Annotated in this window: 57 protein-coding genes and 2 pseudogenes (1 of these 59 running past the window's edge); 40 read left to right on the plus strand and 19 right to left on the minus strand. The window is 44.5% G+C overall.

Annotated elements, in window-relative coordinates:
* The first annotated feature begins 475 nt into the window (after positions 1 to 475).
* From QZ998_RS01190 to QZ998_RS01210, 5 genes are all read left to right on the plus strand, one after another.
* A complete protein-coding gene (locus QZ998_RS01190; RefSeq protein ID WP_296557367.1) occupies positions 476 to 754 on the plus strand; it encodes a TfoX/Sxy family protein in 279 nt (92 codons plus the stop codon).
* Positions 755 to 1,044: 290 nt separating this feature from the next.
* Positions 1,045 to 2,022 (plus strand): lamin tail domain-containing protein, encoded by a 978-nt coding sequence (locus QZ998_RS01195; protein WP_296557368.1) that lies wholly within the window; start codon positions 1,045 to 1,047, stop codon positions 2,020 to 2,022.
* A 112-nt stretch (positions 2,023 to 2,134) separates the two neighbouring features.
* Complete coding sequence (locus tag QZ998_RS01200; RefSeq protein WP_296557369.1) at positions 2,135 to 3,520, plus strand: nucleoside kinase; 1,386 nt, start codon at positions 2,135 to 2,137, stop codon at positions 3,518 to 3,520.
* Positions 3,521 to 3,563: 43 nt separating this feature from the next.
* On the plus strand, positions 3,564 to 4,127 hold the full coding sequence (locus tag QZ998_RS01205) for a DJ-1 family glyoxalase III (protein ID WP_296557370.1): 564 nt from the start codon (positions 3,564 to 3,566) through the stop codon (positions 4,125 to 4,127).
* Between the two features lie 128 nt (positions 4,128 to 4,255).
* Positions 4,256 to 4,705, plus strand: coding sequence for an Hsp20 family protein (locus tag QZ998_RS01210; RefSeq protein WP_296557371.1), 450 nt, complete (start codon positions 4,256 to 4,258; stop codon positions 4,703 to 4,705).
* 185 nt (positions 4,706 to 4,890) lie between these two features.
* On the opposite strand, the gene QZ998_RS01215 is transcribed toward QZ998_RS01210, so the two are convergent.
* From QZ998_RS01215 to QZ998_RS01250, 8 genes are all read right to left on the minus strand, one after another.
* Positions 4,891 to 5,391 (minus strand): hypothetical protein, encoded by a 501-nt coding sequence (locus QZ998_RS01215; protein WP_296557372.1) that lies wholly within the window; start codon positions 5,389 to 5,391, stop codon positions 4,891 to 4,893.
* Between the two features lie 81 nt (positions 5,392 to 5,472).
* Positions 5,473 to 6,249, minus strand: a complete 777-nt coding sequence (locus tag QZ998_RS01220; RefSeq protein WP_296557373.1) for a GDSL-type esterase/lipase family protein — start codon at positions 6,247 to 6,249, stop codon at positions 5,473 to 5,475.
* A gap of 12 nt (positions 6,250 to 6,261) precedes the next feature.
* Positions 6,262 to 7,263 carry an ABC transporter permease gene (locus tag QZ998_RS01225; RefSeq protein ID WP_296557374.1) on the minus strand — a complete coding sequence of 334 codons (1,002 nt, stop codon included), beginning with the start codon at positions 7,261 to 7,263 and terminating at the stop codon, positions 6,262 to 6,264.
* 24 nt (positions 7,264 to 7,287) lie between these two features.
* Complete coding sequence (locus QZ998_RS01230) at positions 7,288 to 8,202, minus strand: ABC transporter ATP-binding protein (protein WP_296557375.1); 915 nt, start codon at positions 8,200 to 8,202, stop codon at positions 7,288 to 7,290.
* 241 nt (positions 8,203 to 8,443) lie between these two features.
* On the minus strand, positions 8,444 to 8,692 hold the full coding sequence (locus QZ998_RS01235) for a hypothetical protein (RefSeq protein ID WP_296557376.1): 249 nt from the start codon (positions 8,690 to 8,692) through the stop codon (positions 8,444 to 8,446).
* Between the two features lie 149 nt (positions 8,693 to 8,841).
* Positions 8,842 to 9,243 carry a phosphatase PAP2 family protein gene (locus tag QZ998_RS01240; RefSeq protein ID WP_296557377.1) on the minus strand — a complete coding sequence of 134 codons (402 nt, stop codon included), beginning with the start codon at positions 9,241 to 9,243 and terminating at the stop codon, positions 8,842 to 8,844.
* A 32-nt stretch (positions 9,244 to 9,275) separates the two neighbouring features.
* Positions 9,276 to 9,650 (minus strand): hypothetical protein, encoded by a 375-nt coding sequence (locus QZ998_RS01245; protein ID WP_296557378.1) that lies wholly within the window; start codon positions 9,648 to 9,650, stop codon positions 9,276 to 9,278.
* Positions 9,637 to 10,572, minus strand: coding sequence for a diacylglycerol kinase family protein (locus tag QZ998_RS01250; RefSeq protein WP_296557379.1), 936 nt, complete (start codon positions 10,570 to 10,572; stop codon positions 9,637 to 9,639). The genes QZ998_RS01245 and QZ998_RS01250 overlap by 14 nt, the downstream gene beginning before the upstream one ends.
* Positions 10,573 to 10,843: 271 nt before the next feature.
* Between QZ998_RS01250 and QZ998_RS01255 the strand changes: the two genes are divergently transcribed.
* The 3 genes from QZ998_RS01255 (at position 10,844) to QZ998_RS01265 (ending at position 16,356) form a co-directional block, all read left to right on the plus strand.
* Positions 10,844 to 13,768: a methyl-accepting chemotaxis protein gene (locus QZ998_RS01255; protein ID WP_296557380.1), complete on the plus strand. Its 2,925-nt coding sequence runs from the start codon at positions 10,844 to 10,846 to the stop codon at positions 13,766 to 13,768.
* A gap of 494 nt (positions 13,769 to 14,262) precedes the next feature.
* Positions 14,263 to 14,754, plus strand: a complete 492-nt coding sequence (locus QZ998_RS01260; protein ID WP_296557381.1) for a nitroreductase family protein — start codon at positions 14,263 to 14,265, stop codon at positions 14,752 to 14,754.
* 432 nt (positions 14,755 to 15,186) lie between these two features.
* Complete coding sequence (locus QZ998_RS01265; RefSeq protein WP_296557383.1) at positions 15,187 to 16,356, plus strand: MFS transporter; 1,170 nt, start codon at positions 15,187 to 15,189, stop codon at positions 16,354 to 16,356.
* Positions 16,357 to 16,433: 77 nt separating this feature from the next.
* Here the strand turns inward: QZ998_RS01265 and QZ998_RS01270 are convergent, their stop codons facing one another.
* From QZ998_RS01270 to QZ998_RS01280, 3 genes are all read right to left on the minus strand, one after another.
* Complete coding sequence (locus QZ998_RS01270) at positions 16,434 to 17,018, minus strand: TetR family transcriptional regulator (protein ID WP_296557384.1); 585 nt, start codon at positions 17,016 to 17,018, stop codon at positions 16,434 to 16,436.
* Between the two features lie 256 nt (positions 17,019 to 17,274).
* Positions 17,275 to 18,195 (minus strand): 2-dehydropantoate 2-reductase, encoded by a 921-nt coding sequence (locus QZ998_RS01275; protein ID WP_296557385.1) that lies wholly within the window; start codon positions 18,193 to 18,195, stop codon positions 17,275 to 17,277.
* Between the two features lie 184 nt (positions 18,196 to 18,379).
* The gene (locus tag QZ998_RS01280; RefSeq protein WP_366512366.1) at positions 18,380 to 19,174 is read right to left on the minus strand and encodes a MerR family transcriptional regulator; all 795 of its coding nucleotides are present in this window, start codon (positions 19,172 to 19,174) and stop codon (positions 18,380 to 18,382) included.
* A 311-nt stretch (positions 19,175 to 19,485) separates the two neighbouring features.
* On the opposite strand from QZ998_RS01280, the gene QZ998_RS01285 reads away from it, so the two are divergent.
* The 3 genes from QZ998_RS01285 to QZ998_RS01295 all read left to right on the plus strand — a co-directional run bounded on the left by QZ998_RS01285 (position 19,486) and on the right by QZ998_RS01295 (position 24,523).
* Positions 19,486 to 20,772, plus strand: a complete 1,287-nt coding sequence (locus QZ998_RS01285; protein WP_296557386.1) for a 3-isopropylmalate dehydratase large subunit — start codon at positions 19,486 to 19,488, stop codon at positions 20,770 to 20,772.
* A 14-nt stretch (positions 20,773 to 20,786) separates the two neighbouring features.
* Positions 20,787 to 21,308, plus strand: coding sequence for a 3-isopropylmalate dehydratase small subunit (locus QZ998_RS01290; RefSeq protein ID WP_296557387.1), 522 nt, complete (start codon positions 20,787 to 20,789; stop codon positions 21,306 to 21,308).
* Between the two features lie 212 nt (positions 21,309 to 21,520).
* Positions 21,521 to 24,523, plus strand: coding sequence for an ATP-binding protein (locus QZ998_RS01295; protein WP_296557388.1), 3,003 nt, complete (start codon positions 21,521 to 21,523; stop codon positions 24,521 to 24,523).
* A gap of 99 nt (positions 24,524 to 24,622) precedes the next feature.
* Here QZ998_RS01295 and QZ998_RS01300 read toward each other — a convergent pair whose 3' ends face one another.
* Together QZ998_RS01300 and QZ998_RS01305 are read right to left on the minus strand one after the other, a co-directional pair.
* Entirely contained in the window at positions 24,623 to 25,663 is a 1,041-nt protein-coding gene (locus QZ998_RS01300) for an alpha/beta hydrolase (protein WP_296557390.1), read from the minus strand.
* Positions 25,664 to 25,971: 308 nt separating this feature from the next.
* The gene (locus tag QZ998_RS01305) at positions 25,972 to 26,922 is read right to left on the minus strand and encodes a chitobiase/beta-hexosaminidase C-terminal domain-containing protein (RefSeq protein WP_296557393.1); all 951 of its coding nucleotides are present in this window, start codon (positions 26,920 to 26,922) and stop codon (positions 25,972 to 25,974) included.
* A gap of 453 nt (positions 26,923 to 27,375) precedes the next feature.
* Here QZ998_RS01305 and QZ998_RS01310 point away from each other — a divergent pair, with 453 nt between their 5' ends.
* Positions 27,376 to 27,786 carry a hypothetical protein gene (locus tag QZ998_RS01310; RefSeq protein ID WP_296557395.1) on the plus strand — a complete coding sequence of 137 codons (411 nt, stop codon included), beginning with the start codon at positions 27,376 to 27,378 and terminating at the stop codon, positions 27,784 to 27,786.
* A gap of 132 nt (positions 27,787 to 27,918) precedes the next feature.
* Here QZ998_RS01310 and QZ998_RS01315 read toward each other — a convergent pair whose 3' ends face one another.
* Positions 27,919 to 28,650, minus strand: coding sequence for a permease (locus QZ998_RS01315; RefSeq protein ID WP_296557397.1), 732 nt, complete (start codon positions 28,648 to 28,650; stop codon positions 27,919 to 27,921).
* Positions 28,647 to 29,129, minus strand: coding sequence for a permease (locus tag QZ998_RS01320; protein WP_296557399.1), 483 nt, complete (start codon positions 29,127 to 29,129; stop codon positions 28,647 to 28,649). Before QZ998_RS01320 ends, QZ998_RS01315 begins: the two co-directional genes overlap by 4 nt.
* A 116-nt stretch (positions 29,130 to 29,245) precedes the next feature.
* On the opposite strand from QZ998_RS01320, the gene QZ998_RS01325 reads away from it, so the two are divergent.
* From QZ998_RS01325 to QZ998_RS01340, 4 genes are all read left to right on the plus strand, one after another.
* A complete protein-coding gene (locus QZ998_RS01325) occupies positions 29,246 to 29,920 on the plus strand; it encodes a Crp/Fnr family transcriptional regulator (protein ID WP_296557400.1) in 675 nt (224 codons plus the stop codon).
* A gap of 793 nt (positions 29,921 to 30,713) precedes the next feature.
* The gene (locus QZ998_RS01330; protein WP_296557401.1) at positions 30,714 to 31,271 is read left to right on the plus strand and encodes an NAD(P)H-dependent oxidoreductase; all 558 of its coding nucleotides are present in this window, start codon (positions 30,714 to 30,716) and stop codon (positions 31,269 to 31,271) included.
* A 536-nt stretch (positions 31,272 to 31,807) separates the two neighbouring features.
* A complete protein-coding gene (locus QZ998_RS01335; RefSeq protein WP_296557404.1) occupies positions 31,808 to 32,920 on the plus strand; it encodes a transporter substrate-binding domain-containing protein in 1,113 nt (370 codons plus the stop codon).
* Entirely contained in the window at positions 32,921 to 33,418 is a 498-nt protein-coding gene (locus QZ998_RS01340; protein WP_296557405.1) for a GGDEF domain-containing protein, read from the plus strand.
* Position 33,419: 1 nt separating this feature from the next.
* On the opposite strand, the gene QZ998_RS01345 is transcribed toward QZ998_RS01340, so the two are convergent.
* Positions 33,420 to 34,214: an alpha/beta hydrolase gene (locus tag QZ998_RS01345; protein WP_296557406.1), complete on the minus strand. Its 795-nt coding sequence runs from the start codon at positions 34,212 to 34,214 to the stop codon at positions 33,420 to 33,422.
* 239 nt (positions 34,215 to 34,453) lie between these two features.
* Positions 34,454 to 35,572 (minus strand): family 16 glycosylhydrolase, encoded by a 1,119-nt coding sequence (locus QZ998_RS01350; RefSeq protein ID WP_296557407.1) that lies wholly within the window; start codon positions 35,570 to 35,572, stop codon positions 34,454 to 34,456.
* 408 nt (positions 35,573 to 35,980) lie between these two features.
* On the opposite strand from QZ998_RS01350, the gene QZ998_RS16830 reads away from it, so the two are divergent.
* The 19 genes and pseudogenes from QZ998_RS16830 to QZ998_RS01440 all read left to right on the plus strand — a co-directional run bounded on the left by QZ998_RS16830 (position 35,981) and on the right by QZ998_RS01440 (position 49,387).
* A complete protein-coding gene (locus tag QZ998_RS16830; protein WP_366512367.1) occupies positions 35,981 to 36,283 on the plus strand; it encodes a type I restriction-modification system subunit M N-terminal domain-containing protein in 303 nt (100 codons plus the stop codon).
* A gap of 24 nt (positions 36,284 to 36,307) precedes the next feature.
* Positions 36,308 to 36,448 (plus strand): N-6 DNA methylase, encoded by a 141-nt coding sequence (locus QZ998_RS16835; protein WP_366512368.1) that lies wholly within the window; start codon positions 36,308 to 36,310, stop codon positions 36,446 to 36,448.
* Positions 36,449 to 37,051: 603 nt separating this feature from the next.
* Positions 37,052 to 37,645 carry a type IV toxin-antitoxin system AbiEi family antitoxin domain-containing protein gene (locus QZ998_RS01360; protein WP_296557408.1) on the plus strand — a complete coding sequence of 198 codons (594 nt, stop codon included), beginning with the start codon at positions 37,052 to 37,054 and terminating at the stop codon, positions 37,643 to 37,645.
* Complete coding sequence (locus QZ998_RS01365) at positions 37,642 to 38,235, plus strand: nucleotidyl transferase AbiEii/AbiGii toxin family protein (protein ID WP_296557410.1); 594 nt, start codon at positions 37,642 to 37,644, stop codon at positions 38,233 to 38,235. The genes QZ998_RS01360 and QZ998_RS01365 overlap by 4 nt, the downstream gene beginning before the upstream one ends.
* Positions 38,154 to 38,483, plus strand: a complete 330-nt coding sequence (locus QZ998_RS01370) for a nucleotidyl transferase AbiEii/AbiGii toxin family protein (protein WP_296557412.1) — start codon at positions 38,154 to 38,156, stop codon at positions 38,481 to 38,483. Before QZ998_RS01365 ends, QZ998_RS01370 begins: the two co-directional genes overlap by 82 nt.
* Before the next feature lie 126 nt (positions 38,484 to 38,609).
* Positions 38,610 to 39,293, plus strand: a complete 684-nt coding sequence (locus QZ998_RS01375; protein WP_296557413.1) for a class I SAM-dependent methyltransferase — start codon at positions 38,610 to 38,612, stop codon at positions 39,291 to 39,293.
* Positions 39,294 to 39,378: 85 nt separating this feature from the next.
* Positions 39,379 to 40,392, plus strand: coding sequence for a virulence RhuM family protein (locus tag QZ998_RS01380; RefSeq protein WP_366512369.1), 1,014 nt, complete (start codon positions 39,379 to 39,381; stop codon positions 40,390 to 40,392).
* A 194-nt stretch (positions 40,393 to 40,586) separates the two neighbouring features.
* Positions 40,587 to 40,898, plus strand: a pseudogene (locus QZ998_RS01385) (helicase-related protein); the annotation flags it as partial.
* 47 nt (positions 40,899 to 40,945) lie between these two features.
* Entirely contained in the window at positions 40,946 to 41,101 is a 156-nt protein-coding gene (locus QZ998_RS01390; RefSeq protein ID WP_296557415.1) for a hypothetical protein, read from the plus strand.
* Between the two features lie 84 nt (positions 41,102 to 41,185).
* Positions 41,186 to 42,070: a GIY-YIG nuclease family protein gene (locus tag QZ998_RS01395; RefSeq protein ID WP_296557416.1), complete on the plus strand. Its 885-nt coding sequence runs from the start codon at positions 41,186 to 41,188 to the stop codon at positions 42,068 to 42,070.
* 45 nt (positions 42,071 to 42,115) lie between these two features.
* Positions 42,116 to 42,604, plus strand: a complete 489-nt coding sequence (locus tag QZ998_RS01400) for a pyridoxamine 5'-phosphate oxidase family protein (RefSeq protein WP_296557417.1) — start codon at positions 42,116 to 42,118, stop codon at positions 42,602 to 42,604.
* A gap of 57 nt (positions 42,605 to 42,661) precedes the next feature.
* On the plus strand, positions 42,662 to 44,125 hold the full coding sequence (locus tag QZ998_RS01405) for a helix-turn-helix transcriptional regulator (RefSeq protein WP_296557419.1): 1,464 nt from the start codon (positions 42,662 to 42,664) through the stop codon (positions 44,123 to 44,125).
* A gap of 93 nt (positions 44,126 to 44,218) precedes the next feature.
* A complete protein-coding gene (locus tag QZ998_RS01410; RefSeq protein ID WP_296557421.1) occupies positions 44,219 to 44,959 on the plus strand; it encodes an SDR family oxidoreductase in 741 nt (246 codons plus the stop codon).
* Between the two features lie 93 nt (positions 44,960 to 45,052).
* Positions 45,053 to 45,709 (plus strand): N-acetyltransferase, encoded by a 657-nt coding sequence (locus QZ998_RS01415; RefSeq protein WP_296557423.1) that lies wholly within the window; start codon positions 45,053 to 45,055, stop codon positions 45,707 to 45,709.
* Positions 45,710 to 45,817: 108 nt separating this feature from the next.
* Positions 45,818 to 46,450, plus strand: a complete 633-nt coding sequence (locus QZ998_RS01420; protein WP_296557424.1) for a class I SAM-dependent methyltransferase — start codon at positions 45,818 to 45,820, stop codon at positions 46,448 to 46,450.
* A 184-nt stretch (positions 46,451 to 46,634) separates the two neighbouring features.
* On the plus strand, positions 46,635 to 47,585 hold the full coding sequence (locus tag QZ998_RS01425) for a CAP domain-containing protein (protein ID WP_296557426.1): 951 nt from the start codon (positions 46,635 to 46,637) through the stop codon (positions 47,583 to 47,585).
* Between the two features lie 69 nt (positions 47,586 to 47,654).
* Positions 47,655 to 48,164 (plus strand): N-acetyltransferase, encoded by a 510-nt coding sequence (locus tag QZ998_RS01430; protein ID WP_296557429.1) that lies wholly within the window; start codon positions 47,655 to 47,657, stop codon positions 48,162 to 48,164.
* Between the two features lie 65 nt (positions 48,165 to 48,229).
* Entirely contained in the window at positions 48,230 to 49,009 is a 780-nt protein-coding gene (locus QZ998_RS01435) for a GNAT family N-acetyltransferase (protein WP_296557431.1), read from the plus strand.
* A gap of 63 nt (positions 49,010 to 49,072) precedes the next feature.
* Entirely contained in the window at positions 49,073 to 49,387 is a 315-nt protein-coding gene (locus tag QZ998_RS01440; RefSeq protein WP_296557432.1) for a cupin domain-containing protein, read from the plus strand.
* Between the two features lie 145 nt (positions 49,388 to 49,532).
* Here the strand turns inward: QZ998_RS01440 and QZ998_RS01445 are convergent, their stop codons facing one another.
* On the minus strand, positions 49,533 to 50,333 hold the full coding sequence (locus tag QZ998_RS01445) for a 4Fe-4S binding protein (RefSeq protein ID WP_296557433.1): 801 nt from the start codon (positions 50,331 to 50,333) through the stop codon (positions 49,533 to 49,535).
* A gap of 112 nt (positions 50,334 to 50,445) precedes the next feature.
* Here QZ998_RS01445 and QZ998_RS01450 point away from each other — a divergent pair.
* Both QZ998_RS01450 and QZ998_RS01455 read left to right on the plus strand, forming a co-directional pair.
* Positions 50,446 to 50,604, plus strand: a pseudogene (locus QZ998_RS01450) (XRE family transcriptional regulator); the annotation flags it as partial.
* Positions 50,605 to 50,626: 22 nt separating this feature from the next.
* A complete protein-coding gene (locus QZ998_RS01455) occupies positions 50,627 to 51,490 on the plus strand; it encodes a prenyltransferase (protein ID WP_296557434.1) in 864 nt (287 codons plus the stop codon).
* Positions 51,491 to 51,549: 59 nt separating this feature from the next.
* Here the strand turns inward: QZ998_RS01455 and QZ998_RS01460 are convergent, their stop codons facing one another.
* Entirely contained in the window at positions 51,550 to 53,880 is a 2,331-nt protein-coding gene (locus QZ998_RS01460; RefSeq protein ID WP_296557435.1) for an EAL domain-containing protein, read from the minus strand.
* A 606-nt stretch (positions 53,881 to 54,486) separates the two neighbouring features.
* On the opposite strand from QZ998_RS01460, the gene QZ998_RS01465 reads away from it, so the two are divergent.
* The 3 genes from QZ998_RS01465 to QZ998_RS01475 all read left to right on the plus strand — a co-directional run.
* A complete protein-coding gene (locus tag QZ998_RS01465; RefSeq protein WP_296557436.1) occupies positions 54,487 to 55,050 on the plus strand; it encodes a hypothetical protein in 564 nt (187 codons plus the stop codon).
* 200 nt (positions 55,051 to 55,250) lie between these two features.
* Complete coding sequence (locus tag QZ998_RS01470) at positions 55,251 to 56,807, plus strand: ABC-F family ATP-binding cassette domain-containing protein (protein WP_296557437.1); 1,557 nt, start codon at positions 55,251 to 55,253, stop codon at positions 56,805 to 56,807.
* 251 nt (positions 56,808 to 57,058) lie between these two features.
* Positions 57,059 to 57,671, plus strand: the 5' portion of a protein-coding gene (locus tag QZ998_RS01475) for a class I SAM-dependent methyltransferase (RefSeq protein ID WP_296557438.1). Its footprint extends 77 nt past the window's final position; only the first 613 of its 690 coding nucleotides appear in the window; the start codon lies at positions 57,059 to 57,061; its stop codon lies beyond the right edge, outside the window.

Raw genomic sequence — 57,671 nt, forward strand, 5'->3', positions numbered from 1 at the left:
AATATCTGACCTTCATTACCGCCACCGGCGAAAGTGACGTCAATGCAGTCTATGCCGATGAAGATGTTTGGTTATCGCAAAAAATGATGGGGGTGCTGTATGATGTCAAAGTGCGTACCGTAAATGATCATTCAAAGAAAATATTTATGGATGATGAGTTATAGGAAGCCTCAGTTATCCGGAATTTTCGGATAACTGCATCAGATGGGAAAAACTACAATACCAAGCATCATATACTTATCGGCGATTATTGCGGTTGCTTATAAAGTGAATTCTGAATAGGCCGTTCAATTTCCGAAATGGGCGACTGAAATCGTTAAGGAATTTACCATCAAAGCTTATGCGATGGCCGATGAGCAGAATGATTAAGTGGAGGAGAAAAGGAGTATCGCGTGTAGGATTGGTGATAGCTGTAACATTGTGGCAGTGTCAGCAATACAAAACTTATTAGTTCTAATTTGAAAGGAGACCGAGAATGAATAAAAATAATCCGCTTGAGAATGCTGAGCTGACAAGCCTGCCAAACATTGGAAAAGAAATGAAAAAGCAGCTTAATGCGATTGGGATCAATACGCCCGAGGCTCTGGTTGCAACAGGAAGCCGGGAAGCCTGGCTAAGGATCAGAGTCATTGATTCATCGGCCTGTTATAATCGACTTTGCGGGTTAGAGGGAGCAATTCAGGGAATTCGCTGGCATTATTTAGATGACAATCTGAAAAGAGAATTGAAATCTTTTTATGAAGCCAATCGTTAACTGAAAAGTTGATGAAACCCTGTGCTTAATACAAAGTATTGCAAACATTGAAACAAAGGACAAAGCGATGAGTAAACTCGTCGTCATTGATACGGAAACGACTTGGGGTGATGCGGTTATGTCGGTTGGAATTGTCATCGCCGATGCTGTGACCTTCGAGTTGATTGACAAATGATATTACATTCTCACACCCTTCAAGGATCATGGCGGGATGTACACATAGGCACTGTTTAAAATCAAAATCATAAATCGATAGATTAAAAATGATAATCAAAAAGGGGAAACAAAAAATGTCAAAAATTAAAAAGTCTAGCAAACACATACCAGGGAAAGAAGCCGTTGTATTGTCGCTGATACTGCTAGCTTTATTTGTATTTTCAGGTTGTAGTGCACTTGGTGTCCTAAATAAACCGGATTTTGAAGGATATACTTGGATTGAAGTCGATGGTGGCGATCTGTCGGGTCATCGAGAGCCCAATGTTGTGGTGGATATTGGTTTTGGTGATCGCGAGTATTATGCTTTTACCAATGAATATGGGCAATTGATTAAGGTCACGGCGGCAAAAATTATTTTGCAGGATGAGGATAAGGAACCAGTCCTGGCAACAGGACGATATTATCCTGATGAGGCAAAGGTTCCCGGTACTGAAAGTCCAACCCTTGATGAGGGCCATATCATCGCTGATTCGCTTGGCGGAGTTGCCAATGCTTATAATATCACACCGCAAGATAGCACCCTGAATCGACATGGTGATCAAGCATATATGGAAAAAGTGATTCGCGATGCCGGCGGCTGTAGCGATTTTACGGCGGTGATCACCTATCCGTCGACCACAACCCAGATCCCCAGTCATTATAGTTATACCTACACCTTGATGGGGAAGGTGATTAATGATGAATTTGATAATGTTAATCCCGATGAAGTGAATCAATCACTTGGGCTTACCACTCCAAATGGACAGGACAGCGCTGGTGTCAGCATTAGCGCACTGGATAAAAAGGCCGAATATATTATCATAAAAAATTCGAGTGCAAAAGCGATTGACCTTTCCGGATGGAAAATTGTCTCGGTTTTAGGTAATCAGTCGTTTACCTTTCCAGCCTTTAGTCTGGCGGCAGGTGCCACGGTTAAGGTTGGCGATTCAGCAAATAATTCAGGTATTGATTTTCATTGGCTTGATGGCGGCGGTACCTGGAACAACAGCAAGAGTGATCCGGCGGAGTTGTATGATAGCGCTGGCAAACTTGTTGATGTCTATAATGATTAAATAGACCTTGGTGAGGATATCAACAAGCAGGAAAACAATCAAACCAATGTCTGATACGAAGTATAAGCAATATAAATTGTAAAATAAAATTAGATCGAAAGAAGGTGTGGCTATGCGAGAAACACATTTAATTCAAAACCGGCAGACTTGTAAGCTCGGATTGATCATTGTCATTCGGCAGCTTTTTCCGCAAGAATTACTTAAAACCGCTTATTCAATTATGGAGGGCGTGTTTTGCCGCTTTGCTGATTCCGCAATTTCAATCAGAGAAGTCTATCAGATTGAAAAGAAACTAAAAGAATGGATTATGAGAAATCCTGATATTGACTTTTTGAAGCATGAGGGTGGCTACTACTTTTATCGGGTTGATGACTATGTTGTTAAAATGATTTATCCCTGTGAAACAAACGTTAAAAATATCGATCCTTTCTGTGTGATGCCTTATGCAGACGGTTTTATTGTTGACTTTGGAGACATTGATCGCGATTGCAGCACCTCGTTGATACCGCCGGATAAACTCTCGGCCATGTATGAGAAGACGCAAAAGTGGTTAAAAAATATTAATATCGAGTTGCTTAATGATGTTAACGACTATATTGTCAGTAGCGCCAGCTTGAAGCTGCTGGGGATGGCTGAAGCCCTGCATGAAAAGGAGATATCTGATATTGCCGTGATGATTCTACAACAGCAGCGGTCTCTGCGGGTACTGCTGATTTCAGGGCCATCTTCTTCGGGAAAGACGACGTTTGCGCAACGCTTATCAACTCAGTTGAGTGTGAACGGATTAAAGCCGGTTACGCTGTCGATGGATGATTATTTTGTGAACCGCGAAGTGACGCCGCTTACTGAGGACGGCAAGCCAGATTTCGACTGCCTGGAAGCTTTGGATCTTCCCTATTTGCAGCAGCAGCTCGTCGATCTAATCAATGGAAAAACGATTGAAACGCCGATCTATGATTTTAAAACCGGCCATCGTTCCAACCAAACAAGGCGAATGCGCGTTGGACACGATGAAATACTGGTCGTCGAAGGAATCCATGCTTTGAATCCGGTATTGTTTTTGGGTATCAACCGGAACATGCTGTTTAAAGTCTACCTCAGTTCGCTGTTTCAATTAAATTTCAACTTGGAAAACAGAGTGCCGAGTTCTGAGGTACGGCTGATCAGACGAATCGTCAGAGGCGATCAGTTCCGCGGTACCCACCCCGAAGATACCCTGGATCAGTGGGAAAATGTTCGCCGCGGGGAGTATAAAAACGTGTTTAAATTCCAGGAAGAATCGGACGTGATGTTTAATTCGAGCCTTCTTTACGAATTAAATGCCATGAGGCCTTTGGCTGAAGCATCCTTAAATAAAATTGATGATCACAGCCCCTATGCCAAGACAAGGGATCGGCTGCTTAATATTTTATCCTTCTGTGAGCCAATGAATACAGAGAAAGTCCCTTTTAATTCAATACTGCGTGAATTCATCGGCGGCAGCATCTATTTTGACTAATGGCATTGTAAAACCACAAAAACCATCTAAAGGGAGAAGAATAATGATGAATGTAATTGTTTTTTTAGCAGCAGGATTTGAAGAAGTGGAAGCCTTAACGGTTGTCGATTATTTGCGAAGAATCAAGTCGATTCGGGTTGATATGGTGGCCATCGGCGACAGTCTGATGGTTTCAGGAAGCCATCAGATCGCGGTAAAAGCCGATCACCACATTGATGATCTGCAAAACCTTGACGCCTACGCGGCGGTTGTTATTCCTGGTGGGATGCCCGGAGCAGCGAATCTAAGAGACGATCCTCGGGTTATTAAAATTGTCAAGGACATGGCTGCCGCCGGGAAATTAGTGGCGGCGATCTGTGCCGGACCGATTGTTCTAGCCAAAGCCGAGCTCATCGCTGGCAAAAAAGTGACTTCTTACCCCGGTTTTGAAGCGGATCTTGTTGATTCGACTTATCTACAAGATGCGGTCGTTCGGGATGGCAACCTGATCACCTCCCGGGGTCCAGGAAAAGCAGTCGATTTTGCCCTGGAACTGGTGACGGTTTTAGCCGGCGCGAAAGAGGCCGAGACACTGCGCAAAAATATCCTCTATGACAAACTCACGTAGCTTAAAAATAACTTAAAAGGCTTCAATTGGAGTATTGACAATTGGCCGAAAAGGTGGTATAAAATAACCATAGTTAGCACTCGATAGATGAGAGTGCTAACAAAATATAAGATGTAAAGGAGTGGTTTATGATGACAGCACTGATTCCGTTTAACAGAAAAAGAAATGATTTGATGAATACCGGTTTTGATGATTTTCAAAATATGCTTGACGACTTTTTTGCAGAAGGGTGGCCAATGCGAAGAAGTTTAGCTGGTGATACCTTCAAAATTGATCTTCAGGATAATGAAAAAGAATATATCGTTGAAGCAGAACTCCCGGGTATTCAGAAGGATGAGATTAATCTTTCTTTAGACGAAGGACGACTGCAGATAACCGTCAAGAAGGAAGAAACGAAAGAAGAAAAAGAAAGAAATTACGTTCATCGGGAGCGTAAATTCTCAGCAATGACCCGGAATATCTTTTTAGCCGACGCCGCATCGGACGACATTAAAGCCAAGCTGAACGAGGGGGTTCTGACCATCACTGTACCGAAACAGGTAAAACCGGAACTGACTAAACAAATTGAAATTGAGTAAATCGGTCAATAATTATTAGCCTCAAAGGCCGATGAGGCGACAGAAAGGGATGATGCATTTAGAATCATTTCAAGCAATTAAAAAAATATAAAATCATAAATAGGAACACCCTTTTGTAGCTGTCGATGATGCTGTCAAAAGGGTGTTTTTTATGATTTCAGTTACTAAACCAGTCGAATTTTCGTTTAAAGATTGCGACTGTCATAAGCCCAGTGCAGCAGCGCCTGACGCTGTTTTTTGCGACAGTTTTGATCCCTTTGTTGGCAATTCTTTTTAATCGCGCCGATATGACGCACCATCGCTTTCCAGCGTTTGATCTGGCGGCGGTCTTCGTCAGGAAGGCGGCGACCATAATAATAGCGGCAATACCATTGAAACCAGCCCCGCGGATCAATCGGATTGATCCAGCCATTAGCCCGCCAGACGCTAAGGGGCTGCGAAGCATCGACTTGATAATAATTGAGGGAAATATCTTTTCGGGCTGGCGAGAGTTTGGCATGTTCATACCAATCCTCAGGAAATTCAGACTGGCAATCGGTCATGTATTTGCCCCCGAAAAGGCCGAGTGCCAACAGTTCTTTGGGGGAAAGCTCCGGTTTAAAATCCGGATCAAAATTTGCGCCTGCTTCTTCACTCAAATAATAACTACCTTGCTGCATGGTATCGTTGATGATTATTTTTTTCATGTTCATTGCCATCCTTTCGTTTTAGAACCGCTCAACTTCTGATCGGTTGTCAAGTTGGCTGATCCTGGTTTTATTGGTTCCTTAATCAATGCCATTTAAGATGCGATCAAGGGTTTCAGTAATAACCTGATAGCCGATACTGCTGGGGTGAAACTGATCGGTGGCCAGATAGGTTTGGAGATGATATTTAAATGCCTCATCAGTAGGGATATAGGCCGTCTTATTATCGGCAGCGGCGATTAGCTGGGTTTGATAATTCCATTCAAACAGCTTTTGCGATTTTTGCGGATCTTGATCGGGATACGGATTATATAAACCGATTAGGGCAATTTGGGTCTCAGGATTAAGCGCGCGAATACGGCTGATCGTCGCTTCGAGACTCTCCTGATAGCGGTTAAGGGTTTCCTGAAAGGTCACATCTAAAGACAGGGCATCCTGATACTGGATGCGACTTAAATCATTGCCGCCGATCGAGATAATAACTAAGTCAGCAGCGGAAATAAAGGCGGCATTTTCCGGGGCGGCGACCAGGGCGGCCAGGTCAGCACTGATTGCTCCAGACACCGACAGATTTGCCACCGTGATGGTATTGTCGGGATCGATTAGCGCCGCATAGCGTTTGCCGATACCCTTATCCGGTTCATCACCGACGCCAAAACCGATCGAATCGCCCAGCACCAGAATACGGTTAGCGGCGCTAACCGGTTCAGTTTCAATGGTCTCAGCCGGATTGGTTAGGGTTTCCGGATTTTTGTCGCCGCCGTTGGTGATGGCGATGGCAATGATTAGGCCGGTCACAAAAACCAGTATCAGGGCGACCGATACGATTAAGATCAGCGGCCATATTTTTTTGATCATGATTGCCTCCTTTTAGACTAGCACATCTTTACGACTAAAAATCTGAAATCCGAGCAGTAGCGCCAGTAAACCCCAGATACCCAGAGTGATGATCGAAAAATTCAGGCTCATCCCCGGAATCGGCTGATAGGAGCCGGTTAAATACCGGGTCAGATCCAAATTGGTGACAAAGAAGAATTTAACGATCGGCCAGTCGGACAGAAAAAACTGCAGAAATTGTCCGCCAATCAGGGTCGCCATCAATATCCCAATCGCTGAGACGGTATTATCAACGATAATCGAAATCAATAGGGTCAGAGCGGCAATCACAATCGCGACGTACCAGGTCAGTGAATAAATGAGGATGGTGTACTCAAAGCGGCTGACCAGAATCACCGCATCAGCGTTTAATTGGCCGTCGATCAGGCGAAAGCCAGTGGCAACGGGTTCATCAAAGCCCCATTGCCCAAAGAAAAGATAGGATATCAGAGTCGCTAGCAGCCCCATGATCAAGACCACCAGGGTGGTCATCAAAAGCAGTGCAATCAACTTACTCAGCAAAATTTTCCAGCGCGGCACCGCCCGAGTTAACAAGACCTTAATGGTTCCGGTTGAAAATTCGCCAGAGACCAGATCGGCCGCAAGGATTACAATGATCAGTGGAATCAGCAACGAAATGCCCTGTTCGACAAAATCGACGCTGAACTTGGCGGCGCTGGGGGTAATCGGGTTAATATCGTTATCGATAAAATATCGTAATTGCTTGATTTCAATTTCGATCGAGGCAATCCCATCGGCGGGAATATAGGGGCTATCGAGGCGCTTTTCCAGATCATTCAACCGCTGGCTAGCCAGGCTTTTCCAATCATAAGTGCCGGCGCCGGACAGGTTTTCAAAACGGTCGATATTTTTTTCATAGGTATATTGCTGGCCATAGGAAAGCAAGGTAATGAAAATAATCAGCAAGCCGATAATCAGGATCAGTTTTTTCTTTAACAGCAGTTTGGTGACTTCATTGCGAATGAGGTTTAACATCATCGTATCCTTTCTAATGTTTTTCTATTGAATGGTTTTCTGGTTGGTCAGGCTGAGGAAGAGCTCTTCCAGGGTGGCGTTTTTAGCCGTGACGGTTTTCAGTTCGAGGCCAGAGGTGATTAAGGCGGCATTAATTATCGGCAGAATTTCCAGATCGGTGGCGGCAATCAGTTCGTTTTGTGCGGTGATTCGGGCGTCAAGCTGAAACTGTTCGCTGAGGATTTTTTTGCCCTGGTAGGGATTGTTTAAAACCCACACGATTTCACCGGTCGATAGCATCTCCGTCACCGCGCCGTCGCGGACAATCATCCCCTGGTTGATAATGCAGACCCGGTCGCAGATCAATTGGACTTCACTGATTAAATGCGAAGAAATGAGCACTGAAATCCCGGTATCTTTGGCCAGCGACTTGACAATTTCCCGAAATTCATGGATGCCCTGGGGATCAAGGCCGTTGGTAGGTTCATCAAGAATCAGTAAATCGGGTTGATGAATCAGCGCCTGGGCTAAACCGATCCGCTGTTTCATGCCCATCGAATAAATGCTCACCTTATCGTGGATGCGCTTTTCCATGCCGACCAGGGCGATCGCATCATCAATCGCTGCCTTGGTGACATGCTGGGACATGGCGCCTAAGAGTTCGAGGTTTTTGTAGCCACTCAGATACTCGTACAGATCAGGGGCTTCGATGATGCAACCGACATGCGACATCGCCTTGACGTAATCTTCTCCAATCCCATGTCCGCAGATTGAAACGGTGCCGGCGCTGGGACGTGACAAACCGACCAGCATTCGTAATGTTGTCGATTTGCCGGCGCCATTGGGTCCTAAGAAGCCTAAAACTTCACCCTTGTTAAGCTCAAAGCTTAAATCCTTGATAATTTCTTTCTTCTTAATGCTCTTGGACAGGTTGGCAACCTTTAAAACTGGTGTCTTCATAAAACCCTCTCATTGAATCAGATAATTGGAATGTTTCTAATTAACTATATGCCCGGAAAGCCGGTTTTCAAACAAGGAATTTAAAATGCTGGAAATGATCATCCATTGACACCCCTCCGAAAGCTCATATACTAATTGTATAAATACTAGCTGAAAAATCGCTTTTTTAATAAAAAGACACGCTGTCAATGGAAGATAAACCATTTGCTAGCGTGTTTTTTTTAATTAATGGATACGTGGATCAGCGGAGCTGTTGGGCATCGATGACCACGTAGCTGCCATCGGCCCACTGATCCAGGGCGATTTGGATCACCGGAGATCCATCCGTATCAATATAGGCCTGGACGATTTCGTCATCCATTTGGGACTCAATGGCGACTTCGGTGACGCCATTAAAAGAAAATCCATTAAATGCTTTGATGATATCGCGCCAGATATCCCGGGAACCATCGATTTTTTTCAGGTTTTTGATGACTTGTTCAATATTCATTTTCTATTACCTCTCTATTATGATGTCGGTTGACAGTTTAATACCCCTTTGAACCCGCTTTAAAAGGGAAAAAGACATTTAAAAAAATGTTATCAATAACGAGCAACAATCATAAAATTTACATGAAACCAGATCATGCATGTTAGATATCAAAATGAATTATTAAGAATCACGCCGAGAAGTCCCCAGGCGGTTCCCAGCATCGCCCCGCCGAGGACATCCCGGGGGTAGTGCATGCCGACATAGATACGGGTGATCCCCACAAAAAAAGCCAGCAGATAGATAGCCAACCAGAGCAAAAAATTGGCCTGATAATAATGCAATAGAAAAGTCGCCATAAAGAAAGACTGACTGGTATGTCCGCTGGGAAAAGAACTGCCCCTGGCTTGGGAGCCGACAATGCGACTAGTTTCAATCTTTTTATAAGGTCGGGTTCGATGGACAAGCACTTTTATCAATTCAACGACTAACCATAATGATAAGGTTCCGAATACAAAGCCATAGGCAAGGAAATGCTGGCCAGAAAAATACAAAATAATGGCAAGGATCATCGCAAAAATGCCATTGCCAATCTGCGTAAAAATTACATCAGTCGATCAAGCCAGAATCGGCGGCGTCCATGCATGTTAAAATAACTAAAAACCCAAACATCGACTTGCTGACCAACCGACCACACCAGCGAAATGGTGGTTAATGCAAAAATCAGCACCAGGACAATCAGCGATTTTTGGCTTTTTAGGGCTCCTAAGAAAATGATCCAGACATTTTCAGGCACAAATAAAAGAAACATAAATAAGATAATAAAAACCATAATTAGCCAGTAAAACGGTGGGATATGACGGATACCAGTGATCATTTTATGCCATATTCTGCGAATTTTAACGACAATCAAGTTTTCTTCTTCGGTCGCTTTCAGGTCTTTGTCGGTTACGGACTGATCCTGATTATGGCTCTTCATTTGACTCGGTTGCTCCGACCATGACCGACATCGCTTGTTGCTTTACGGTTATTTGAACAGAACCTTCTCCTAAACTGATATCATCGGCCATAACCGCCATAGATGGCTCAGTATCAATGATAATTTCACGCACCTGGTAGTGTTGAATCCGGGGATCTTCAGGGTTATCGGTGCCTACGCCGTTAAGAATATAAGCGATTAAATCAAGTTTGGACAGGTCGGAAAAAAACATCACATCCAATAGGCCGTCATGATAGGCATCGGCAGCACCGACTTGATAATTACGACCGATATAGGGCATATTAGAAATTAATGCGGCATGACCCAACGCGTTGATTTCCCGATTATCGTCCAGGAAAAGATGGATTTCCGAGGGCGGAGCAGTCGTCAGAATTCCCAGAAAATCTCCGATCCGGGTGATGTTGCCGTGCTGGATATCATCCCCGGAGGGGAACAGCATTGAAAATAAACCTACCGAGCATAGCTCAATAAATGGTGTGCTGACATCGTTGCAAGTGACCATGCCGAGATCTATTTTTAAAGGCTGCCCGGTTCTGAGAACGGCAATAGCTGCCGAAATATCAGTGGGGATGCCGAGGCTTAAGGCCACATTGTTCTGGGTTCCGGTGGGAACAATGCCAAGTGTCGCCGCTGAACCATACAGCGCTTTGGTGACCGAAGAGACGGTGCCATCGCCGCCACAAACGACAAACAGATCAATTCCCTGGGCAATGGCATCATCGAGCACTTCCTTCAGGTTACTGTCTGGTTCGATTAAATAGAGTTCCGGGACTAACTTCCAGGCTTGCATTTCTTTGATCACCGCCAGGATTTGCAGTGGGGACTCTTCATTCGCGCCAGAACCGGGATTAAAAATAAGTTTAACGCGCTTTGGCCGCAGGTTTGTTCTTACAGTTTCCATCGTTTTTTCTCCATCTTATATTCTTCTTTTTAGTTTCCAGGAATCGGAAATCGCATTTATGATAAATAGAATCATCTCAAAAAGGGAAGGGCTTTGTAAATTAACTACCCAAAAAATTGCTAATTTAAACAAAGACGTGATTATGCCAGGGATCGATAGAACATTCACATCCCTTAAAATTCCATCAATCAGGAAAAATGGCAATTTTGGCACAAAATTTGCTTAAATTAACGGATAAACTTAAAATTTGGAAGAAGAGGAAAGGTTAACAATGGAAGAGAGAAAACGAAAAAGAACAATTAAGCAAAAATTGCTGATTGTGCCCTTATGTTCGGTACTGGTGGGGGTGTTTGTAATTGGCGCCATCTCCGCCTACCTAACTCGGGCAAGCCTATTGACTGAGATGAGAGAAAGTGGTTTTGCCGCCTCGCAGCAGTTTGTCGACCGTCTGGAAGACAACACCGACGCCCTTGACGCCATGAACGTCATGATCGAAGAACAGATCCGCAGCATCGGTAATATTGTCATAGCCAATCGTGCCACCATCAGTGATCCTTATCTGACGGCCCTGGCGCAGCAGTCGGGGATTAATCAGATTTACTGGTTTAATGCAGCCGGTGAAATTGTAAACTCGGTCAATGGCGAATATATCGGCTGGAAGGCCGCCCCTGGCGATCCGATCCATAATTTCATGGTCAGTGGTGAAGCCGAATTGATGGAGGCGATCCGTAAAAGTACCGAAACCGATGAAACCTTTAAATTTGGTTATATGAAAATTGCCACTGGGGAATTTGTTCAGGCCGGCGTTACCGCCGACCGGATCACCGATTTAACCGAGCGATTTGGTTACCAGGCTCTGATTGATGAATTGTCGATCAATGACCAGATCGTTTATGCCAGTTTTATCGATCAGGATTTAACGGTAGTGGCAGACACTCATCCCGAGGATCTCGGGGTTAGTTATGCTGAGGATGAAAAGCTTAAAGCGGTGGCCACCGCTGGCCAATCCTCATCATCTGAATATTTTTACGAAGCTGGGAAAACCAAGGTCTATGAGGTTTTGTTTCCGGTGGTGATCAATGGTGAACAGCAGGGGGTGCTAAGTATTGGCTACTCGATGGACGCGATTGAAGCGGCGATCTTAAAAAATATTCTAATGGTGTCGGTGGTTGGCTTGTTGGTTTTCCTGGCACTGGCGGTAATTCTCTACCGGGTATCAACATCAATTACAAATCCAATTTCCAGGATCAACCAGATGATCAAAGAAATGAGCCTGGGGCATTTGGGGATGCGGCTGGCCATTGACAGCGATGATGAAATCGGCGAAATGGCCACCGCCATGGATTCCTTTGCCGAAGACCTGCAAAAAGTGGTGATTGGTACGATGATCGAAATTTCGGATGGCGACGTCTCGGCGATGATTCAGGAAAAGGATGCCGAGGATGAGATATCACCGGCGCTGAAACGAACGATTGCATCGATCCGCGGTCTGATTGATGAGGTTACCACCCTCTCCCAGGCTGGGGTCGCAGGTAAGCTTCATATCCGCGGTAACAGCGACCAATTTAAAGGTGGCTTTCGTGATATAGTTAAAGGCGTTAACAATACCCTCGATGCCGTGGTTGGGCCGATTGATATGGCCGCCGACTATGTTAAACGGATCGGCGAGGGCGATATTCCAGAAAAAATTACGGCCGCTTATCAGGGTCAGTTTGATACCTTAAAAAACAGCATCAATGCCTGCATCGATGGTTTAGGGGCTTTAGAAGAAGGAAACCGTATTCTTGGGCAGATGAGTCGCCACGATTTCGGCGAAAAGATGGATGGCCAGTACCGCGGCATCTATTCCGAGTTTGCACGCTCAATTAATAGCCTCAACCAACGACTTAACGATGTGATTGCCGTAATTAATCATATTGCCGGCGGTAATCTTCAGGATCTTGATAAGCTACGAGAAACGGGTCAACTCAGTGACAAGGATCAATTGGTACCAAGTTTGATTGAGATGATCGAAACGATTGATTTGTTAATTGCCGAAGCCAACCAAATGGCGCGGATTGCCGTCGCCGGAAATACCGCGAATCGCGGTGATGAGAGTCGTTTCTCAGGTGAATATGCCAAGGTCATCAGTGGTTTTAATAAAACCCTGGATGCCCTGGTTGGCCCGATGATGGGTGCCTCGAGTGCGCTTGAAGAATTGGCCAAAGGTAACCTTAATACCGCGATGACAGGGGATTATCAGGGCGATTATGCCTTGATTCGTGATAATATGAATCACACCATTGCCTTCTTAAAACAGTATGTTGATGAAATTACCGATGTTTTAGAGGCGCTGGGGAATGGCAATCTCGATCAAGAAATTACCGCTGAGTACCGGGGCGATTTTCTGGCGATTAAAGCAGCTTTAAATCAAATCACCAATAATCTTAACCATACCATGAGAGAGATCAATATCGCTGCCGGTCAAGTGGAACTGGGGGCTCGACAAATATCGGATGGCGGACAGGCGCTATCCCAGGGCACCATGGAGCAGGCCAGTTCGATTCAGCAACTGACGGCCTCAATTGATGAGGTCTCAACAGAGACTAAACGCAACGCCACCAATGCTAATGAAGCCAATGTCCGGGCGATTGAGGTTCGCAACAATGCCGAAATCGGCAATCGTCAAATGGAAAAAATGGTTACTGCGATGGTCGATATCAACGATTCATCCAATAGCATTTCCAAAATAATCAAAGTCATTGATGATATTGCCTTCCAGACCAATATTCTGGCCTTAAATGCGGCGGTCGAAGCTGCCCGGGCTGGTCAGCATGGCAAGGGTTTTGCCGTGGTTGCCGAAGAAGTCCGAACCCTGGCCGCCCGCAGTGCCGAGGCCGCCAAAGAAACCACCGGCCTGATTGAAGGGTCGATTAGCAAGGTTGAAGTAGGAACAAAAATTGCCGATGAAACGGCTGCGAGTCTCAAGGAAATCCTTGACGAAATTGAAAAAGTCTCCGATCTGGTTGGCAATATTGCCCAAGCTTCCAGCGAGCAGGCCTCGGAAATCGCGCAGATAACCAAAGGAATTGAACAGGTTTCGCAGGTTGTTCAAACAAATTCTGCTACTGCCGAAGAAAGTGCTGCCTCTAGCGAAGAACTCTCGGGGCAGGCAGAACTGCTAATGAAGATGGTTGGCGATTTCAAACTCAAATAAGACGAAATTAGGACATAAAATAGGAATCGGAATGCGCAGATACGGTTCGGAAATGGTTGCATTGAAGGAGAATTTCACGACGAAAAAAGGTGCAAAAAATGGATGTGTGCAAAAATCTGTGCAGCCCTCTAAAATATGGCTAAATTGTGGTGATTTTTGAGGTTTTTAATCCCAAATTCATTAGATTGACTGCATAATAATTTGCACCCTAATCAAGATTATCGTATAAATTAACCCCGTCAGCACTACTGGCGGGGTGTTTATTTGAATGAAATGGTTTGACTTATGTTGACAAGCAGTTGTTATGTGATTGAATAATAAATTTTTGCTGATTGTCTCCTTTTCCAGCGCTTTGAATACTTACTATCATTTAGGGTAGTAAGTAACTTATAAGTGCATACTTGTTTTTGTGAAAATCATTGGTAAAATGATAGCATGAACAACAGTAAGACGCAAGTAATTGCAAAAATATGAAAAAGTTATTGGAGGAAAAAATGAGCGCAATATTTGAACGAACCAGTGTTAGAAAGTACCAAAACAAGGAAGTGGAAGCGGAAAAAGTAGAGCAGATTTTAAGAGCCGCAATGGCTGCCCCATCGGCTGCCAACCAGCAACCCTGGGAGTTTTATGTGGTTAAAAAAAAAGAAACCCTGGTCGCGTTGGCGGAAAAGAGTCCCTATGGTAGCTTCATCAAGGATGCGGCTTTGGCGATTGTGCCAGTATATCGCAAGGAGTTGATGATGCCGGAGTTCGCTGAAATTGATATGGCTGCCTGCACCCAGAATATGCTGTTGGAAGTCACCGAACTGGGTCTCGGCGCTGTCTGGGTTGGGGTTGCACCACTAACCGACCGGATGGAAAGTGTCCGCCAAATTTTAAGGATCCCCGAACATCTTAATCCATACGGCATAATCCCCATCGGTTATCCGGTTGCGGATGCCGAACAGAAAGAACGCTATGATGCAACGCGAGTACATTTTGAATAAAATGTAAGAATAATCAGGTGATACTGATTCATCTCAAAAACGAACCCATTTGGAACATCATGATGATGGCCTCCACATGGGTTCGTTTTGTTTTCAAGCTTATCAAATTGATAGTACCTCGCAAAAGTGGATCACAGTAATCAGATCAACAGACATTTTGGATCATCGGCATTGACAATGGCTCTCATAGGCAGCAGTCGTGTTGCTGTGACAACTGGGATTGAAGATCATTTGATAGGAAAAAAAGCCCCCAGTCTATGCCTGATGCTCGATTTATACACTCAGTTTAACACAAAAAGAAGTTGTGGGAGTTTAAATATTTCGTTGACAGAGAAAAGTGCCCATAATATAATACCGGTAACTTAACCGGTTAAGTATTGTCAAAGTCATAAAACAAACCGGCAAAAACGCTATCATTGTGAGGAGAAAATCTTGGAAAAGAAAAAAATTAAAGTTGCGATTCTGTCGATCTCGTCATTATTGATGATATCGATGACGGCATCAGCGATTTTGGCCGATATTCAGGCTTATTTTGTGGGCGTCGACCCAGCCCTGATTGCGATGGTGTTAACCATTCCGGCCTTGATGGGACTGGTCTTTGCCTTTGCCTCCGGACCATTGTCGCTGCGCTTACCGAAAAAAAACCTGGTAATTTTTGGCCTGGTCTGCGGACTGGCCGGGGGGATGATTGCCCTGCTTTTCGGGTCTACTAGTATTTATGTGCTGCTCGGTTGCAGTTTGCTGCTGGGGATCGCCCAGGGGATGAATGCGACCATGTCGATGGCCTTGATCGCGGATTACTTTGTGGCTGAGGAAAGCGGGGCGATGATGGGTCTGCAGTCTGCCTTTGTCAATGGCGGCAGCATGGTACTGCTGTTTAGCTCGGGGATGCTGGCGGGAATTTCCTGGCAATTGTCCTACCTGGTTTATCTGGTTTTTATTCCGGTGATTGCGATTGTCATTAAAAACCTGCCTAAGGACCAGGCTCCAGCCCATGCTGAAGCAGAAACATCTGAGAAAAGTGCAAAACTCAATGCCAAGGTTTATTTTACGGCCTTGACGATGTTTTTATTTGGGGTTTTCCTGTTTGTTTTTCAGACAAATGTGGCAATGTTTGTGGCCAGCAAGGGATTAGGGGACGCCTCCACTAGCGGGTTGATCAATACCTCGATGTCCGCCGCCGGGATGCTCACCGGGATCCTGTTTGGTCGGATGCAGCGGCTTCTAAAAAAACTGGTGATTCCGGTATGCTTGCTAATCGGTGGGTTGGGAATGTTGATGATCTTTTTGTTGGGGACTCTGCCGTCATTATTTTTTGGCGCCATCTGCGGTGGTTTCTGTTTAGCCACTATCAACCCAGCAGGTACCTTCCAGGCCGCTAATGCGGTGCATCCATCGATTAGTTCGCTAGCGATCGCCGTCGTTACTGCTTCCACTAGCGTGGGGATCTTTGTCTCACCGATTGTTTCTAGTGGGGTTGCGAATTTAGCCGGTGGCAGTATCGAAATTAAATTTCTGTTAGCAGCCGTCGGGTTGGCTTCTGTGGGGGTGATGTCTTTTATTGGCAATGTCATACTAGATCGGCAACAAGTCATTCAATAACCGCAAATAATGCGCTGCAATGTAAAAACCGCCTGGATTCAATCGAGAATTCGGGCGGTTTTTTGTTTTAGTTGCACTTAATCAATTTGAAAATAGGGTTTAAAGGTGAAGGGCACCGTTTCGAGGACTTTTTTGCTTTCAGCGATGATCGCATCAATACGCTTCTGATCAATATGCATCAGCATAAAATTGAGTCGGATGATATAATCCAGACAATCATCTCGGGTGCAGTTAAATTCGCCCCGGTCGTAAGCCCACATTAGCGAGAAACTTGAAGCACGGGCGGCATTGGCAATCATCGCCAGCTCATCAGCTTCTTTATTGATAGCGAGATGATATTGGCGATCATGCATTTTATAAAGGAGATCACCATCAGTGCTAAAGAGGTCTTCGTACTTATCATCAGCCAGTTCCCGGATAAACTGCATCGCTTTCGGGTCGGAAAGAAAAAGTAGGTGATAGAGTCGGATTTCCACTGCCGTGCTGACCTGAAGATCGGCGCGTTGCCCTTTGAAATATTCAGTATAAAGCTTTAAAGCGATCTTATTTTTCAGTTCAAATAAAAAAGCATCACTGACCGCCCGAGCCAGACTCGATTTTGACTTAAAATAATAGGAAATCAGGGGCTTAGTAATCTCACAGACTTCGGCAATCTGATCCAAATAGGTTTTTTATAGCCCTGTTCATAGAACAATTGGCTGGCCACCTGAAGAATATTTTCTTTTTGGTTAGACATGGTCATCACTCTCATATTGGAATTTTTTAAATATCATTTCATTTTAACGCTTTTGACTGATCGATGCAAGTTTATTATCCGTTATGTTGTCAATGGTGATCGGTACTGTTTATAAATCTTAGATCTCCCAAGATTGGCAGCAATCAGCAAGTTGATCTAATAAAAGGTCTAGATGGCAGAGCCTATGGCTGTAGATATCCGTCAAATGCTTGCGCCAGCCGTTGATAGGTTGGCATCGGAACATGGTAGTGTGCTCCCATCCGCAGCACTTCAAAAACCAGGCCATCAATTTCTGACTTTTTACCCAGATTAATATCACGGAGCATTGAGGTTGAGGCAGTCGGTGCCAATGAGTCCAGAATATCCAGATCAAACTGGACGATATCAACGTCAAAATGAATATCCATGGCCAGCGCCAGCGCTTCGATTTCCCGCAGCAAATCAATATAGGTATTCCTGATTTCACCAGGTTTCTGAACCGCTCCGGCTTCAACCTGATAATACAACCCGCAGGCTGCCATAGCTGACACATAAGAAAATTTCTGTAAGGCATCTTTGCGGATATCTTGGGACAGGACGCCCAGAATACCGCTATCATTTAAGTCTGCTTCAATTTGTTTTAAAACCGGGCGGAATTGTGCGGGATCACGAACCCCGAAGAAAATTCTGAAAATTTCGCCGTGCATCTTAATCTTTCCCGGAGCAGCAATATTGGCGGATATATAAATGCAGCCATCGGTAACCAGCAGCTCGGGAAGCTGGATCTGAAGTTTTCCGCCGGTGCCATAAATATTTAAAATCGGAATCACCACCGTATCTTTATGAGCGATTTGTTTAATAAATGGAACAATTTCGTCCAGTGAATAGCCTTTGACACAGACAAAAACCACATCCGGCTGCTCATCATAATGCAAAGTGTCATGGGCCTTGATCGGCGACACCGTGTAAGTCCCTTGCCAATTGGTTTCCATCTCAATTCCGTTTTCCCGAATTCTGTCCAGATGTTGGCCTCTGGCAATTAAGGTCACATCTTTTCCCGCTTTGGCCAGATAAGCCCCGATGCATCCGCCAGTCCCGCCGGCGCCGATAACCAGATATTTCATAGCTACTCCTTTGCTTATTCATCATGTAAATGTCGTTTATTAATAGTATACAGGGAATAAGTATAATCATCAACGGTATTTTTGACTGGGACAAACAAAAGAACCATTTGGGGAAGATGTGGTAGGCTATCCCAAAATGGTTCTATTATGTTTGTGCAATGCTAAAGATAATGGTTATCTATCCCTAATTGGTGGTATAAATCTCGATGGCGTCGCTCATAAACTGAGCCAGTCCCTCGGCACGGCTATCAATGTTTTCTTTGAACCGATCATCATGGACGTACATTAACCCCAGTCCGGACAAAATTTCTTTGCTGCAGTCGTAGTAGTGCCGGCTGATGTGGGCCTGCCACTCGGCCACCAGCTCCTGAACCTCGGGGTCTGCGGCATCCTGAGCCATTTTGGTGACAAAACCAGCATAGATGGCTTCGGCTTCAGTGTGGATCGCTTCCCATTGTTCCGGGCTATAGCTGTTGGCTTTCTGTTGGCTTTGGCGGTAGGCGTCAGTTTTACCCCAGCGCTCTTTGACTTCAGTTTCGTATTGTTTCTTGTTCGCTTCAATTTCAGTCATATCAAATGGTTTAAAATTCATGGTTCTTTCTCCTTCTAATTTTTGATCCAGCAAGGCAATCAGTTTGTCCAGACGGCAGCGTTTGAGCAGCAGCAGGTGGCGTTGCTTTTTAAAGGCATCCATTTCGTCGTAATTGGGATCGGCCAGAATCCCTTTGATTTCCTGGATCGAAAAATCCAGTTCCCGTAAGAACAGAATATTCTGGAGCTGCGCCAGGTTAGCTGTGTCATAGTATCGATATCGATTCTCGGTGACTTCGCTGGGAATCAGAATTCCTTCACGATGGTAATAGTGAAGGGTGCGCACACTGACCCCAGTAAGCATCGCCACCTCTTTAACCGTCATTTTCATTTTCGTCTCCTTGCTTGGTTTCTTTCGGCTAGGTTTTCCCTGACCTGATTCTATCATAAGCTATCACCTAAGGTCAGAGTCAAGGGGGAAAATAAAAAAATATTACGAAACTTAAAAAAAAGATTTAGTAGTACCGACAATTATTACATCATGTTGTACGCATCAAGGCGGACATGGCGATAGCCTGTCCGAGCTTGTGGCGAACAGCAGATTAATAATTGGTCGGTACGGTAGCATTGGTCAACCATGAAAATATTTGTAACCAGCGGGATTGATTTTAGCTGGTTTATTGATCTATTTACAGCTTTATGTCATAATAAGAGATGAGTTTATTGAGATTAAGAAAGTGACAAAAGAAGGAGATTAAAATGGGTAAGACAATAGCTGAAAAAATATTTGATGCACATCGGGTAGATGAGCCGTTTCCAGATACACATGTGTTAAAACTGGACCGGGTTTTCTGTCATGAAATCACCACACCAATTGCCATCACCGATCTGATGGCCCGGGGGATGGATCGGGTTTTTGATCCCACCAAGATCAAGGCCGTCATCGACCATGTAACCCCCGCCAAGGATTCAAAAACCGCGGCACAGGGAAAAATCCTCAGAGACTGGGCCCGACGACATGATATCAAAGACTTTTTTGATATCGGTAAGAACGGCGTCTGTCATGCCATCTTCCCGGAAAAAGGATTTGTCCGACCCGGCTACACCATCATCATGGGCGACTCTCACACCTGTACCCATGGGGCATTTGGTGCTTTTGCTGCCGGAATCGGCACCACCGACCTGGAAGTTGGGATCTTAAAAGGGGTTTGTGCCTTCCATTTTCCTAAAACCATTAAAATTGTTCTCACCGGCGCACTAAAACCGGGAGTTTATGCCAAAGACCTGATCCTCTTTATCATCAAAGAGTTGACGGTCAACGGTGCCACTAATATGGTCATTGAATTTACCGGTCCAGTAGTGGATGCGATGTCGATGGAATCGCGGATGACCCTGTGCAACATGGCCATCGAAGCCGGCGGCACCTGCGGAATCTGCTATCCCGATATGACCACCGTCGATTATCTCTGGGACTTCATCCAGGACGAATTTGCCACTAAAGCCGATGCCCTGGCCGATTATTCTAAATGGGTTTCCGATGCTGATGCCGAATATGAACGGGTGCTGGAATACAACGTTTCGGAACTGCAACCGATGCTTACCGTCGGTTACAAGCCTGATCAGGTTCGCACCGTGGCCGAAATGACCGGTACCAAAGTCGATCAGATCTATATCGGCAGTTGCACCAATGGCCGGATTGAAGATTTGCGCATCGCTGCAGAAGTTCTCAAGGGCAAAAAAATCAGCGATAAGGTCCGCGCCATTGTCAGCCCGGCAACACCAGCCATTTATTCGATGGCATTAAAAGAAGGGATTATCGAAATCTTCCAGGATGCCGGTTTCTGCGTTACTAATCCGACCTGCGGCGCCTGTCTGGGTATGAGCAACGGGGTACTGGCTGAAGGTGAAGTCTGTGCTGCTACCACCAACCGTAATTTTAACGGTCGCATGGGCAAGGGTGGTATGGTTCATCTGATGAGCCCGGCCACGGCAGCAGCGACAGCGATTAGCGGAACGATTGTCAATGCTGATTTATTCAAGGCTTAGAAAGGGGGAACGAGATGAAGACATTTAAAGGAAACGTATTATTTTTAGATCGCAGCGATATTAACACCGATGAGATTATCCCGGCTAAATATTTGACCGAAATTACTAAAGAGGCTTTAAAACCCAATTTATTAGAGGATTTGGTTTTGCCCGGATTTTCCCGGGAAGACACCCAGGATAAGGCGGTCATTGTGACCCGCGAAAACTTCGGTTGCGGTTCGTCCCGAGAACATGCGCCCTGGGCACTGGAAGTCAATGGCATCAATGTCGTGATTGCCGAAAGCTTTGCCCGGATTTTCAGACAAAACATGTACAATTGCGGGATGTTCGCCATTGAACTGCCTAAAGAAACGATTGACGGTTTGTTTGCTAACTATGCCGGCAAAGCGGTGATCATGGCAGTTGATGTAGATGGTAACCAGATTAGTATTGAGGCTGATGGCAAATCCGAAACGATTGACTTTAAGGTTGGCGAATTTGACAAGACGCTAGTCAAAGAGGGCGGCTGGGTTGGTTATGCCGATAAGAATTACTAAAAACAACTGGCGCAAAATTATGTGAATGACCTAAAGACTGCAAAGTTAATCTTTGCAGTCTTTTTTGGCATCAGGAACAGTATTGTCGGGTAAAAAATAGCGACAAGTCGGATCGAAATGATTTTTGATGCTTCCACACAGTGGATTCCGATGCTATAATGAAAATACGATTCAGCGATTATAACAACAACAGGAGGAGGAGGAGCGGAAAAATGCAGGAAAAACAAAAAAGAACGTTCATCAGTCTGATCATCATTTATGCACTGGCTTATCTATTGGTCGTTACGCTGGAGAGTCAGACCCTAGTGATTCTGCTAAAACCGGGAGCGACCCTTTTCGCTTGGCTCGCGCTGCGTTCGTTTATCCCAATGAAGGAAGGCAACAAATCGGTAAAAAGAATTGCTTCCGATGCGTTTCTCGCCTGGTTTATTGCCGATCTTTTCGCGATGGTCGGAGAGCTGATGATTTTATCGGAGGGAATTGATCAGGTCGCTTTTTATAATCTTGAAGCGATGCTCTATGCCGTCAGCCGAATTTTGATTTTAGTGACGATTGCTAGCCTCTATAGTTATGTGACCAAAAAAACCAGCCAATTTCAAGTGATGGCTGATATGCTAACACTGGTCGTCTGTTTGGGAATTACCGTTTGGCTGATTTTTTTTAAACCGGAGCCACAGTTACCATGGGCGCTAATGATTTCTGGGGACCTGGTTACCATTTTTTCTTTTTTTTACATCGTTCTCAGCCTGTTTACTCAGGGACTGCTACTGTTAAACTGGCTTTATTTTAAAGAACGGATCATTACAATCGGGCATAAAATTGCATTGATTGGTTTTGCCACTGTCAGTTTGACCGATCTAATCACAGCCATCTATCCCAGCCTGATTTATCAAAGCGCCATCATTGATCTGGCCTACAAAGCCGGGATTCTTTTGATCGCCATTGGTGGGGTTTATTTTAACCAGAAATCAATCACTCAATCGACAGCCATAAAAGCAAAAAAGCAAACCGTCATCTGGAGAAATGGCTTCTATTTTTTCGCTTATCCGCTGTTTACCTGGCAGATCATCGGTTTTGATATTGACATTCTGATCTATTTTTTGGTGATTGCCTTCTATATGGTCAGTTGTTTATACACCCAGCAGATTGATCGAACCAAAGCCGCGCTGGAAAAGGAAATAGCCAGCAACAGAAAATTAAAAAACCAGTATTATTTTACTACTCGATTACTGGATGCGATGCCCGGTGGTATTTTTTATGTTTCCCGGGACGACCGATTGCTGGGGCTGAATGACAAGTTTTCCCGCCTTTACGGTTCCGACAGCGAAGCCTATCTCAATCGGAATCTTTCAGATTTTCCCAACATGTCCAAAGCCGATTACCGACAATATTGTCAGATGAAGGCGGAGGCCCTGGAAACCCGCAAACCAGTGGTGCGACAGACAGCTTTTTTAAGTGCTGGTGGACAAGAACAGTTTGTCCTCTACAGTCTCAATGTATACTATCTGGCAAATGGCTCAGTGGGTGGATTTCTAGGGGTCTTTACAGATATCTCTGAGATTAAAGAAAAAGAACAGGAGCTGGAAGTTGCACTAAAAAATGCCAATGCCGCGACGGAAGCCAAATCTTTGTTTCTAGCCAATATGAGTCACGAAATCAGAACCCCGATGAATGCGATATTGGGGATGTCGTACCTGGTTATGCAGACAGAACTCGATGCCAAACAGCAAGATTATCTCCAAAATATTCATCATGCTACCACTGCCCTGTTAGGAATCATCAACGATATTCTCGATTTTTCAAAAATTGAATTTGGCAAACTGGCTGTCGAGACGATCGACTTCAATCTGGACAAGGTGGTCGATGACACCTTTTTGTTGTTTGCTGAAAAAGCATCAGAAAAAAAGCTGGCCTTATTTGTCCAGTGCTCACCGGATCTATCCCGATGGTTTCAAGGTGATCCGCTGCGGCTGGGGCAGGTACTCACCAATCTGGTTGGAAATGCGGTAAAATTCACCAGTTCTGGGGAGATCAGGCTGATGATCAGTCAGGTAGAAAGCCGGGAAAACCAGCAACAGCTTAAGTTTTCAGTGCAGGATACTGGTATCGGTATTGCAAAGGACAATCTGGAGCGCCTCTTTGAGCCATTCACCCAAAACGATAATTCAACCACCCGGCACTATGGTGGCACGGGTTTAGGACTTAGCATCAGCCGCAATCTGGTTGAAATGATGGGTGGTAAGCTGACGGCTGAAAGTGAACCGGGAGTCGGCAGTACCTTCAGTTTCACTGTCTGGTTGGGAAAATCAACCAGAGACATTAAAGCAGTGAAAGGGGGATCTGATTCGGATGATCAGCCGCTCGCTAGACTTGTTGGGCTAAAGATTCTTGTGGCCGAGGACAATCCGGTCAACCGCCAGATTGCTGAAGAAATTCTGGAACGGGAAGGCGCCTTGGTGGATTCCGTCGAAAATGGTGAAATAGCCTTGAATCGGATCAGCGATAGCGCATTGGGAGATCACTATGATCTGATCCTGATGGATATTCAGATGCCAGTGATGGATGGCTTTGAGGCAACCCAGAAGATTCGAATTATTAGCCCCAGCATTCCCATTCTAGCGATGACTGCCCGAACAATGGCCAACGAGCGCGATGACTGCCTAAAAATTGGGATGAATGATCACATTTCTAAACCGATTAATCCACAGCAATTGTATCAAACTATTTTGAAATATGTGAAGCCTCAATTAAAAGATAGGGTGTCAGATACCACGATAGCAGTGTTCGAAGAAATAGCAGAATCAGCGGTGATGATCGAAGCAAAATCAGAAGCAAAATCAGAAGCAATCAGCTTTGAAGCAACTAAGATCGAAGAAATCGACTGGGAAATGCTCACGGATCGGATCGGTAACAGTGAAGATCTGATTTTGACCTTGTTGACGGTCTTTGCCGAAATCCATGCCGGCATGGCTACTGATATGGAAGCCGCCCTGAAAAATAAAAATGTTGACCTCTTAAAACAAAAACTGCACACCGCCAAAGGGGTGCTTGGTAATATTGATGCCACCGGGCTTTATCAGCAGGTCAAAAAGATCGAAGCCGAGTTGTTGGCGGTGGGTATGAGCGAGGACTTAGAGCAGGATATAAAAAACTTTAAGAGCGATTTCATTCATTTTATTTCAGCCATTTTAAACTTTATCGATACCCACAAGTAATATCATAAGTGTCTTTGTAAGTAGTTAACAGCTAAATAATTGATGAAAAGGGTTGGATAGCGGCGGCATTTTTAAGGGGTTTTCCTGAGGATGCATGCCCTAGGAAAGCAAAGCGCCCAAAACCTGAAGGACCGCCTCCGGTTCTTCAAAAATCGGGCTGTGGGCGGAGTCTTCAAAAAGATAGAAATATTTTTCCGGAGCCTGGAGTTCTTCCAGATAAATTTCTGATAGGTGATGATTGACGGTGTAATCATAAGCGCCCGATAAAAAGATGACAGGAATCTCAAGCCGGCTGATTAAATCACTGAGATTGGCCTGTCGGAATTCTTTGTTAAGCTGCGAATTCTTAGAAAAAGTCAGACCCTGCCAGATTTGGATCTTTTCCTTGAGTAGATACTCGCGGTGCTTGATTACAGCCAAAAATATCCCAGTAAATACCGAGTACATCGTGTGGGTAGTGCCAATTCCAGCCTCGTGCATCACCCGATCACGGATCCGTTCGTAACCGGCGGTGCCGTAGGGGGCTTTTTTAAGCTGGTCGCTATTTTTTTGATCATCAGCATAGAAATCTAACATCCACGCATAGGCCAGTTCTTCCGACAGTTCCAGATTGACCGACTGAGCCACCCCGATATAGGCATGATATAGTGCCGGTGCCTGGGCGGCTGCCTGAATGGCGATATAGGTGCCAAAGGAATGCGCCATCAGATAAATCTTATCCTGTCGAAAGCGTTGCCGCAGATACTGGGTCACTGAGATGGTATCAGCCACCAGCTGCTCAGTAGTCAGGGTATCTACGGGAGTCGTGGCGCTGTAAGACAAGCCGGCACCGCGCTGATCCCACCAGACCACGGTAAACAGTTCATCAAGTCGGCTAGGATGGCTTGCGTTAAGCCAATATTCTGGCATTCCCGGACCACCATGAACAAACAGCAGCACCGGTTTTTTGATATCCCGGGATTTAATAATCATCCCCATTTCCACCCCGTTGATGGAGACCCATGATTTTTCCGACAAACTGCCCGGTAGCAGCTGACCACTGGCATCGGTATAGGCAATCATTTTGCCAGAAAACAGGACCATCAGTAAAGTTGTGATGATACTGATCAAACCAATAAGGACAACAAAAATTAGCGCCATGCTTGCTTCCTCTTTCGTAAAAAATTTAATGATGATAGCTGGGTTTATAAAAATCGCTTTGCAAGGATACTTTCCATTAAATAGAATGCTTCGATTATATCTAAACAATATGACGGCGTCAAGCGGGAAGGATGTTTTAGCAATCAGGCTATGAATAGCGATACGGGGCAAGCTGTCACACCACTAAATCAGACTTTACCAAAAAATCACTGAGGCTGATTCCGCATCGCTTGTGCAGAATCAGCCTCAGTTTCGTTTTTCCATTGTCATGACCGGGACTCCTCTCTGATTAATTGTTGTGTTTTCGATCAAGGAACATAGGTGCAAAGATAACCGTCAATGTAGATGGCATTATCACCTAGGGGATTACAGTCAATATACAATTGTTCGCCACCGGTATAAATGGTTCCGATGGTGCCGTTTGTTCCGGTTGAAACGGTTGATGAGTAATAATCATAATAGTAGTCACTGCCACCGTCTGTCACCAGAAGCATTCCGCCACTAAACTGATAATAAAGCGTAAAGCCGCTGCTGTCGGTCCACTTCCAGGTGCCGCTGATGTGATCTTCGAATTGTTGCCATTCATTAACTGCCGGTGTCACGGTTACAGCTGGTGTAGTAGTGGTAGTGGTTGGCTGCTGCGTGGTGGCCTGCTGCGTCGTTGTCTGTTGAGGAACGGTAATGGTATAGGTTCCTGTCTTAATGCCGCTTTGATTTCCATTTTTGTCGATTGCAATGCTTTTTACGGTGGCCGAAGCGTTTAACACGATGGGGGCTTCATAACGGCTTGACTGCACAGTTGGATCGCTGCCATCAATGGTAAAATAGACAACGATCTCCTCGCCAGGGGGCTTGTTAATTTCAAGTTTCTGGGACGAGGTGTAGCTGCCTTCGTTTAAGGAATAGGAAGGCAGGTCGATGGTCAGCTGTTTTTGGCCTGTCACTCCCTGGTTTGTGTTTGGTGGATTACCGCTTCTCCTGCCGCTAAGACTAAACCATAAAAATGTACTGCCGCCAATCATAACAATGACACCCAAAACAATAGCCAGGACAATGATCACCGTTTTTTGGGATCCTGCTGAGGTTGTTTTTGGGGACGAAAGAATTTGGGCCGATACCATTTGAGTTGGCTGAACCGGTTCTTGAGGAACTTGTGCTTCATAATCCGATGATTCGGTATTAAAACCACAATTCCCACAGAAGGGTTCACCTGGTTCCAGCTTTGCTCCGCACTTTGGACAAAATTCTGAATCTTTCATGAATTTCACCTCCCTTCCACAGTGTGAAAGCTTTTGCGGTCATCTTATATTGACTTAATACCCGGTCGGTTTTAAATATATCAGTATCCTATTCAGTAATTTAAAAAATTGGCAGGCAGAAATATCGCGGGAATGTTTTTCTGTTAAAAAAACATAAAAATCAGTATCATCGATGGAAAAATCTTATTAAAGCATATTGCAGACAAGCTGATTCAAACCGCTGAATAGGAGCATCAGACCCTGAACTTATTAGCACGACGATTAAACAAACTGGCTAAATCAATTTGGAGGGGGTGATTTATGGCATTAGTATTGATCATATCAAAGATTTCGTGAATGGCTGATTTTTGGTGTGAACTGCGATTGTCTCTAGCTGATGAACGGGTTAAACTATTATATAGAAGCGCATTTCTAAAAGCGCAATAACCATTTCAATTAGCGAGGAGTAAAACGATGGGATTATTTGACAAGTTTAAGCAAGGTTCTAAAGATATGATTAAAAGCTATGACAAGGTCAAGCTCAATCAAAAACTGAGTTACGAAGAACTGCATGAGATTATGAGCGCAGGAACCTATCCCTGCGGTCAACCGCAGCTGACCGGAAAAGGAATCATGCACTGCATTCAGTTTCCACCGGTCGATAAGTATGTTATCCAGGTGGCTTTAAGCGGAACCACCGTGACGATCACAAAAATTTACAACGGTGTCGGCGGGATCCTTAAAGAAACCGTCGGGGATGCCGTGACCGGTGGCTGGTATGACGTCCTCAATGGCGAAAATATTGACCTCAATCAGATGACCCGGGTCATCGGGGAAGAGCTGACCAGACTGTGCGGTGAAAAAGGATTGCTTAAAACAGCTTAGGCCGATGCCAACTTGCAAGAATTCGCAGGTCAGTAGGACGGATCTTTAGTCGGTTGAGTGTTATGAAGATTGAAAATATGAACACAGTCAAAAAGCCCCCTGATGTCTAACAACGACAGCAGGGGGCTTTTTTCAGGGATGAAACCGGATAATCTGAGAGGGGCATTTGGCCACGGCGTCCTTAATGGCCAGGTTATCCCCAGGCGGTAGGGTTTGGTTGATGACTGACGCTTTTTTGGCGATCATCTTAAAATAACTGGGGGCGATTTTGGCGCACAGTCCGCAGCCCACACAATAGTCCGAATTCAGAGCAAGGGGGCCATCCACTGCAGTGGCTGTTTCATCATCGGTAGGTAGATCCTCCGGTTTGACAAACCGGGAGGTGATATAGCCCATCAGGAAAATCGCCAGGGTAGTCAGAAGCCAGCGGACGACCATAAATTCTGGACCGATAAATTTGCTTTCGGTGATAAGCATGGGTATTTTGATCACTGCCCAAGTGGACAGGATGATGACAATGTTAGCAATGCTGGCGCCCTTGCTCAGCAGCATTTTACAGGCCGGAAAAGCGGCGTAAATGGGACCAGCTGAAAAACTTCCCAGTAAAAAAGCAAACAGTGAACCCTTAATCCCCGAGTTCTTACCAAAGGCATTTTCGATGGTTTCTTTTGGCACCCAGGCTGAAATCAGCGAGGTCAACAGCATAATTATCGGCATAATTATCAGCATTTCCTTGACATAATACCAGGTGTTGCCAAGCGATGGCAGAAATTTGTCCGGCGCAAAAATTCCAACGGCCACATAAGCCAGAATCACGATCATCAGAAAGCGGTTGTTTTTAAGTTGGCTTTTTAAAAATGTCATAGGATCACCCCCATCGCCAACGCAATCACCAGGGCAAAAGCAAAGCTCAGAGAGTTGCGGATCAGCGTGAATTTCAGTCCGAATTCTCTTTTTTCAAGCGGAAAGGTGACTACCCCTACCATCGTCAGTGTGGTCAGAAAAGCGACAATCGGAACGATGCTGGCACCGGCGTCCACCAGTGAAGCCACCAGCGGAAAGGCCACAAAGGCGGGGATCAGGGTAATGCTTCCAAGTAAGGCAAAAAGGACTGTAGAAAAAACCTCGTTAGCATCGCCGATGATAGCTTTGATGGTATCCGGTGGCACAAAGGTGAGGATCAAACCAATTAACAGCAAGATACCGAGGATGTCCCCAGCGATCCCTTTCATCATGCCTCCAGACATTTTAATGGCTTTAAGGGTTTTGCCCTTGTCTTTTTTTAGCGAAAAACCCAGCCATACTAGGGTAATCACCCAGAAAATCAGTGTAAAAACATCCATGTTTCAACCTCCAAGTTGATAATGAGAATTTCAGCTTCAAAACTCTAATTTTCTATAGTATACTGTAGATCAGTAAAATAAAAAGTTACCACAGTCACACAACCGGAGGTTATTTTATGAGTCATCAGGAATTCATGAAAGTTTTATTCAGCCACAGCCTTTTTTCAGATTTTTCAGAAGAAGCCCTGAATCAGGTTTTCAGAGCCCATTACTATGAGAAACGGCAGTATGAAAAGGATCAGGTGATCCATTTTCAGAATGAGTGCTGCCAGACCATGGACCTGATTCTCCGCGGCCGGGTGGCAGTGCAGAATCTCGACAGTGAGGGGAATGTTCTGACCATTAGCATCTTTCAAGACGGGGATGTGCTGGGCGCCAATCTGATTTTTTCCAGCCGCAACAATTATCCAATGACCGTGCTGGCTCAGTCGCCGGTTGTGATTCTCCATCTTGGGCAGGAACTGATTCTGGAGCTATGCCAGTTAAACCGCACCTTTATGATCGGGTTAATGAAAGCTATCTCTGACAAGACTTTGATTCTCACCGACACGATTAGTGCCATCTCGATGAAGACAATCCGCCAGTGTATCATTGATTTTTTACGGTATGAGTCTCAAATTCAGAAAAGTCAGGTGATCCAACTGCCGTCATCAAAAAAAGAGTTGGCCCAGCGTTTTGGTATTCAGCGCTCATCCCTGAGCCGAGAGCTCAATAAAATGCGGCAGGATCGAATGATCGACTTCGATACAAAAACGATTACGATCAAAAATCTAAACGACTCGAACAGGTAGATAAGCGACCCGCTTATCTTCTGAAACTACAAGGAGAATAAATGGTGATCAGATTGCCAGTAGCAAGATCCTACACTAACCCAAAAAAGAACTAGAACCGATTCCGCCATTTAACCTGCGAAACCGGCCTAGTTCACAATCTCAGTAGTCATCCGTTTGGACTCCTTCTTTTGATTTTATCAAAAATCTTCTTTTTCACTTTTCAGTTTAAACATTACACACTTATTATGGAATATCCTTTGGTTAAAAAGATTTCTCTTTTTAATGTGGGAAGATCTGTTTTTTAAGCAGATTATTTTTCCGGCCTTCGTATCAACTTATTTCATCAGGGTCAAATTTTCACCTTCAACCTCGGGTCGGTATATTGATTGTATTGCCAGTGTGGTAATTGTTGTTAAGCGATTGACACAATGCTTCTGATCACTCTTTCCTGAAAATGATTGAGTTAATTTTTGATATGAACTTATTATATCACGTTTATTTTGAAAGTAAATAGACAAAATGTAAACGTTTGTATAAAAATTGTATACGATTACAGACATTAAGGATTATTACCGAATTTAAGAAGTAAGATCGTCAGCGCTGCGACGACCGGGTAAAATGAATCGCTTGTCCGTTCCAAAAGGGTTCGTTCCGAGCAGCTTTTAGAATCACTGCTAATGTCTAAAGAAAATACTTAAATCAAATTAACAAATATTTTAATGAAGTGATTGTTTAACTCATTTTTTAAGGGGTATTAACTTATTAAATCAATTCAATATTGAAGAAAAACAAAAATACGAGGAGGATTATGATGATAAAAATTGCGATTATTTTAGGTAGCACCAGACCAGGACGAAATGGCGAAGCGGTGGCACAATGGGTTGACAAATTGGCTCAAAAACGATCTGACGCTAGCTTTGAGTTGGTAGATGTTGCAGATTACAACTTACCTCTCTTAGATGAGCCAAGTCCGGCCATGATGCAACAGTATACCAAAGAGCATACCAAAGTCTGGTCAAACAAGATCAATGCATTTGATGGATTTGTTTTTGTAACCGCGGAGTATAATCACAGTATTCCCGGGGCATTAAAAAATGCCATTGACTATCTGAATGTAGAATGGAAAAATAAAGCTGTCGGATTTGTGGCCTACGGCAGTGCTGGCGGAGCCAGAGCTGTTGAAGCGCTACGCCTGATTGCCGCTGAACTTCATATGGCCGATGTCCGTGCCCAGGTAATGCTTAACCTGTTTACCGATTTTGAAAACATGAGTGTCTTCACCCCCGATCCGCGCCACGAAGAAACACTCAATGATGTCTTTGATCAGGTTATTGCCTGGAGTGGTGCGTTAAAGTCATTACGGGTTTAGTCGCTGACGGTTTAATAGTCAAATCACCGGATCCAGGATATTGTGGGCATGGCATCGGTGATTACAATCGCCAGCACCATGTCAATGACACTGGAGATCAGACGTGGGTGACTGGTTGAATTCACCACTGGTTTAGAAAAAAATAAACAGCCATAGAATCGTCAAAAATAGGGTGTCGCTCAGAACAAAGCTGAGGCACTCTTTTTTGTATTGTCTTTTCCGCTTAAAATCATCATCACAAATAACAGACCGGTGGGATTGAAGCTAAACCAACGGCAAACAGACAATAAGTAATATATCAGTTGAGTAAAATAATAGTTTGATCAGTATCCTGTGAAAATGGCCTAGATCGCAACTCAGTTGTCATCCACTTAAAAGCCTTCTTTTATAAGAACCTTATTAGTAAACCGGCTGAAAATTGTTTTCAATCACCAGGTTCTGTTATATAATAACTTGCAAATTAGAAAAATGACATGTAGGGATAGTCGGCTGATTAAAACCGAAGATTTCTCAGATCATTCAGGAAGGCGCAAGATATGAAAAAAAGCAGTGCTCGAGTAAAAAGTAAGTATTGCAAATTAATCTTAGGAATGATCATCCTTGTTTTTTTCATGGTGTTGGTCAAGGTCGCTAGTCTTTCACTGGATGCGCCTGGGGAAATCCTAACAAGCCCGGTTCCCCGTCGCGAAACTGCCAATCCCAGTCAGAAAAACGAGCTAAGCGATATCAAGGTGGAATTGACACCGGAGGAACAGGCCTACCTAGATGCTCTGGGGCCGGTGAAAATCTGTATCGATCCCGACTGGGAGCCCTATGAGCGGATCAATGAACAGGGTGTGGCTGAAGGGATTGCTGTTGATCTGGTTGCGCTCATCGCCAGCCGGACCGGCGTTGAGCTGGATCTGGTTGCCACATCGGACTGGGAAGAAAGTCTGAAGAATTCGCGCATGGGTAAGTGTCAGCTGCTGGGACTTTTATTGCAAACCCCCTATCGCGATCAGTGGCTGGTTTTTACTGAGCCCTATTTTTCTGACCCCAGTGTTCTGATCACCCGGGCGGAACATAATTACATTTCTGATTTGGCATCCCTTTCGGGAGAAACGCTGGTATTGCCGAAAGGAACTGGTACCGAAGAAGCGATCCGCAGGGATTACCCCAATCTGAAAATTATGATAGTAGAATCTGAGGCGGTCGCCTTTGAAATGGTCGAGACCAGGCAGGCTGATCTAACCATCCGCTCATTGACCATGGCAGCCTATACCATTAAGAGTCAGGGCTTTTTTAATCTCAAGATTGCCGGGCAGGTGCCCGATTATACCTACGCTTTTCGGATGGGAGTTGTCGATGAAGAGCCGATGCTCAGGGATATTTTAAACAAAGGCATCGCTACCTTGTCACCCCAAGAAATTCAGAAGATTTCCAATGAGTACATTGCTGTAGAAATGCAATCAGCGATTGTTCATGATCTGCTTTGGCGGGTGGTCCTGATTTTCGCTGTCGTGGCCATTGTCGGCCTGTTATGGATTCGGCAATTGCAAAGGTTTAACAAGATCCTGACCCAAAAAACCGTAGAATTGGAGCAGGTGACAGAAGAACTCAACGCTGATATCATTGCCCGGGAAAAAGCGGAAGCAGAAATCCGAACTTAATTGTATCATGATCAGCTCACGGGGTTATACAACCGTACCTTTTTGAATCAGATGGTTTTAATGCCAGAAGAAACCCATCCCGTCACAGTGTTTATGTTTGATCTTGACGGACTGAAAGAAGTCAATGACACTCATGGTCATCTCCAGGGGGATATGCTGATTAAAAATGCTGCCAAACTTTTTGTCCGGTGCTTTATCGAAAACGCCAGCATCATCCGGATTGGCGGCGATGAGTTTCTGGCCGTGGTGACGAATTGTAATGAGCAGCGGGCGGATGACCTTAGGGACTGCATCCGGCAGGCCGTGACTGCCTATAATCTTCAGATTCAGGATGAAAGCCTGGAGATCAGCCTGTCAATGGGCTATGCCATCAGCGGAAATCCAGCAACAACAATGGCAGAGTTTATGCAGAAATCCGACGAACAGATGTATGCCGACAAATTGCGGCATAAAAAAGGTATTTATGATACCGCAGAGAATGGCATCTGGATTGGATGACTTAGGTATCCAAAAATGCTTCAACCACGGCATTAAAAACAACGGGGTTATCGACATTGGCATTATGGCCGGCTGCGGGGATGATTTTCAGGGGATAGCCGGTTTTGGCGGCCCAGGCCCGGTTGTATTGCGGAACCTTGCCGGTTTTGTCATATTCGCCTAGCGTCAGCAGCACCGGGAACGCAAAGGCGGTATCGCGGTTTTCGCGGAGAAAGCTGGCATAGGCGATTCCCATGATCCGGCAGAGCTCTGTCTTGCTATAGGGTGCCAGCATTGTGATCATCTTATCAAAGCCCCGTTTGGTGTGCGTAGCCCCTTTGGCAATGGCGGTCACCAGTTTGTCATGGGGATAGCAACGGGACATCCACTCCACCTGCCGCACCCAGAACCGATCCGACCATGAATAATAACAAAGGCCAAAAGGCGAGGTGTCCACCCCGACAAAGGCCAGCACCTTTTCCGGGAAATCGATGCCATACTGCTGACAGGCATAGCCCCCCAGCGACTGGCCGATCAGTACCGTCGCCGCGATGTTTTCCTGAGTGAGGATGGCGTCCAGATCGGCAGCGGCATGGTGAAACGAAAAATCGCTATAGGGACGGGAAGCCCCATGGAGCGGCAGATCCCAGCTGATGACGGTGTAATGCTTTCTAAAATAAGCAACCTGTTGATCAAACATCAGGTGGTTGGCAGTAAGCCCATGGGTAAAGACCAGACAAATTGCCTGCGGATCCCGATGGCGGGCGATCCAGTAATGAACCGTGCCCCGGGGAGAGGTGATTGTTTTTTCCAGCACGACGACGACCTTCTTTCGCAGATTTTCCCATTCATGGTGGAATGGGTCTTTTTTTAAGTTTAGCGATAAAAAAAGGGTTCGTCAATGGAAGAATTGTAAAGTATGACGAAAAGAATGTATCACAGCGATCGGATTGACTGTGACAGAAGATGGTGCGCCGATGTCAAATTATCGGACGATTTGCGCATCAGACAAAAAAGCCGCTGCAACCTTATTAAAATAGGTTGTCGCGGCTGTTTTTAATAGCGGATCCAATCAATCAGCAGTTGCTGGGTTTGAGGCGCAGGTTTTTTAGCGAGCCAGTTGGGAAACCAGGCATTGACCATCAGATACATTGGGTTGTGGGGAATCCCCCCGTTAAAGCGGGTCAGGTGGATATCATCGACATAAAAATCGATGAAATCAGGCTGATAGTCAATCCGGTAGTGATGAAAATCAGCAGTTGGGTCAAAATTCAGATCTTTAGTCACCGTTTGGGTCAGCCCGCCGTTGGCATAGCTGGTAAACATGATTTTGCCATCCGGCTGATTATAGATTTCGATGTCGATTTCCTGAAAATAATCCGGTGGTGCATAGAGGAAAAAACCGGTGATACTCGATGGAGCATTGGGCAGCTTCATGGAAATTTCATAGTTGCCATAGCTTTTTAGATCGACAGTGGAAATCTCACCACTATCCATTGTCCCCGCCGGAATGGTGATTGCTAACTGGCCATCGGAAACCGTTACGTTTTTAGGCCTGAACTGGGTCTGACCGAGGCGGTGGCTGGAAGCTTTATATACTGCGGGATCGAGACTGCCCGAAAATTTGGCTACAATCCGGATTTGGATGGCTTCTAGTCGTTTGGATTCGCCCGCGGTTCCGGCGATGGCTCCGTCCTTTTTCCAGCCCTGGGACCAGCCGTAATCTTGAATATGAACCCGGTACTCAACGGCATAATCAGTTGCCGGCTGCCCGGTGGCGTCAGTGAGTTGGAGCTGAATCGCTTCCAGCCGCTGGCTTTTGCTCTGGGAACCGGCATCGTCGCCATCTTTTTTCCAACTTAAGAGGTCGTCGGTGTCAGCTTGCCAGCCTTCGTTTTCAATGTGGACATTGTAGCGGATGCTGTAATTCTGGGCTGTTGCCTGACTGCCAGTCAATTGCACCGTCAGCCCTTCAATCCGTTTGCCTTCACCGGTGGTGCCCAGCAGGCCGCCATCCGTGACGACGCCGTTATCCGCTGGGATGTCCCCATAGTCCTGAACGTGGCCGCGATAAGCTAACCCCAGGGGAGTGGCCGCCTGGGCGTGAATGGAAAAGGGCAACAATAGCAAAAATAGCAGTGGACTGAGCAGTCCGACAACTGGCATTATTTTCATGGGACACCTCCTCGCCATCGTGTTGCGGCGATAATCATTCTTTCTTGGGATTTTATCAAATGATTCTTAATTTAAGGATTATCGTTGCAGTTTTGATACAGTCCGCCGAGATTGTCCAGTTATCGGCGGATAACCGGGTAAAGCGTTGACCGGTGCTAATAAAAGTGAAAATGGAGAAAAAGCGTGGCGGATAAAGTGCAATTTGCAATAGCCATTTTTGGCGAAAAGGCGTATAATTATAAGCAAATGTAAAAATCAAAATTTGCCACGGCAAATATAATCGATACAGGAAATCAGGAGAAAAAATGATCACAGGCGAAGTAAAAAACAAAGTTGATAAAATATGGGCCGATATCTGGGTGGGGGGATCAGCAACCCCTTACTGTCATCGAACAGCTGACCTATTTGATGTTTATCCGCTCACTGGATGAAAAAGAACTGGAAAACGAGAGTTTTGAAAATCTCACTGGCGAAACCATGCTCAAAATCTTCCCACCCACCGAGGCTGGCCAAAACCTGCGTTGGAGCCGTTTCAAAGAAAAAGACCCCCGGGCCATCTACGAGATCATCAGTCAGCAAGTCTTTCCCTTTATCAAAAAGATGAACGGGTCAGCCCAGACCGCCTTTTCCCGCTATATGGACGACGCCATGTTCCTGATGCCCACCCCCCAGGTGCTCCAGAAAGTTATCCCCGGCCTGGACGAACTCTAGGAGCAGGATCTCAGCGGCCGGGATATGCAGGGCGATCTCTACGAGTATATGCTGGGCAAGCTGGCCACCGCCGGCCAGAACGGCCAGTTCCGCACCCCCAAACAGATCCGTGATCTGATGGTGCGGCTGGTGGCGCCAACCCCGGACGACAAAATATGTGATTAAAAGTTGCCAAACATCAGTAGCCAGTGGGGTGCTGGGTACTAACGGTGTTTGATTTAGCTTAACTCAAGGAATTGAGCCAGAAACAGTTTGGAACGGAGTTGGCCAGGAGATTTAAAACGATCAAGCGTCCCACAAAATACAGGACATAGCGAAACATCGATCAGGAGATTTCCTTAAGTAAGTCAGCTTTGTTTGACATTTTGTGATATTTATCACAAAAAGCGAAGGGGTTGTCCTCATTTGCGAAGGGGTTGCGAAGCTATTTCGAAAGGATCAAACGGCGTTAATAAGCCATTCGAAGGGATCGAAGGCATTTTTTGTCTTTTGGCGAAAATCAGTGATTAGATTAATCTAATCACTATATTACAAAAAAACAGCCCCTGATCCTTTCGATCCTTTCGGAATTGGTTCACTGGTCTCAAACCAGCGGTTGCTGATAATAAATACCACCGTGTCTGGGCGGTTATTGACCGCCCGCACCGTCGATCTCAAGAATAATTTTAAACTAAAATAATTACCGTGATTTGTTTAATCAGTGGATAATAGTTTCAAATATGCTATGTTGGTGTTATAATCATAGCATATTTGAAAACAGGTGAAGAAATGAACTATCAAAAAAAACTAGAGTCGTTGATCATCGAAAAAGATGGGCTGATTCTGACAAAAGATGTGGAAAGTGAAAACATCCCCCGTACCTATTTATACAGAGCGGTCAAAGCGGGGCGGCTGAAAGCCCTCAGTCGCGGTGTTTATCTCAGTGAAGATGCCTGGGAGGATGTTTATTACTGGAAACAGGCCATTAATCAGAAAATGATCTATTCCCATGAAACGGCACTCTATTTTCTCGATCTGACAGACCGGGATCCGCTGGTGATTACCGTGACCGTGCCCTTTGGTTATAATGCCAGCCGGTTAAGAAAAGATAATTTCCAGGTCTTCAGTGTCAAGAAAGAATGGTATGACTTGGGAATTATCCTGGTTAAAACCAATTTTGGCCGCGACATTCGCTGCTATAATCAGGAACGAACCATTTGTGATCTGCTCAGTTCCCGTTACCAGTCGGATCTGAGCCAGGTTACCGCAGCGGTCAAACGTTATTTCCGGCAAAGAGATCGAAACGTTCCCTTGCTTTTGGACTATGCCAAAATCTTTGGTGTCGAAAAACGGATTAAAGCCTATATGGAGGTATTGATGTGAAAACAGCCACTCAGATAAAAGACAAGATTAAAAATCTGGCCAAAGAAAAGCGGATTGATCCGTTGATTTTATCAAAAAATTATATGATGGAGCGTTTTCTGGAGCGGATTGCTTTATCCCGTTTTCGAGACCATTTTATCCTCAAAGGCGGTTTCTTAATTGCTTCGGTGGTGGGAATTGATAGCCGTTCAACCGTAGACATCGATACGACCCTGAAAAATTACCCCTTAAATTCAGAAGTGCTGGAAGAAATCATTCCCGAAATCCTGGCCATCGATTGTGACGATCATATTAGCATGACCCTGCAAAAGCTTGAAATCATCCACGAAGAGGGCGATTATACGGGAATACGGGTTTATATCGAAACAACAATAGACCGGATGCGTATTCCCATCAAGGTAGATATTACAACTGGCGATCAGATCACGCCCAAAGAAATAATGTATGCCTATCCCTTAATGTTTGAGGCACGATCCATCTCAATCTGGCTTATAATCTGGAAACAGTCTTGGCAGAAAAGTATCATGGCATTTTATCCTTTGGTACCTACAACACCCGGATGCGTGACTACTACGATATTCATATTCTAATGCATGCAACAATGCATCCCATTGAACCGGGCATTCTTGCTAACGCAATTTATCAGACCGCTAAACAGCGACATGGTGAACACTTACTAACCCGTCAAAAGGTGACGGTAAAAGAGATTTTTGAGAGTACAGAGATGAAAGCGTTGTGGCAGGCTTACCAAACGAAAAATCCCTATGCCAATGAATTTGCCTGGGAAGACGTGTGCCAATCAGTGGAAAAAGTGATGCTGATTGCGGCTCAAAAATAAAATTAAAAACCACGAAAAGTTTTCTACGGTACATATCTCAACTAATACGTCAAAAAAGCAACGGGAGAGTTATACCGACCCACTTAAACAACCAGCCTAGCCATTACAACGAAAAGAGGATAAGCAATGCATTTAAAAGACGTTTTCAACCAATACAGTCAGGATTATGATGCCAACCGCCGGCATTTCATCCCCTGCTATGATACCTTTTACCAGGCGGCCATTTCAGTTCTGCAATTTGATACCGAGTCGCCTAAGATTCTCGATCTCGGTGCCGGCACCGGGCTGTTATCGGCCTTTGTGCTGGCAGCCTACCCCCAGGCGCAGATTACCCTAATTGATCAGGCCGAAAATATGCTCGATCTGGCCCGGGAACGCTTTGCCGGTTTGGAGCAGATTGACTATATCGCCGCTGACTATACGACCCATCAGTTTTCTGAAAAATATGACGCCATTGTATCGGCATTGTCGATCCACCACCTGCCGAATGAAAAGAAGCGTGGGCTTTACAAAAGCTGTTTTGCAAACCTCAAACCGCAGGGAATCTTTGTCAATGCTGATCAGGTGTTAAGTCCTGATCCGGAAATCGAAACCCAGTTTATCAGTATCTGGCATGATTTTGTCAAAACGAGACAAATCCCGGATGATGAACTGCAGTCTTACTATCATCGCACTTCCTTTGATCAAACCGCCCCCCTTAACATGCAGATGGCCTGGCTCCTTGCTGAAGGATTTTCCAAAGTGGATTGTATTTTCAAATATTTAAACTTTGCGGTTTTTTTTGGGGTAAAACAAGGCGTGCAAATCTAATCGCCCGGGTTAAACTAGACCAGTGCTGATGATTCGGTTAAAAAAATTCCAAGCCATTAAAAGTTAAAAATGTGAGGTGATTATCGTGAACCTATCTGAAATACTCTTATACCAGACGGACGACGGCCAGACAAAGATTGAAGTTACTATGGATGGTGATACTGTCTGGTTAAGCCAGGCGCAGATGGCAGATCTTTTTCAGACAACGAAGCAAAATATCAGTTTACACGTCAACAACTGTTTTAAAGAAGGTGAGCTTGAACGATCATCAACTGTCAAGGATTACTTGACAGTTCAAAATGAAGGAATACGAGAAGTAAAACGAAAAACGATGCATTACAACCTTGACATCATCATCTCCGTCGGCTACCGGGTTAAATCTCACCGGGGCACCCAGTTTCGCATCTGGGCGACTCAACGGCTGAAGGAATACATTATTAAAGGATTTGCCATGAATGATGACCTGCTCAAGCAGGCTGGCGGCGGGAATTATTTCAAAGAACTGCTGGAACGAATCCGGGACATCCGCTCCAGTGAGAAAGTTTTTTACCGTCAAATTTTGGATATTTATGCCACCAGTATTGACTATGAACCCAACTCCGAAATCACAAGAGATTTTTTTAAAACGATCCAGAATAAAATGCATTTTGCTGCCCATGGTAATACCGCTGCTGAGATTGTTTATATACGCTCAAACGCAGAAAAAGAATTTATGGGAATGACCGCTTTTGAAGGCGGACAGCCCAGAAAGGCCGATGTCAGAATCGCTAAGAACTATCTCAATGAAGACGAAATCAACATCTTAAACCGATTGGTCTCAGCCTATCTGGAATTTGCCGAACTCCAGGCAATTCGACAAAAACCCATGTATATGAAAGACTGGATTGCCAAACTGGATGATTTCATTAAAATGAGTGGTAGTGAATTACTGAGCAATGCCGGGAAAATAAGTCATGATCAGGCCAAGTTTAAAGCCGAACTGGAGTATGAAAAGTATCGGGATAGAACAAAAACCGAGCTGTCCCAGGTGGAGAAGGATTTCATTGAAAGCCTGAAAGATACCCAACAGAAGATTGAAGGAAAGAAGCCGGTAAAATAGTTCTTAAGTGCTAATTCGCATAGATCAATCAGAAGAAAACTACTGTCAAAACGAGGTAACCTTATGCCATCAAATTTTGAATACCTGATCACTCGTAAAGAATATGCCCTGTTCGCCAATGCCTGCACCGAGGCTGAGCGGGTGTTTGCGTCCTCGCCGGTGATGTCGGCGGTGGGTTGTCGCAAGGCTTTGGAGCTGGCGGCGACCGGATCGGCAAGACCATTGTTTTTGCTTAGAATAAACAACACGCCGAGTTTATGCTCAAACGGTTCAACCACCTGTATCCCCATCTTAAAGGTGGCTTTGCCAAACGGATCACCTGTGAGGACAGCTACGCCCAGACGATCATCGACGATTTCAATATCGCCGAAAAAGAACCCTACATCGCCGTGTCGGTGGACATGATGGATACCGGTATCGATGTCCCGGAATGCGTCAATCTGGTGATGTTTAAAAAGGTCCGATCGAAAACCAAGTTCTGGCAGATGATCGGCCGGGGCACCAGACCCTGAACCAGTCCCAGATCGTCTTCGTCCGCAAGGTCATCGATTACGTGGTCCAGAACGGCTACATCGAAAACGTCACCGAACTGATGAAACCGCCCTTTGACAAACCCCAGAGCTTTGGCAAGCTGTTTGATCTGACCAAACAGCAGCGGCTGGTGGAAATTGTCAAGGCGGTTAAAGAGAATGCGGTGCGGATTGGGTGAGCGGGGTAAAAAGCAAATAAAATAATTTAGCTAATCAGAGTTTTATAAAGAAAGTGGTAAGGCCATGGAAAAAAGGAGGCATCAATGTCAAAACGCGGAAGAAATATAAATTTATATCTGATGGACGGAGAGCCAGGCGGCCGGATGAAATGCACCTTGGCAAACTGGACAGGGGTGGCCTACAAGATACCGCGCACTGAGTTGGATCAATGCAAAGAGCGGGATGATCTCAAACAAAGCGGCATTTATTTTTTATTTGGCATTTCAGATCAAACCGGTGAAAATGTTGTTTATGTTGGGCAAGCAGGGGCAAGAAAAAACGGTGAAGGTATTCTCTTCAGACTACAGGAACACAAGCGCAACGCCGAAAAGGACTATTGGACAGAGGCTGTTGTCTTTACAACTTCAAATAATTCCTTTGACCCCACCGAGATAAGTTACCTTGAAAACCGTTTCTGTAGCTTGGCAAAAGAAGCAAAGCGGTATCAGGTCAAGAATGGGAATGAACCGACATCCGGCAATGTTACTGAGGAAAAAGAAAGTGAACTTGAGGAATTCATCGATAATGCTAAAATCGTTGTCGGGACATTGGGTCATAAGTTATTCGAGCCACTTGTTCCAATAACCATATTATCAGCAAATGTAGCCGTGGACGCTGAGGATGAGCAGATCCTCTATCTTAAAAGAACGAAAGAGAATGCTAAAGGGCGTCGAACAAATGAAGGGTTTGTTGTTTTTAAAGGCGGTATCGTTTCAGAAAATCCGACTGCGAGTTGTCCAGATGGGATCAAGCAATTGCGCGAACAATATGCTGAAAAAATTGACAGCAATAATGTGTTGGCAGAAGATATTCTGTTTAAAAGCCCTTCAGCTGCCGCAGCCTTTGTAACCTATGCCAGTGCCAACGGCTTAACGATGTGGGTGAATGATAATGGAAAATCATTAAAGGATATAGAAAGCAGCATCTGACGAAATTAGGCACACTTATATTTCTTACAGAAAACGAGGTAAAACATGTTCAGGAAAATGCGAAGAAGCAAACAACGAATGTCACAGGAAGATACCATCGCCGTCATGAACCGCTCTACCAATGGGGTTCTTGCCTGTTTTGGTGATGATGGCTATCCTTATGCCGTGCCCCTCAGCTATGTTTATTTTAACGATAAAGTCTATTTTCACTCTGCCAAAGAGGGACATAAAATCGATGCTATTTTTGAAAATCCAAAAGTGTCTTTTGCGGTTATCGATGAGGATACGATTGTCAGTGCCGAGTACACCAGCTATTTTCGTAGTGTCATCGTTTTTGGACAGGCGAGAATGGTGGAAGGAGATGAATGGCAAAGTGCTTTTAAAGCCTTAGTAGAAAAGTATTCTGGAGAACAATCAGAAACAGACAAACAAAAGGCAATAGCCGAATGTACCCGAACCTATCTGATTGCTATTGACGTCGAACACATCACTGGTAAAGAAGCGATTGAATATGTCAGAGCGAAAGTACAGTGAAGATAAGACAAGATATAATCATTGAAACAACTATCATTTGAAGAAGGAGAATTGAAAATGTCATTATTTACGCAAAGAATTGAAGATCTGATTGTCGATAGCGGTGAAACGATACAATCGCTGGCGGAGATCGGCAAGATCAACCGCTCGACCCTGCAGCGGGTAAAAACCGGCGAGCGGTTGCCATCCAAAAGCTTTTTTGGCGGTCTGTGTAAGGCGTTGAGGCTGTCGGCGGCAGAAGAAGATGAACTAAAAAACCTGCTGGAAATGGAAACCATTGGCCAACGAAACTATTATAACCGCAAGGCCATCATCGACCTGATCGAAACGATTGCGGAACTTACTGAACACACCATCCCTTTTTCTAAAAAAATCGGTTTGAAAAATGGTACAGCCATAAAAAGTAGGCCAACTGATGGGATGGAAATTGTCAGTGGCAAAAGCAATGTGCTGCGAATGGTCGAAAACGCCATTGATTGCGAATTTTTTTCCAGTGCAACACCACAAATCCGCCAGGTCATTCCTTATGACTGGGATACAGTCTATGATTATATTTTTCAGCAAATGATGGGCTCCAAAAAAAATCTGGTTTTACAGGATATTGTCAGCTTTCCCCAAAATTGCAGCGAGTCTGAAGCTGACCAAAGTCTGCTGGCCTTTAAAAAGCTGGCATCACTGTCGCTGCTGGACAATGTCGATTATCAATCCCGTTTTTATTACCGCTTATCGGACGGGCACCCGGTCGATAGCGGGGTATTTCCATATTATCTGTTAACTACCGATCGTTTGATCACGCTTTCAAAGGATCTCGCCACTGCGGTGGTGTATTGGGATGCAGGCCTTTATCAGTTATATGCTGGTTATTTTTCAGAGCTCTTAGACAATAGCTCCCCGTTTATTCAGGAAAGCCGGGATCTCTTTGAGATCTACGCCCTGGAAGATGCGCTCCCTACAAAACTTGTGATGCAGCCCATACCTTGTTTTTCCCGTTATTATACCAATGAGATGATCGAAAAACAGCTAAACCGGGATTTTCCTTATGCTGATGCCCTGCTTGCGGCAGTGATGCCATTTTATGATAAATTCCGGGCGGATAACAAGTGGATGGTGGATGTATTTTCTTTGAAATATTTGCGGCAATTCATGGAGGATGGCTATATCTATCTGCCGCAAGAGATGGTTCATCCTTTTGCTGCTGCAGAACGGCTGCAACTGATTAAACAATTGCATATTGACTTGGTTGCCAGTGAACGAAAGTGCTTTGCCATCAATGAGGATCGGCTGTTCATGAATTCGGCAGTGGAGTTCTCTAAAGAAGACCCAACCCTCCGGCTGATTCTTCACTATCAGCGCGGTGATGAAACCATCTTTAAGCATCTGGCCATTAACGAAGCCAATATCATCCATGCCTTTGATGACTTCTTTAACAACCTGCCAAATAGCGATTATGTCCTAAGCAAAGCCGAAACCATTGCTGGGATCGAGGCGATTATCAGAGATTATAGTAGGGCGGAAAGTTGATGAAGTGGAATGCTGAAGTAATACCGGGCAGAATTTTCTATCAGTGGCGGCCTCAAGATAAATAAGAATAGAAAAACAGGAGGAAGTAATCTTATGCAAAAAGGTATCTTAGTTACCGGTGGCGGTCATGGTATTGGCAAGCAAATTTGCCGGGATTTTCTGGAAGCCGGAGCGCAAGTCTGCTTTATGGATTTTGATAAAGATACATCCCAGGCATTTGCGGCCGAACATACCAATCTGTTTTATTTTTATGGCGATGTCGCGAGTCCGGCAGCGCTCAATGAATTTGTCTGCTTTGCCATGGCGAAACTGGGGCGCATCGATGTGCTGATCAACAACGCCTGTAAGGGCAACAACGGCATCTTATCAAGCCTGGATTACGAAGGCTTTAACTATGTTTTATCGGTGGGGATCAAAGCGCCCTATGAATTAAGTCGGCTGTGTCGGGACGAGCTGATTAAAAATTGCGGTCGGATTATCAATATCGCCTCGTCTAGAGCCTTCCAATCAGAACCAGATAGCGAAGCCTATGCCAGTGCCAAGGGCGGCATTGTTGCCCTGACCCATGCCCTGGCCATTTCATTGGGTCCAGATGTCTTAGTCAACTGCATTGCACCAGGATGGATTGAAGTCAACGATCAGACCGATCACAGCCCGACAGACAAGGCGTCGATCCCTGCCGGCAAGGTTGGCACACCCAAAGACATTTCAAAAATGGTTTTATTTCTGTGTCAGCAGGATTTTGTCACCGGGGAAACCATCACCATCGATGGGGGTAAGAATAAACAAATGATTTATCATGGGGATTGGAATTGGCAATACAATCTTATGTAAAATCATCCATCAGCGAAGTGTGCTGAAGAAAATTGCTACGATAGCGAACTAAATTTCTACGGAAACGACAATAAGAATATTTAGGAGATTACAATGAATATAACAATCAGAAATGAAGAAGAAAAAGACTACCGGAAAGTTGAAGAAGTCACTCGCGAGGGATTCTGGAACCATTTTCAACCAGGCGCCGATGAGCATTTTCTCTTGCATAATTTGAGAAAAAGCCCGGACTTCATCAAAGAGCTGGATTTTGTGATTGAAGCTGACGGTGAAATCATTGGCAGTATTATTTTCTCCACAGCCAAGATCATCGATGCAAACGGAATCGCAACAGAAGTCATTAGCTTTGGGCCGGTGACCATTTTACCGGACTATCAGAAGCTGGGGCTGGGCCGGAAACTGATTCAACACGCCATTCAGGCTGCCACGCAAATGGGCTTCAAGGCGATTCTCATTTATGGCGATCCCCGTTTTTATGGACGGCTGGGTTTCCGAGCAGCGGAGAGGTATGATATCACCACCGCTGACGGCTACTTTGCAGTCGGCCTGCTGGCTTATGAACTCCAACCCGGAGCTTTTCAAAAAATCAGCGGCCGATTTGAAGAATCGTCAGTATATCATCAGATTGACCAAACAGCATTGGAAGCCTTTGATAGCAACTTTGAAAAAAAGCAGAAATGCGAAACCGACTTTCATAAAGAATTCCAGGTTTTGCTGAGTTTAGTTTATAAAGAGGAACCAGAAAAATAGCATTTAAGTTGGAAAAACATTTCTCAGTGGGATATGAGCCATTAAACAGGGAAATTAGTGTCGAATAAATCTTTCAGAATGTTGATTTGTTAGCGAAAGTGAGAAAAAATGGGAGCAGATGAAAATTATCAATTGAATGCCAAGTTCTATGATGTGTTGGATCGGATCTACTTCAGAAAGCCGGCCACCAGCCCCCGCAATGCCGTCATTTCGATACTAGGTGATGAACCCTTAAGAGTTTTGGACATGTGTACCGGCACCGGGGTTAATGCCTTCGCCATTGCCGAGGCCAGAAGAAATACCAAAGTAATCGGGATCGATATTTCTGCTGCGATGCTACAAAAAGCCGCAGCTAAACTGGAGCAAGAGGAGCTATCCAACGTTAAGCTGATTCATATGAATGCGGCCAATCTGCAATTTCCAAGTGAAGAATTTGATGTGGTGCTGATATCGCTGGTATTGCATGAGTTAAACCCTGATCTGGCGGGGCAGCTAATTGGAGAGGCACGAAGAGTTTTGAAGAACACCGGAAAATTGATTGTCGTGGAGTGGGAAGAACCAGTCAGCCGGTTCAAACGGATCCCGTTTTACCTGGTTAAAAAAACAGAATCTGCAGGCTTTGAGGATTTTTTAAAAACTGAGATGGAGCAGTATTTTTTCCGGTTTGGTTTTGAAATGACGCAAACAATTCATTGTGATTATAGTAAGGTAATGGTATTGAGAAAGAATGATCACATTTAAAAATCAAACAATTGTTACAGCGGAAAAGGCGAAAATTAAGTAAACAGCTAAATAAATACTGAAAATCAGCTTATCAATATCCATCACGACTCAGGATTAATTATTCTATGCGATAATCATCTTATAACAAATAATACTAAAAAGGAGATGGATGACCGTTAGATTAGATCATCCAAAAAGTAAGATGAGTCGAGTTGCAAAATGGTGTTTCTATTTTTTATTTGCGTTAGTACTCAGCATCGCGATTATGCCTAATAATATATTGGCCGTCAGTACGCCAAATGTCAGTTACCGGACCCATGTCCAGAATCTTGGCTGGCAGGATTTTGTATCAAATGGAGCAATGAGCGGAACCTCAGGCTTAAGTTTGCGCCTGGAGGGGATTGAAGTCAAACTGGATACCCCGGCAACTGAATTGGGGATTACCTATCAAACCCATATTCAGAACATTGGCTGGGAGGCCGATACCGGCAGAGGTTGGAAAAGCAACGGTGAAATGAGTGGAACCTCAGGTCAAAGCCAGCGTCTGGAAGGGATCCAGATCAAACTCACTGGGGCGAATGCCGAGCAATTTGATGTTTACTATCAGGTTCATATCCAAAACTATGGCTGGATGGATTGGGCAAAAAATGGCGAAAGTTCAGGTTCCCAGGGCTTTTCCTATCGTCTCGAAGGGATTCATATTATCGTTCAGCCAAAGGGCTCAGCGGCTCCGGGAAAGACGGACACCCCATTTATTATTCAGACAACCAAGCCTTCTTTTGAGGCTCAGGTGATCGCCCTGGTCAATAAAGAACGGGCGTCCAGAAATTTGGGTATGGTAACCAGCGAACCCACCTTAACCCGGGCCGCCCAAATTAGAGCTGAAGAAATTATCCAATTGTTCTCACACACCCGGCCTAATCAAAGCAGCTGTTTTACCGTCCTGACTGAATTAGGCATTAATTACAATCGAGCCGGTGAAAATATTGCCGCCGGTTATTCTAGTCCTGAAGCAGTTATGAATGGATGGATGAATTCTGAGGGACATCGGGCGAATATTTTAAATCCGGGCTTTAACAAGCTAGGCGTTGGCTACGCCCAAGCTGGTTCTGGTTATGGTCATTATTGGACCCAAATGTTTATTTCGAATTAAAACGGCGTACGGGAATGACTGACAGCGATTATTGTTGTCAGTCCTTTCTAAATAGCGGAAAGGATTAGCATGAAAGACTATACTATTCGAGAAATGAAACCAACAGAAATACCATTGCTCGCTGATTTTTTATACGAGGCCATTTTTCAGCCCGACCAGCAAAACCACTTACCACGGGATGTGATCAAACAGCCGGAACTGCAGGTCTATATCGAAAACTTTGGCGGAAGGGATGATCATTGCCTGGTTGCCGAGTGTGATGACAAAATTATTGGTGCCGTGTGGACCCGAATTATTGCCGGAAAGGTTCGGGGATTTGGAAATATTGATGATGAAACACCGGAATTCGCCATCTCGCTATATCCGGAATACCGTAACTCCGGCATCGGCACTGCGCTGATGAAAGGGATGCTGCAACACTTGACAGCAAAGGGCTACCGACAGACGTCGTTAGCTGTACAGAAAGACAATTATGCGTTGAAAATGTATCAAGCGGTTGGCTTTGTCGTGATTGATGAACTGGATCAGGAATACCTGATGATCTGTCAATTAGGCGGTGAATCGACTCTAAAAGTTTAATGCGCTCAATTATGTTTGATTGAGAAAGGAACCCATGAAGTGGAAAAAGAAAGGGGTAAGCTAGGATGAGTGCGTTTGAAATAATAGACGTGACGCCGGAAAATATTGCGGACTATGGAGTATGTGGCTATAAGGATATCAAGAAACACGCTGAGTTGCGTAATAAGATTCAGTGGTTTACCGACTATTATCCGAAAGGACTGAGGATCAAGGCGGTGATAAGTGAAGAGGGCGGGTATCAAGGCATGATCGAGTACATTCCCGGAAACTATGCGCACCGTCCCGTTGAGGCAGATGGATATATGTTTATCCATTGTCTCTATGTCGGGCTGAAAAAAGAATATAAAGGTAAAGGCTTTGGGCAGGCTTTGATTGAGGGATGCATTGACGAAGCAAAAAATGACGGGATGAAAGGTGTGACGGTGGTGACCCGTAAGGGATCATTCATGGCTAATGATGCGATTTTTAAAAAAATGGGATTTGAGGTTGTCGATCAAGCGAAGCCTGATTTTCATTTGATGGTCAAAAAGTTCGATGTCAAAACAGAAGATCCGAAATTCAAGGAAGACATGCAGGCAAATCTGGAAAATTTCGGATCAGGCTTAACAATCCTACGTTCACCGCAATGCCCCTATACTGAGAAAAATGTCAAAGCGATGATGGCAACGGCACAGGATGATTTTCATTTGGAGGTTCAGTTAATTGACCTGTCTGATGTAGAGGCAGCACAGAATTCTCCCTGCCCCTTTGGAACCTTTGCTATTATTTATGATAGAAAAATCATCAGTCATCATCCCATCAGCAATACGCGATTTGTCAATATTTTAGAGAAGTTGCTAAAATAACAATCTGATAATTCTGTGAACCGTCCGAACTGGTTCGGACGGTATTAAAAAGGAGGAAAACAAATGATAGAACAAATTTTCAAACTGTCGAGAGGCGATAATAAGGCTGTCGAAAAAGTGATATTTGACGAAAACGTCCATTATCTGCATATGGTATTTAATAAAGAAGAGGGTCTTCCTGAGCATTTTTCTAATTCAAACGTCTATATGACCGTTATCAGAGGAAGATTATCGATTGGACTTGATGATCAGGAGGTTCATGAATATGAAGCAGGAACGCTGCTTAAAATACCGTTTAAAACAAAAATGAATGTCAAGAACATGTACCCAGAAACGCTGGAACTAATTGTTGTAAAAGCACCGGCGCCAGCCAATTAAAAACAATAAAGACTGATTAAAGCAATAAATCAAGGAAAGCAGTCGTTGTTTTTTAGGTACACCAACATTTTTGTACAACTAAACCAAACCCCTATACCGATTCTTATCGATCGGTATAGGGTTTTTTTATAGCAGCTGGATACTACTAAAAAAAGAATTCTGGCTGCTTAGGTTCTTTAAAGAGGGAGTTGAGTCGGATCGACGCATCAAACACCGGACCGGCTTTAATCGTTCTGTCGTGCTGAGGACAACTTTTGATGCAGGCGCAGCAGGTAATACATTTTTGCTGATCAATCAGGCGGCTGTTTTCGACATCGATAGCTCCTGTCGGACAGGCCTTAGCACAGAACTGGCATTGATTGCAGTCACTGTTGACGGCAATAAAATCAACATCCCAGAGTTTGGTTTGACCGCGATAGGGGGATTCTCCAGGCACAAGCAGAGCTTCAAATTCTGTGATCGATAGAAGTACATCCAGTTTTTTTCTGATTAATTGGCCAAATGTTTCTGCCTGGTTGAGATCGTGGTGATCAGGTCGGCCGCTGGCAATGGGTGTTTCATCACTGGAAAAGGAATGCTCGCCAATAAATGCTCCTGCAGCAATGGGAACGCATCCGTCAGCGGTGAGCATGTCTTTCAGTTCAAGTAGGGCATCGTCATAGACCCGGTTGCCATAAACAACAATACAGACCGTTGGCGTGTTCAGGGCATCAATGGACTGTAGCCATTCCCGGATTAACTCCGGTACCCTACCCATATAAACAGGCACACCGACAATCAGAAATTCGTTTTCTCCGGTTTGTAATGGTTGCAATCGCGAGGACGGTTTGGTCAGATCGATCCGTTCGACTGCAGTAGCCTTAAACCCCCGGGCAATGCTTTCAACCACAGTTTTTGTGGTGCCTGTTGGTGAAAAATAAACCAGTTTTGTTGACTCTATCTTCATTAGATAACCTCCATCGTTTGATTCGTTTTACTGGAATAAGCATATTACAGATGCTATAATATTACCAGAAGTGTATTTATACTGGTATAAATTATAATAGGAAGGATAGTCGATGGATAGCGAAAAGCAACGATACAAGGAGCTTGGTGATTTCCTGAAAACCCGGAGAGCAAAAATAATGCCTTCCCAGGTAGGTCTTTTATCAGGCCAGCGACGGCGAACACCGGGATTGCGTCGGGAAGAAGTTGCCCAATTGGCCGGGATCAGCTTGTGAACATTAAAAAGGAGCAAAAATGATGACGAATGATGTTTTAAATCAGGCGGATTTTGACCTGATTCTGGGCACCCGTTATGACAATGGCGCAGATTACTGGGCAACCCCGGACGGGCGACTGGGCATTGAAAAACCGATTAGCACCCTGACCGCATTGATGATCATGAGTGAACTCAAGGTACCTAGTGATCATGAAGCGCTTCAGGGGGCGGCCGAGCTAGTTCTGGCGGCGTTTAGAGACGACGGTCGGGTGCGTATTGCCCCCAAGGGTGCGATTTATCCCTGTCACACAGCCCATGCGGTTACCGGTCTGTGCCGGAATGGTTATAGCAGTGATCCCCGGGTTCAGGCAGGCCTGGATTATCTATTTTCTGATCGTTATACGGATGGCGGTTGGCGATGCAATAAATTTTTATTCGGTCGTGGTCCTGAAACCGATGCCTCAAATCCTGGGGTGACTCTCCTTGTACTGGATGCCTTTCGTTTGGCGGCAACGCCTAAAAGGATAGCTGAACTTGACCGAGCTGTTGAAACCCTGCTCGACCACTGGACTGTGAAAACACCGGTCGGCCCATGCCATTATGGCATGGGGAGCTTATTTATGCAGGTCGAGTATCCGTTTTTACGATATAATCTTTTTTATTATGTCTATGTACTTTCTTTTTACGAAAAAGCCCGGCAAGATGAGCGCTTTAAAGCAGCGCTGTCGGTGTTAAAACAGAAACTAGATAGCCAAGGCAACATCATTGTTGAGCGACCTAACCGCAAACTCAGCCAGCTGGAGATCTGCAAAAAAGGCAAACCATCAAAGGCTGCCACGAAACGATATTTCGAGATCGTCCAGAATATTGAATCAAAAAACCAAGATCACCCAATCGGGTGATCTTGGTTGACTAAGTCCAGTAAATATTGCGCGATCTAAAAATCAACAACGATGGGTTTTTACTGATATTCGCTAAGTACCTGAGATACTTCTGACTCAGGTACCGGTTTAGAAAAATAGTAGCCTTGTATTTTATGACACTTTAGACGTTTTAATATCTCCAGCTGCTCGTTGGTTTCAATCCCTTCAACGACGATGTTCAACCCGATGCTGCTGGCGATTTGGATGACACTGTCTACGATTTCAAATGAGATCGAATTTAATGCAATATCATCGATAAATGATTTATCCAGTTTTAATGTCGAAATAGGTAAGGATTTCAAATAAGTCAGGGATGAATAACCGGTTCCAAAATCGTCTAAAGCAATACTGATATTTTTCTCTCTAAGAAAGTCGAGTTTTGCGTAGGCAGATTCAATCGAGTGGATAAATACAGACTCCGTGATTTCTAGTTCAAGAAAAGCTGGGTCAAGGCCGGTTGACTTGAGAATCCGTAAGACACTGTCTTCAAAGCGTTCGTTTAGAAGCTGTACAGTAGACACATTGACGGCGATGGAATAACTTGTTTGATGCTGATGATTATAGTCTTTAATAAAGCGACAGGCCTTTTCTAGGATCCAGGCGCCTAATTCAACAATCAGGCTGGATTCTTCCGCTACCTTGATAAACTCAAGTGGGGGGATAAAACCGCGGCTGGGATGATTCCAGCGAAGCAAGGCCTCCATGCCATCGTAACGGTTCTTTTCCAGATCAAATTTCGGCTGATAATAAACTTCTAAATCTTCATTTTCAAGCGCCAATTTCAAATCTTGCTGCAGCGAAGCGGTTCGCTGCATGGCTTCGTTCATTGAGGGATCAAACAACATAAAATTGTTTTTACCATTGCGCTTAACCTGATTCATGGCGAGTTCGGCTTTCTTTAATAGTTTTTCAAGGTTATCTTTACATTTTCCGTTACAGACCGGACATTTTGTGCCATTACAGCAATCATTGTAGGAAATCCCAATGCTGACACTGGTACTGATGTTTTGATCATTGATGGTAAAGGCTTTCTCAAAAGTGGAGAGGATATTCTTTGATAAGATCGTTACCCTTTCACGGTCGAAAAAACCTATTTTACAGATGGCAAACTCGTCACCTGATATTCGGTAGACCTGATATTCGGGCCATTTCTTTACCATTGCTTGTAAGGATTTTCCAATTTGAATCAGTAATCTATCTCCAGCACGATGACCAAACAAGTTATTGATGTATTTTAGATTATCGACATCCAGATAATATACCACAGAGACATTTTCCTGGTTGTTAAATAGCGACAAACCGCCGTATTTTTCATAAAGATAGATCCGATTGTGAAGCCCAGTGGTGGGATCAATAAACGCCGCTGTTTCTAGCTTCTGCTGACTTGCAGCCAGCTCCGTAACCATCGATGCCATGGTGGTCTGAAGAATATCGATTTCTTCATTTTTCGCGATCGGCATGTTTTTGATGACCAGATAATCACCGTCAGAAATGCCTTTCATAGCTTTGGCAACCCAGCTAATCGGATGAGTCACATTGATTTTCAGCCAGCGACTTGAAATGGGATAAAAAAAGATCAGCATCAGCAGTCCTAATAGGGTTAATGATATAATAATTTGATTACGCAGGTTAACCATTGAGACCATTGATTTACCGAGAAACAAAGCCCCCACCGGCTGATTTAGATGATTGAAAACAGGTGCGTAGGCAACCATATAGGGCTCACCTAAGATCTCTGCTTTTCCATAGTAATCGTTACCATTTTGCAGGACAATGGCTGCGATCGATTCATCCAGAGTGGTACCAATTTGGAGCTCATTGTTTTTGACAATCGTGGTAGCAACCCTTTTATCTCCCGAAAAAATAGTGGCATCAAAGGCTGAGGTGTTTTTAATATACTCCACATCCGCTTGCATGGCTACTGGTATTCCTACCAGAATATCACCAATTAAATTTTTGTCGGGATCTAAGATAGGGTAGTGACAAAAAAGCTGTAATCCACTTTCGGAATTGCCATCGATCCAGGTGGTTGGTTTAGTTCCGCTCAGCTCAGCGTTTTGGGCAGCTAAGCTCAAAATACTGGGATCACAGTAGCGCTCTTCATAAGATACGTAACCAGCACCTCTGATTTGGATAAAGCCAATCTCGTTGTGCTTTGAATAGTGGATTGCGTCTTTTAACAGCTTTTCGGTCGCGCTATTTCTTTGTATCAGCAGCTGATAGGCTGGGTCGACTAATTTTGCCGTATCTAATAGCAGTTGATCGGTGTTGGAGTCAATTACAACCGTTTTAAAAGCGGGAATCCCGGATGTAATTTTCTTTATTACATCTGCTTCATAGATGGCAATAAAAATGTTGACTGCTATCATAAAACCAATTGTAACAATCAAAAAAATTATACTGAGAATAAACATATTCAATTTAAAGTGAAGGGTGTTCTTTTTGATCATGTTTGCTCCTGTTTTAGAGGTCAAGTATTCAGCTAAAAGACAGTACAGTTTAAGCAGAGTGAATTTACTGCAATGACTATTTAATACTGGTGCGATTGAAAAATCCCCTAATAACTCTATTATAGCCATTTGCGCTAGGAGATACAAGGAAATTATATGAATTTATTAACTAAGTAGGTTCTTATACCGCTAGAATGATTACCCAATCGTGTTTAAATAAACATGTATAGCGACAGCTCTGACCGAGGTTTCGTTGACTAGAAAACCGATTATTTTTTAGTCTGTGAAAGCTACCAATTTAATATAAAGAAATAAACTGCTGGCATAACAATAGCGCACCTTGAAAAATCATGCAATTAAAGCTATAATGACGTCAGGGAGCTATTAGCAATCTAAGAAAAAAATACAGGGCGATGTCTCCTTGGATATTCAACTACAATGCCAGGTTAATGCAGAAAAGATACTGGAATTTTTCAGATAACGCAGCAGTGTTATGATACAAAATCAGTCATCAAGGGAGAAAGCATGAAAATAAGCAGAAAAACCGCAGGTAAAGGGATCATTGCTCTGAACATTTTCACAATGCTTGTCTTTTTGTTTGTCATCCTTGAAATTCTACCCTATCAATTCATTAGCGGCGGACGACTGGAAAGCTTTGAAGCGGCAGTTCAAACAGCCTCCACCAGCATCGTGATGATGATCTATGGCATACCGGTAGTAGCCGCTGCATCGGGGCTGATGCGGATTAAAGATTATAAAAGTTTATTTAAAGGTTGGCTTTTTTTTTCGCTGGTATTGATTGTGGTACTTGTCTTTGAGGGTTCCATTATGGGTTTGATTGTGGTATCTTACAGCCTACCGCTGGTTGCTGTGCTAGCAGGTGTGATTGATCATAAACAATTCAATCGCACTGCAAAAATCTATCTGTGGCTGTCATTTTTATTCATCTGTTTGAATACCTTAGGAAATCTGCTGGGAGCCACCTGGTTTGAAAAAATTATTATGAGTCTGGTCACGATGATTCAGGCAGTCTTGTATTTTTATTTGGCAACAAGAAAACGAAAAAGAAAGATTCGACCCAAAGAATAAGCAAGGGGTGAAAAAGCAGCACCTGATACAAATAAGACGATAGTAAACGACCGTCAAAAGATCAGCCCAGGCTGGTATAATTATTAGGCCTATGATATAATATAAATGTAAGAATGATAGGATAAACTGTTAAACACTTCCTGATCTGCAACACGAATCTGGGAGTGTTTTTAATTGACCAAAAAAGAAATGGAGAATAAATGAGTATTTTAAATGTCGAGAATCTTTCTCATGGTTTTGGTGATCGAGCAATTTTTAATCAAGTATCGTTTCGGTTGTTAAAGGGAGAGCATATCGGTTTAATAGGACCAAATGGTGAGGGTAAGTCTACCTTTATGAATATTGTTACCGACCGGCTGATGCCAGATGAGGGCAAGGTTGAATGGGCAAAAAATGTGCGGATCGGTTACTTGGATCAGCATGCCGTTTTAAAACCGGGAATGACGGTTCGGGATGTGCTGACATCGGCCTTTGATTTTTTGCTGGAAATTGAAAGTCGGATCGGTTTGCTGTATGAAAAAATGGCTGAGGATAGTCCAGAAGAGGTTGAAAAGAGCCTCGAAGAAGTTGGCGATCTTCAGGAGATGCTGGAGTTTCATGATTTTTATCTGGTTGATTCAAAAGTGGACGAAGTGGGCAGCGCCCTGGGTCTTAATGATATCGGGATGGATAAGGATATTTCGGAACTCAGCGGGGGTCAGCGAACTAAGGTGCTGCTGGGAAAACTGCTGCTGGAAAAACCGGACATCCTGTTGCTGGATGAGCCCACCAACTATCTTGATGAACAACATATCGAATGGTTAAAGCGTTATCTCAATGACTATGAGAATGCCTTTATTCTGATTTCCCATGATCTGCCCTTCGTCGATTCAGTAATAAATTTAATTTACCATATGGATAATCAGAAATTAACCCGCTATGTCGGCAATTATGCCAAGTTCCAGGAAGTACTGGAGGCAAAAAAAGTTCAGGAACAGGCCGCTTACAATAAACAGCAAAATGAAATTGCCGATCTGAAAGACTTTGTCGCGCGGAATAAGGCTCGGGTAGCGACTCGGAACATGGCCATGTCGCGGCAGAAAAAACTGGATAAAATGGATATCATTGAGCTGGCCTCGGAAAAGCCTAAACCGCGGTTTAACTTTAAAGAAGCCGGTGCCACTGGTCGGCGGGTTTTTGAAACCGAGGATCTGATCATCGGTTATGATGAACCCTTGTCCAAACCCTTGAATTTAGTGATGGAACGGAAAAAGAAAATCGTTTTAAAAGGCACTAACGGGATTGGGAAAACCACTCTCTTAAAAAGCCTTTTGGGATTGATTCCACCGATCACCGGCACCGTTCTACAGGGGGAAAAACTGCAAATCGGTTATTATGAACAGGAAATGGATCAGAATGTCCGAACCAGCTGTATTGACGAGGTATGGAATGAGTTTCCGTCCCTGAATCAGAATGAGGTTCGCTCAGCCCTGGCTCAATGCGGTCTGACCCGAAAACATATTGAAAGCATGGTCAAGGTTTTAAGCGGTGGTGAACAGGCCAAGGTGCGACTCTGTAAACTGATCAACCGGGAAACCAATATTCTGGTTCTGGATGAGCCCACCAATCATCTCGATGCCGATGCCAAAGCTGAACTGCAGCGGGCGTTAGCAGCCTATAGTGGCGGTATTCTGATGGTCTGTCATGAACCGGAATTCTACGAAAGCTTTGTTAATGAAGTCTGGGATTGTTCCCAATGGACGACCAAAGTGTTTTAAATAATATGTAATGATCTCCTCAGGTAGATGCACTGTCATCAACCTGGGTTTTTTATTGAAAACATTTTATTTGAATGGATTGAAATTCTGGTACTGAAAACATCGATAACGTATCTTTAAAGGATTATGGTCTTTGACTCTAAAGGCCGGACACGGTATACTGAGATAAAAACTTGGGCGCTTTTTCAGAATAGGACCGGTCAAGATTAATTAATCAAAAAAAACAATTGAAGCGACGAAAGGAAATCACTTTGAAAAAAGAAATTTTTAATAAACAGAATCGTCACTGGGAGGATACATTTGTCAGCAAACCCCAGATGTTCGGGACAGCTCCCAGCATTGCTGCCATCAAGGCCGTTGAAATTTTTAGAAATAACGGCGTCCGCAAAATCCTCGAATTGGGTGGCGGTCAGGGTCGTGATACCCTTTACTTTGCCCAGCAGGGGTTTGAAATAACGGTCATCGAATATACCGCTTCCGGAATTAAGGCCATCGAAGAGCGGGCAAAAGAGCTGGAAGTTTCCCACCTGGTTACAACGGTACAACATGATGTCCGTCAGGCCTTTCCATTTGAGGCAGGGCATTTTGATGCCTGCTTTTCCCACATGCTCTATTGTATGGCTCTGACGACTTTAGAACTGACTTTCATTGCGGGAGAAACCAATCGGGTGCTGAAATCGGGCGGTATCGCCATCTATACGGCGCGGAACACCGATGACGCTGACTGCGGTACCGGTACCCATCATGGTGAAGATATCTACGAATGTGGTAAATTTATTATACATTTTTTCAGCAAAGAAAAGGTTGAAACATTGGCTGATGGTTTCGAGATCATCACCATTGATAATTTTGAGGAAGGGGCAC

It is taken from the genome of uncultured Acetobacterium sp. (assembly GCF_927416815.1).
In the GTDB taxonomy this organism is placed as follows: Bacteria; Bacillota; Clostridia; order Eubacteriales; family Eubacteriaceae; genus Acetobacterium.

Excerpts from the sequence above, each read along its gene's own strand:
- QZ998_RS01325 (WP_296557400.1), top strand. The coding sequence starts at position 29,246 with ATGAGTCATCAGGAATTCATGAAAGTTTTATTCAGCCACAGCCTTTTT.
- QZ998_RS01280 (WP_366512366.1), bottom strand. The coding sequence starts at position 19,174 with ATGATAGAATCAGGTCAGGGAAAACCTAGCCGAAAGAAACCAAGCAAG.
- QZ998_RS01430 (WP_296557429.1), top strand. The coding sequence starts at position 47,655 with ATGAAAGACTATACTATTCGAGAAATGAAACCAACAGAAATACCATTG.
- QZ998_RS01255 (WP_296557380.1), top strand. The coding sequence starts at position 10,844 with ATGGAAGAGAGAAAACGAAAAAGAACAATTAAGCAAAAATTGCTGATT.
- QZ998_RS01230 (WP_296557375.1), bottom strand. The coding sequence starts at position 8,202 with ATGAAGACACCAGTTTTAAAGGTTGCCAACCTGTCCAAGAGCATTAAG.
- QZ998_RS01275 (WP_296557385.1), bottom strand. The coding sequence starts at position 18,195 with ATGAAATATCTGGTTATCGGCGCCGGCGGGACTGGCGGATGCATCGGG.
- QZ998_RS01195 (WP_296557368.1), top strand. The coding sequence starts at position 1,045 with ATGTCAAAAATTAAAAAGTCTAGCAAACACATACCAGGGAAAGAAGCC.
- QZ998_RS01425 (WP_296557426.1), top strand. The coding sequence starts at position 46,635 with ATGAGTCGAGTTGCAAAATGGTGTTTCTATTTTTTATTTGCGTTAGTA.
- QZ998_RS01260 (WP_296557381.1), top strand. The coding sequence starts at position 14,263 with ATGAGCGCAATATTTGAACGAACCAGTGTTAGAAAGTACCAAAACAAG.
- QZ998_RS01200 (WP_296557369.1), top strand. The coding sequence starts at position 2,135 with ATGCGAGAAACACATTTAATTCAAAACCGGCAGACTTGTAAGCTCGGA.
- QZ998_RS01405 (WP_296557419.1), top strand. The coding sequence starts at position 42,662 with ATGTCATTATTTACGCAAAGAATTGAAGATCTGATTGTCGATAGCGGT.
- QZ998_RS01310 (WP_296557395.1), top strand. The coding sequence starts at position 27,376 with ATGGGATTATTTGACAAGTTTAAGCAAGGTTCTAAAGATATGATTAAA.
- QZ998_RS01225 (WP_296557374.1), bottom strand. The coding sequence starts at position 7,263 with ATGTTAAACCTCATTCGCAATGAAGTCACCAAACTGCTGTTAAAGAAA.
- QZ998_RS01235 (WP_296557376.1), bottom strand. The coding sequence starts at position 8,692 with ATGAATATTGAACAAGTCATCAAAAACCTGAAAAAAATCGATGGTTCC.
- QZ998_RS01210 (WP_296557371.1), top strand. The coding sequence starts at position 4,256 with ATGATGACAGCACTGATTCCGTTTAACAGAAAAAGAAATGATTTGATG.
- QZ998_RS16830 (WP_366512367.1), top strand. The coding sequence starts at position 35,981 with ATGTTTATCCGCTCACTGGATGAAAAAGAACTGGAAAACGAGAGTTTT.
- QZ998_RS01410 (WP_296557421.1), top strand. The coding sequence starts at position 44,219 with ATGCAAAAAGGTATCTTAGTTACCGGTGGCGGTCATGGTATTGGCAAG.
- QZ998_RS01395 (WP_296557416.1), top strand. The coding sequence starts at position 41,186 with ATGTCAAAACGCGGAAGAAATATAAATTTATATCTGATGGACGGAGAG.
- QZ998_RS01240 (WP_296557377.1), bottom strand. The coding sequence starts at position 9,243 with ATGATCCTTGCCATTATTTTGTATTTTTCTGGCCAGCATTTCCTTGCC.
- QZ998_RS01360 (WP_296557408.1), top strand. The coding sequence starts at position 37,052 with ATGAACTATCAAAAAAAACTAGAGTCGTTGATCATCGAAAAAGATGGG.
- QZ998_RS01315 (WP_296557397.1), bottom strand. The coding sequence starts at position 28,650 with ATGACATTTTTAAAAAGCCAACTTAAAAACAACCGCTTTCTGATGATC.
- QZ998_RS01465 (WP_296557436.1), top strand. The coding sequence starts at position 54,487 with ATGAAAATAAGCAGAAAAACCGCAGGTAAAGGGATCATTGCTCTGAAC.
- QZ998_RS01305 (WP_296557393.1), bottom strand. The coding sequence starts at position 26,922 with ATGAAAGATTCAGAATTTTGTCCAAAGTGCGGAGCAAAGCTGGAACCA.
- QZ998_RS01440 (WP_296557432.1), top strand. The coding sequence starts at position 49,073 with ATGATAGAACAAATTTTCAAACTGTCGAGAGGCGATAATAAGGCTGTC.
- QZ998_RS01320 (WP_296557399.1), bottom strand. The coding sequence starts at position 29,129 with ATGGATGTTTTTACACTGATTTTCTGGGTGATTACCCTAGTATGGCTG.
- QZ998_RS01420 (WP_296557424.1), top strand. The coding sequence starts at position 45,818 with ATGGGAGCAGATGAAAATTATCAATTGAATGCCAAGTTCTATGATGTG.
- QZ998_RS01285 (WP_296557386.1), top strand. The coding sequence starts at position 19,486 with ATGGGTAAGACAATAGCTGAAAAAATATTTGATGCACATCGGGTAGAT.
- QZ998_RS01300 (WP_296557390.1), bottom strand. The coding sequence starts at position 25,663 with ATGGCGCTAATTTTTGTTGTCCTTATTGGTTTGATCAGTATCATCACA.
- QZ998_RS01415 (WP_296557423.1), top strand. The coding sequence starts at position 45,053 with ATGAATATAACAATCAGAAATGAAGAAGAAAAAGACTACCGGAAAGTT.
- QZ998_RS01400 (WP_296557417.1), top strand. The coding sequence starts at position 42,116 with ATGTTCAGGAAAATGCGAAGAAGCAAACAACGAATGTCACAGGAAGAT.
- QZ998_RS01295 (WP_296557388.1), top strand. The coding sequence starts at position 21,521 with ATGCAGGAAAAACAAAAAAGAACGTTCATCAGTCTGATCATCATTTAT.
- QZ998_RS01205 (WP_296557370.1), top strand. The coding sequence starts at position 3,564 with ATGATGAATGTAATTGTTTTTTTAGCAGCAGGATTTGAAGAAGTGGAA.
- QZ998_RS01375 (WP_296557413.1), top strand. The coding sequence starts at position 38,610 with ATGCATTTAAAAGACGTTTTCAACCAATACAGTCAGGATTATGATGCC.
- QZ998_RS01335 (WP_296557404.1), top strand. The coding sequence starts at position 31,808 with ATGAAAAAAAGCAGTGCTCGAGTAAAAAGTAAGTATTGCAAATTAATC.
- QZ998_RS01350 (WP_296557407.1), bottom strand. The coding sequence starts at position 35,572 with ATGAAAATAATGCCAGTTGTCGGACTGCTCAGTCCACTGCTATTTTTG.
- QZ998_RS01215 (WP_296557372.1), bottom strand. The coding sequence starts at position 5,391 with ATGAAAAAAATAATCATCAACGATACCATGCAGCAAGGTAGTTATTAT.
- QZ998_RS01445 (WP_296557433.1), bottom strand. The coding sequence starts at position 50,333 with ATGAAGATAGAGTCAACAAAACTGGTTTATTTTTCACCAACAGGCACC.
- QZ998_RS01460 (WP_296557435.1), bottom strand. The coding sequence starts at position 53,880 with ATGATAGCAGTCAACATTTTTATTGCCATCTATGAAGCAGATGTAATA.
- QZ998_RS01220 (WP_296557373.1), bottom strand. The coding sequence starts at position 6,249 with ATGATCAAAAAAATATGGCCGCTGATCTTAATCGTATCGGTCGCCCTG.
- QZ998_RS01290 (WP_296557387.1), top strand. The coding sequence starts at position 20,787 with ATGAAGACATTTAAAGGAAACGTATTATTTTTAGATCGCAGCGATATT.
- QZ998_RS01470 (WP_296557437.1), top strand. The coding sequence starts at position 55,251 with ATGAGTATTTTAAATGTCGAGAATCTTTCTCATGGTTTTGGTGATCGA.
- QZ998_RS01455 (WP_296557434.1), top strand. The coding sequence starts at position 50,627 with ATGATGACGAATGATGTTTTAAATCAGGCGGATTTTGACCTGATTCTG.
- QZ998_RS01435 (WP_296557431.1), top strand. The coding sequence starts at position 48,230 with ATGAGTGCGTTTGAAATAATAGACGTGACGCCGGAAAATATTGCGGAC.
- QZ998_RS16835 (WP_366512368.1), top strand. The coding sequence starts at position 36,308 with ATGCAGGGCGATCTCTACGAGTATATGCTGGGCAAGCTGGCCACCGCC.
- QZ998_RS01245 (WP_296557378.1), bottom strand. The coding sequence starts at position 9,650 with ATGAAGAGCCATAATCAGGATCAGTCCGTAACCGACAAAGACCTGAAA.
- QZ998_RS01330 (WP_296557401.1), top strand. The coding sequence starts at position 30,714 with ATGATAAAAATTGCGATTATTTTAGGTAGCACCAGACCAGGACGAAAT.
- QZ998_RS01250 (WP_296557379.1), bottom strand. The coding sequence starts at position 10,572 with ATGGAAACTGTAAGAACAAACCTGCGGCCAAAGCGCGTTAAACTTATT.
- QZ998_RS01190 (WP_296557367.1), top strand. The coding sequence starts at position 476 with ATGAATAAAAATAATCCGCTTGAGAATGCTGAGCTGACAAGCCTGCCA.